Source organism: Neorhizobium sp. PAMB6630, assembly GCF_058242775.1.
The window spans coordinates 3,657,417-3,712,464 of the sequence record NZ_CM177836.1 but is presented as its reverse complement, the minus strand read 5'-3'; the positions used below and the strand labels follow the sequence as shown (position 1 = coordinate 3,712,464).

The 55,048-nt window shown below is 61.6% G+C and carries 57 protein-coding genes and 2 tRNA genes (1 of these 59 running past the window's edge); 37 read left to right on the top strand and 22 right to left on the bottom strand.

All coding sequences use genetic code 11. From position 1 onward, the window contains the following. Positions 1–37: 37 nt before the first annotated feature. On the bottom strand, positions 38–433 hold the full coding sequence (locus AC4CWF_RS17740) for a DUF1236 domain-containing protein (RefSeq protein ID WP_491282946.1): 396 nt from the start codon (positions 431–433) through the stop codon (positions 38–40). Positions 434–643: 210 nt separating this feature from the next. Here AC4CWF_RS17740 and AC4CWF_RS17735 point away from each other — a divergent pair, with 210 nt between their 5' ends. The 4 genes from AC4CWF_RS17735 (at position 644) to AC4CWF_RS17720 (ending at position 3,436) form a co-directional block, all read left to right on the top strand. Then, a complete protein-coding gene (locus AC4CWF_RS17735) occupies positions 644–1,762 on the top strand; it encodes a carbohydrate kinase (protein ID WP_491282945.1) in 1,119 nt (372 codons plus the stop codon). A gap of 4 nt (positions 1,763–1,766) precedes the next feature. Then, complete coding sequence (locus tag AC4CWF_RS17730) at positions 1,767–2,693, top strand: pseudouridine-5'-phosphate glycosidase (RefSeq protein WP_491282944.1); 927 nt, start codon at positions 1,767–1,769, stop codon at positions 2,691–2,693. Positions 2,694–2,762: 69 nt separating this feature from the next. After that, positions 2,763–3,062 (top strand): type II toxin-antitoxin system HigB family toxin, encoded by a 300-nt coding sequence (locus tag AC4CWF_RS17725; protein WP_491282943.1) that lies wholly within the window; start codon positions 2,763–2,765, stop codon positions 3,060–3,062. Next, entirely contained in the window at positions 3,059–3,436 is a 378-nt protein-coding gene (locus AC4CWF_RS17720) for a helix-turn-helix domain-containing protein (RefSeq protein ID WP_491282942.1), read from the top strand. Before AC4CWF_RS17725 ends, AC4CWF_RS17720 begins: the two co-directional genes overlap by 4 nt. A gap of 3 nt (positions 3,437–3,439) precedes the next feature. On the opposite strand, the gene AC4CWF_RS17715 is transcribed toward AC4CWF_RS17720, so the two are convergent. Continuing rightward, positions 3,440–4,387 carry a nucleoside hydrolase gene (locus AC4CWF_RS17715; protein WP_491282941.1) on the bottom strand — a complete coding sequence of 316 codons (948 nt, stop codon included), beginning with the start codon at positions 4,385–4,387 and terminating at the stop codon, positions 3,440–3,442. 165 nt (positions 4,388–4,552) lie between these two features. Here AC4CWF_RS17715 and AC4CWF_RS17710 point away from each other — a divergent pair, with 165 nt between their 5' ends. Beyond that, positions 4,553–5,332: an SDR family NAD(P)-dependent oxidoreductase gene (locus AC4CWF_RS17710; protein WP_491282940.1), complete on the top strand. Its 780-nt coding sequence runs from the start codon at positions 4,553–4,555 to the stop codon at positions 5,330–5,332. Between the two features lie 57 nt (positions 5,333–5,389). Here the strand turns inward: AC4CWF_RS17710 and AC4CWF_RS17705 are convergent, their stop codons facing one another. Genes AC4CWF_RS17705 through AC4CWF_RS17695 form a run of 3 tightly spaced genes read right to left on the bottom strand, consistent with a single transcriptional unit; the run spans position 5,390 to position 8,744 of the window. After that, on the bottom strand, positions 5,390–6,613 hold the full coding sequence (locus tag AC4CWF_RS17705) for a class I SAM-dependent methyltransferase (protein ID WP_491282939.1): 1,224 nt from the start codon (positions 6,611–6,613) through the stop codon (positions 5,390–5,392). Next, positions 6,610–7,410 carry a DUF1365 domain-containing protein gene (locus AC4CWF_RS17700; RefSeq protein ID WP_491282938.1) on the bottom strand — a complete coding sequence of 267 codons (801 nt, stop codon included), beginning with the start codon at positions 7,408–7,410 and terminating at the stop codon, positions 6,610–6,612. Before AC4CWF_RS17700 ends, AC4CWF_RS17705 begins: the two co-directional genes overlap by 4 nt. Next, complete coding sequence (locus tag AC4CWF_RS17695) at positions 7,407–8,744, bottom strand: NAD(P)/FAD-dependent oxidoreductase (protein WP_491282937.1); 1,338 nt, start codon at positions 8,742–8,744, stop codon at positions 7,407–7,409. The genes AC4CWF_RS17700 and AC4CWF_RS17695 overlap by 4 nt, the downstream gene beginning before the upstream one ends. A 219-nt stretch (positions 8,745–8,963) precedes the next feature. Between AC4CWF_RS17695 and AC4CWF_RS17690 the strand changes: the two genes are divergently transcribed. The 8 genes from AC4CWF_RS17690 to AC4CWF_RS17655 all read left to right on the top strand — a co-directional run bounded on the left by AC4CWF_RS17690 (position 8,964) and on the right by AC4CWF_RS17655 (position 14,741). Further along, on the top strand, positions 8,964–9,545 hold the full coding sequence (locus AC4CWF_RS17690; protein ID WP_491282936.1) for a sigma-70 family RNA polymerase sigma factor: 582 nt from the start codon (positions 8,964–8,966) through the stop codon (positions 9,543–9,545). After that, a complete protein-coding gene (locus tag AC4CWF_RS17685) occupies positions 9,542–10,228 on the top strand; it encodes a ChrR family anti-sigma-E factor (protein ID WP_491282935.1) in 687 nt (228 codons plus the stop codon). The genes AC4CWF_RS17690 and AC4CWF_RS17685 overlap by 4 nt, the downstream gene beginning before the upstream one ends. 21 nt (positions 10,229–10,249) lie before the next feature. Then, the gene (locus tag AC4CWF_RS17680) at positions 10,250–10,654 is read left to right on the top strand and encodes a DUF2177 family protein (RefSeq protein ID WP_491282934.1); all 405 of its coding nucleotides are present in this window, start codon (positions 10,250–10,252) and stop codon (positions 10,652–10,654) included. Between the two features lie 154 nt (positions 10,655–10,808). After that, the gene (locus tag AC4CWF_RS17675) at positions 10,809–11,525 is read left to right on the top strand and encodes a nutrient deprivation-induced protein (RefSeq protein WP_491282933.1); all 717 of its coding nucleotides are present in this window, start codon (positions 10,809–10,811) and stop codon (positions 11,523–11,525) included. Beyond that, positions 11,518–11,934 (top strand): phage holin family protein, encoded by a 417-nt coding sequence (locus AC4CWF_RS17670; RefSeq protein WP_491282932.1) that lies wholly within the window; start codon positions 11,518–11,520, stop codon positions 11,932–11,934. The genes AC4CWF_RS17675 and AC4CWF_RS17670 overlap by 8 nt, the downstream gene beginning before the upstream one ends. Beyond that, positions 11,934–12,944, top strand: coding sequence for a DUF3618 domain-containing protein (locus AC4CWF_RS17665; protein ID WP_491282931.1), 1,011 nt, complete (start codon positions 11,934–11,936; stop codon positions 12,942–12,944). Before AC4CWF_RS17670 ends, AC4CWF_RS17665 begins: the two co-directional genes overlap by 1 nt. 181 nt (positions 12,945–13,125) lie before the next feature. Continuing rightward, a complete protein-coding gene (locus tag AC4CWF_RS17660; RefSeq protein ID WP_491282930.1) occupies positions 13,126–13,941 on the top strand; it encodes a DUF1206 domain-containing protein in 816 nt (271 codons plus the stop codon). 89 nt (positions 13,942–14,030) lie between these two features. Next, positions 14,031–14,741: a phosphatase PAP2 family protein gene (locus AC4CWF_RS17655; protein ID WP_491282929.1), complete on the top strand. Its 711-nt coding sequence runs from the start codon at positions 14,031–14,033 to the stop codon at positions 14,739–14,741. A gap of 57 nt (positions 14,742–14,798) precedes the next feature. Here AC4CWF_RS17655 and AC4CWF_RS17650 read toward each other — a convergent pair whose 3' ends face one another. From AC4CWF_RS17650 to AC4CWF_RS17625, 6 genes are all read right to left on the bottom strand, one after another. Next, entirely contained in the window at positions 14,799–15,263 is a 465-nt protein-coding gene (locus AC4CWF_RS17650) for a Crp/Fnr family transcriptional regulator (RefSeq protein ID WP_491282928.1), read from the bottom strand. Positions 15,264–15,298: 35 nt separating this feature from the next. Continuing rightward, entirely contained in the window at positions 15,299–18,010 is a 2,712-nt protein-coding gene (locus AC4CWF_RS17645; protein ID WP_491285479.1) for an ABC transporter transmembrane domain-containing protein, read from the bottom strand. A 162-nt stretch (positions 18,011–18,172) separates the two neighbouring features. Beyond that, positions 18,173–19,525 carry an adenylate/guanylate cyclase domain-containing protein gene (locus AC4CWF_RS17640; protein ID WP_491282927.1) on the bottom strand — a complete coding sequence of 451 codons (1,353 nt, stop codon included), beginning with the start codon at positions 19,523–19,525 and terminating at the stop codon, positions 18,173–18,175. A 298-nt stretch (positions 19,526–19,823) separates the two neighbouring features. Continuing rightward, positions 19,824–21,005: a DUF3095 domain-containing protein gene (locus AC4CWF_RS17635; protein WP_491282926.1), complete on the bottom strand. Its 1,182-nt coding sequence runs from the start codon at positions 21,003–21,005 to the stop codon at positions 19,824–19,826. Positions 21,006–21,054: 49 nt separating this feature from the next. Beyond that, a complete protein-coding gene (locus tag AC4CWF_RS17630; RefSeq protein WP_491282925.1) occupies positions 21,055–22,797 on the bottom strand; it encodes an adenylate/guanylate cyclase domain-containing protein in 1,743 nt (580 codons plus the stop codon). Positions 22,798–22,950: 153 nt separating this feature from the next. Continuing rightward, positions 22,951–23,781 (bottom strand): MBL fold metallo-hydrolase, encoded by an 831-nt coding sequence (locus tag AC4CWF_RS17625; RefSeq protein WP_491282924.1) that lies wholly within the window; start codon positions 23,779–23,781, stop codon positions 22,951–22,953. 321 nt (positions 23,782–24,102) lie between these two features. Here AC4CWF_RS17625 and AC4CWF_RS17620 point away from each other — a divergent pair, with 321 nt between their 5' ends. Further along, the gene (locus AC4CWF_RS17620) at positions 24,103–25,143 is read left to right on the top strand and encodes a dipeptidase (protein ID WP_491282923.1); all 1,041 of its coding nucleotides are present in this window, start codon (positions 24,103–24,105) and stop codon (positions 25,141–25,143) included. A gap of 116 nt (positions 25,144–25,259) precedes the next feature. On the opposite strand, the gene AC4CWF_RS17615 is transcribed toward AC4CWF_RS17620, so the two are convergent. Further along, positions 25,260–25,349 (bottom strand) — tRNA-Ser (locus AC4CWF_RS17615). A 291-nt stretch (positions 25,350–25,640) separates the two neighbouring features. On the opposite strand from AC4CWF_RS17615, the gene AC4CWF_RS17610 reads away from it, so the two are divergent. The 10 genes from AC4CWF_RS17610 (at position 25,641) to deoA (ending at position 34,978) form a co-directional block, all read left to right on the top strand. After that, complete coding sequence (locus AC4CWF_RS17610) at positions 25,641–25,955, top strand: hypothetical protein (protein WP_491282922.1); 315 nt, start codon at positions 25,641–25,643, stop codon at positions 25,953–25,955. A 45-nt stretch (positions 25,956–26,000) separates the two neighbouring features. After that, positions 26,001–26,654 carry a peptide-methionine (S)-S-oxide reductase MsrA gene (msrA, locus tag AC4CWF_RS17605; RefSeq protein WP_491282921.1) on the top strand — a complete coding sequence of 218 codons (654 nt, stop codon included), beginning with the start codon at positions 26,001–26,003 and terminating at the stop codon, positions 26,652–26,654. 237 nt (positions 26,655–26,891) lie between these two features. Beyond that, positions 26,892–27,884 (top strand): BMP family lipoprotein, encoded by a 993-nt coding sequence (locus tag AC4CWF_RS17600; protein ID WP_491282920.1) that lies wholly within the window; start codon positions 26,892–26,894, stop codon positions 27,882–27,884. An 82-nt stretch (positions 27,885–27,966) separates the two neighbouring features. Next, positions 27,967–29,478, top strand: a complete 1,512-nt coding sequence (locus AC4CWF_RS17595) for an ABC transporter ATP-binding protein (RefSeq protein ID WP_491282919.1) — start codon at positions 27,967–27,969, stop codon at positions 29,476–29,478. A 13-nt stretch (positions 29,479–29,491) separates the two neighbouring features. Beyond that, a complete protein-coding gene (locus tag AC4CWF_RS17590; RefSeq protein WP_491282918.1) occupies positions 29,492–30,595 on the top strand; it encodes an ABC transporter permease in 1,104 nt (367 codons plus the stop codon). A 10-nt stretch (positions 30,596–30,605) separates the two neighbouring features. After that, a complete protein-coding gene (locus AC4CWF_RS17585) occupies positions 30,606–31,577 on the top strand; it encodes an ABC transporter permease (protein ID WP_491282917.1) in 972 nt (323 codons plus the stop codon). Between the two features lie 4 nt (positions 31,578–31,581). Continuing rightward, entirely contained in the window at positions 31,582–31,974 is a 393-nt protein-coding gene (locus AC4CWF_RS17580) for a cytidine deaminase (RefSeq protein ID WP_491282916.1), read from the top strand. Next, entirely contained in the window at positions 31,971–32,774 is an 804-nt protein-coding gene (locus AC4CWF_RS17575; RefSeq protein ID WP_491282915.1) for a purine-nucleoside phosphorylase, read from the top strand. Before AC4CWF_RS17580 ends, AC4CWF_RS17575 begins: the two co-directional genes overlap by 4 nt. A gap of 117 nt (positions 32,775–32,891) precedes the next feature. Beyond that, positions 32,892–33,662 carry a deoxyribose-phosphate aldolase gene (gene deoC, locus AC4CWF_RS17570; RefSeq protein WP_491282914.1) on the top strand — a complete coding sequence of 257 codons (771 nt, stop codon included), beginning with the start codon at positions 32,892–32,894 and terminating at the stop codon, positions 33,660–33,662. Further along, entirely contained in the window at positions 33,662–34,978 is a 1,317-nt protein-coding gene (deoA, locus tag AC4CWF_RS17565) for a thymidine phosphorylase (RefSeq protein WP_491285477.1), read from the top strand. The genes deoC and deoA overlap by 1 nt, the downstream gene beginning before the upstream one ends. Positions 34,979–35,047: 69 nt before the next feature. Here the strand turns inward: deoA and upp are convergent, their stop codons facing one another. The 6 genes from upp to AC4CWF_RS17535 all read right to left on the bottom strand — a co-directional run bounded on the left by upp (position 35,048) and on the right by AC4CWF_RS17535 (position 39,921). After that, positions 35,048–35,677, bottom strand: a complete 630-nt coding sequence (upp, locus tag AC4CWF_RS17560; RefSeq protein WP_210103875.1) for a uracil phosphoribosyltransferase — start codon at positions 35,675–35,677, stop codon at positions 35,048–35,050. Between the two features lie 73 nt (positions 35,678–35,750). Continuing rightward, complete coding sequence (locus tag AC4CWF_RS17555) at positions 35,751–36,752, bottom strand: adenosine deaminase (RefSeq protein ID WP_491282913.1); 1,002 nt, start codon at positions 36,750–36,752, stop codon at positions 35,751–35,753. Further along, a complete protein-coding gene (locus tag AC4CWF_RS17550; RefSeq protein WP_491282912.1) occupies positions 36,749–37,969 on the bottom strand; it encodes a phosphopentomutase in 1,221 nt (406 codons plus the stop codon). The genes AC4CWF_RS17555 and AC4CWF_RS17550 overlap by 4 nt, the downstream gene beginning before the upstream one ends. 100 nt (positions 37,970–38,069) lie before the next feature. Next, positions 38,070–38,648, bottom strand: a complete 579-nt coding sequence (locus AC4CWF_RS17545; RefSeq protein ID WP_491282911.1) for a TadE/TadG family type IV pilus assembly protein — start codon at positions 38,646–38,648, stop codon at positions 38,070–38,072. Beyond that, entirely contained in the window at positions 38,648–39,295 is a 648-nt protein-coding gene (locus AC4CWF_RS17540; protein ID WP_491282910.1) for a TadE/TadG family type IV pilus assembly protein, read from the bottom strand. The genes AC4CWF_RS17545 and AC4CWF_RS17540 overlap by 1 nt, the downstream gene beginning before the upstream one ends. 224 nt (positions 39,296–39,519) lie before the next feature. Beyond that, on the bottom strand, positions 39,520–39,921 hold the full coding sequence (locus AC4CWF_RS17535) for a pilus assembly protein N-terminal domain-containing protein (RefSeq protein WP_491282909.1): 402 nt from the start codon (positions 39,919–39,921) through the stop codon (positions 39,520–39,522). Between the two features lie 402 nt (positions 39,922–40,323). Between AC4CWF_RS17535 and AC4CWF_RS17530 the strand changes: the two genes are divergently transcribed. The 9 genes from AC4CWF_RS17530 to AC4CWF_RS17490 all read left to right on the top strand — a co-directional run bounded on the left by AC4CWF_RS17530 (position 40,324) and on the right by AC4CWF_RS17490 (position 49,197). Beyond that, entirely contained in the window at positions 40,324–40,506 is a 183-nt protein-coding gene (locus AC4CWF_RS17530; RefSeq protein ID WP_210103870.1) for a Flp family type IVb pilin, read from the top strand. A 107-nt stretch (positions 40,507–40,613) separates the two neighbouring features. Further along, complete coding sequence (locus tag AC4CWF_RS17525; protein WP_491282908.1) at positions 40,614–41,123, top strand: A24 family peptidase; 510 nt, start codon at positions 40,614–40,616, stop codon at positions 41,121–41,123. Positions 41,124–41,273: 150 nt separating this feature from the next. Next, positions 41,274–42,086 (top strand): Flp pilus assembly protein CpaB, encoded by an 813-nt coding sequence (gene cpaB, locus AC4CWF_RS17520; protein ID WP_491282907.1) that lies wholly within the window; start codon positions 41,274–41,276, stop codon positions 42,084–42,086. A gap of 20 nt (positions 42,087–42,106) precedes the next feature. Beyond that, entirely contained in the window at positions 42,107–43,666 is a 1,560-nt protein-coding gene (locus AC4CWF_RS17515; protein WP_491282906.1) for a type II and III secretion system protein family protein, read from the top strand. Positions 43,667–43,679: 13 nt separating this feature from the next. After that, a complete protein-coding gene (locus tag AC4CWF_RS17510) occupies positions 43,680–44,342 on the top strand; it encodes a CpaD family pilus assembly protein (protein ID WP_491282905.1) in 663 nt (220 codons plus the stop codon). A 25-nt stretch (positions 44,343–44,367) separates the two neighbouring features. Beyond that, positions 44,368–45,654 carry a CpaE/TadZ family protein gene (locus tag AC4CWF_RS17505; protein ID WP_491282904.1) on the top strand — a complete coding sequence of 429 codons (1,287 nt, stop codon included), beginning with the start codon at positions 44,368–44,370 and terminating at the stop codon, positions 45,652–45,654. A 34-nt stretch (positions 45,655–45,688) separates the two neighbouring features. Next, a complete protein-coding gene (locus AC4CWF_RS17500; protein WP_491282903.1) occupies positions 45,689–47,179 on the top strand; it encodes a TadA family conjugal transfer-associated ATPase in 1,491 nt (496 codons plus the stop codon). A gap of 10 nt (positions 47,180–47,189) precedes the next feature. Continuing rightward, positions 47,190–48,203 carry a type II secretion system F family protein gene (locus AC4CWF_RS17495; protein ID WP_491282902.1) on the top strand — a complete coding sequence of 338 codons (1,014 nt, stop codon included), beginning with the start codon at positions 47,190–47,192 and terminating at the stop codon, positions 48,201–48,203. A 13-nt stretch (positions 48,204–48,216) separates the two neighbouring features. Further along, on the top strand, positions 48,217–49,197 hold the full coding sequence (locus AC4CWF_RS17490) for a type II secretion system F family protein (RefSeq protein ID WP_491282901.1): 981 nt from the start codon (positions 48,217–48,219) through the stop codon (positions 49,195–49,197). A gap of 119 nt (positions 49,198–49,316) precedes the next feature. Here the strand turns inward: AC4CWF_RS17490 and AC4CWF_RS17485 are convergent, their stop codons facing one another. Then, positions 49,317–50,165, bottom strand: a complete 849-nt coding sequence (locus AC4CWF_RS17485; protein WP_491282900.1) for a tetratricopeptide repeat protein — start codon at positions 50,163–50,165, stop codon at positions 49,317–49,319. Between the two features lie 140 nt (positions 50,166–50,305). Between AC4CWF_RS17485 and AC4CWF_RS17480 the strand changes: the two genes are divergently transcribed. The 4 genes from AC4CWF_RS17480 to AC4CWF_RS17465 all read left to right on the top strand — a co-directional run bounded on the left by AC4CWF_RS17480 (position 50,306) and on the right by AC4CWF_RS17465 (position 53,539). Beyond that, positions 50,306–51,709, top strand: coding sequence for a leucyl aminopeptidase family protein (locus tag AC4CWF_RS17480; RefSeq protein ID WP_491282899.1), 1,404 nt, complete (start codon positions 50,306–50,308; stop codon positions 51,707–51,709). 80 nt (positions 51,710–51,789) lie between these two features. Next, positions 51,790–52,140, top strand: a complete 351-nt coding sequence (locus tag AC4CWF_RS17475; RefSeq protein WP_491282898.1) for a MarR family transcriptional regulator — start codon at positions 51,790–51,792, stop codon at positions 52,138–52,140. Positions 52,141–52,152: 12 nt separating this feature from the next. After that, the gene (locus AC4CWF_RS17470; RefSeq protein ID WP_491282897.1) at positions 52,153–53,019 is read left to right on the top strand and encodes a C40 family peptidase; all 867 of its coding nucleotides are present in this window, start codon (positions 52,153–52,155) and stop codon (positions 53,017–53,019) included. A 109-nt stretch (positions 53,020–53,128) separates the two neighbouring features. Further along, positions 53,129–53,539 (top strand): hypothetical protein, encoded by a 411-nt coding sequence (locus AC4CWF_RS17465; protein WP_491282896.1) that lies wholly within the window; start codon positions 53,129–53,131, stop codon positions 53,537–53,539. Positions 53,540–53,961: 422 nt separating this feature from the next. Here the strand turns inward: AC4CWF_RS17465 and AC4CWF_RS17460 are convergent. The 3 genes from AC4CWF_RS17460 to AC4CWF_RS17450 form a co-directional block, all read right to left on the bottom strand. Next, positions 53,962–54,048, bottom strand: a tRNA-Leu gene (locus AC4CWF_RS17460). A gap of 118 nt (positions 54,049–54,166) precedes the next feature. Beyond that, positions 54,167–54,484, bottom strand: a complete 318-nt coding sequence (locus tag AC4CWF_RS17455) for an Rdx family protein (RefSeq protein WP_491282895.1) — start codon at positions 54,482–54,484, stop codon at positions 54,167–54,169. A 4-nt stretch (positions 54,485–54,488) separates the two neighbouring features. Next, positions 54,489–55,048, bottom strand: partial view of an NAD(P)-dependent oxidoreductase gene (locus AC4CWF_RS17450; protein WP_491282894.1) — the 3' portion only. 316 nt of this gene lie beyond the right edge of the window; 560 of the gene's 876 nt are visible here — the last part of the coding sequence; the start codon falls outside the window, past its right edge; the stop codon is at positions 54,489–54,491.

Here is a 55,048-nt window from a genome sequence, read left to right as displayed (position 1 = left end):
CAGCGAGCCTGCTTTTGCCGATAACATCTTGCTCGGATCAGTCGATGATCTGGACGACGGTGTGCGTCTTCGGATCGACGATGACGCGCTGCTCGTTGACGACAGCGTAGGAATACTGGCGATGCTCGGGAACCGGCGTCAGCACGACCGTTTCCGGAATGGGTTCCCCCACAACGATCTGGCGCTCGACCACAACAGGCGCCGGGGCCGGCTGCTGGCGCACATAGGTCACGACTTCGGCCGGCGGCGGATCGATGGCGGTGCCAAGGGCAGCGCCCGCAATGCCACCCACGGCAGCGCCTATCGGGCCACCGACAATGGCGCCGGTGATGGCACCGCCGGCGGCACCCGTCGTCGTGCCGTCCTGAGCGGAGGCGGCGGTGGCAAGGCCTGCCGCCAGAAGCGTGGCGGAGGCGAGAATGAACTTGCGCATGGTTGTTTCCTCTTCCTGTGATGTTGCTGGGGCGTCAATTCACGAGCCTTGAAAACGTTCCGCTTTTAGCGTTCACCTCCGGAAAAGGTTTGTCACATGCCGTGAGATTCCATGGCGCTGGACCGCACCCAACCTATTCAAACTAAGACAACTGTTGACAGTGTAGTCAAATGTTTTAAATGAGGAGGAAAGCCAGCAGGGGAAAGCGACATGGACGAACTGGGAGTGCAGGAAGCCGCCGTGCTTGCCCTCATCAAGGACAATCCCTTTGTCGGCCAGCAGGAAATTGCAGACGCCCTTGGGCTTGCCCGTTCCACGGTGGCCGCGCATATCGCGCAACTGGTTCAGAAGGGTTATCTGCTCGGGCGCGGCTATATGCTTCCGGAGCCGCGCCGGGCGGTGCTGGTCGGGGGCTCCGTGTTTGATCGCAAATATCGGGCGCGCCAGGCCATTGTTCTGGAAACCTCTAATCCCGTTGATGGCATGCGCAGCTTTGGCGGTGTCGCGCGCAATGTGGCGGAAAACCTGTCGCTCCTCGAAACGCCCACCAGCTTCATGTCCATCATCGGCAATGACGAGACGGGAGCCGCGCTTCTCGCGCATCTGCGCGACCGCGGCATTGATGTCAGCCAGGTGGTGGTCACGGACGAAAAACCGACGGCCGAATATGCTGCCATTCTCGATCCGGCCGGCGATCTGGTCGTGGGTTTGGCTGATATGGGGATTTTCGATCTCTTCCAGCCCGGCCATATCGATCGCGCCTGGTCGCATCTGGCCTCCGCAAGCCTTGTCTTTGCCGATTGCAACCTGCCGGCAGAGACGCTGCACCACCTCATTCAGCGCCGCCGCAGCGCCCGGTTTCGGCTGGCAATCGATGCGGTCTCCACCCACAAGGTCATGCGCCTGCCGCAGGACCTGTCGGGCATCGACCTGTTGTTCATGAATATCGATGAGGCGAATGCATGCCTGTCTCGCCATGGCGCAGAAGATCTGCAGGATGCGGCCGAGGCAGCCCGTCTGCTGCGGCAGGCCGGTGCCGGCGAGGCGGTCGTTACCATGGGCGCGCGCGGCATTGCGGTTGCAGGCCCCGATGGGGTTCGCACTGCAACCGCCGTGCCGGCAAATCCGCGCGACATGACCGGGGCCGGCGATGCAATGATTGCCGGCACCCTGCATGGCCTGATGGCCGGTGAGGACAGTTTTGCCGCCGCCCGCATCGGCGCTCTCTTGGGCGCGCTCACCACCGAAAGCGCCGCAAGCGTTCACCCAGACCTTTCACCGCGCTTCCTTGAGGCGAACATGCACCGGCTTGCCGAGCACAAAGGATAATCTCATGACCCTTCTTCAGCCGAAACTCAGCCGCGAGGTTGCCGAAGCCATCCGCGCCGGTGGCCCGGTCGTGGCGCTCGAATCCACCATCATCACCCACGGCATGCCGTATCCGGCAAACCTCGAGACCGCGCTTGCCGTGGAAGCCGTGGTGCGTGAAAACGGCGCCGTGCCCGCCACCATCGCCGTCATCGATGGGCAATTGCGCGCCGGCCTCGAGCACGCCGAACTGGAAGCGCTGGCAAAGGCGCAAGGCGTTGTCAAAGCCTCCGGCCGGGATCTTGCCGTTGCCATGGTGCGCAAAGCCTCTGCCGGCACCACGGTGTCCGCGACCATGCTGCTTGCCGATCTCGCCGGCATCGACATCTTTGCGACCGGCGGCGTCGGTGGCGTCCATCGCGGCGCCGAGCAGACGTTTGATATTTCCGCTGACCTCACCGAACTTGGCCGCACGAAGACCGCCGTCGTTTGCGCCGGCGTTAAGTCCATCCTCGATATCGCAAAAACGCTCGAATATCTGGAAACCCAGCGCGTGCCGGTTATTGCCTATGGCACGGATGCGTTTCCGGCCTTCTTCACCCGCGAAAGCGGCTACAAGGCCGACCACCGCCTCGATACGGCAGAAGAGATTGCTGAGGCGATGCATCTCCACCACCGTCTCGGCACCGGCACGGGCCTCTTGATCGCCAACCCGATCCCTGAAACGGCTGCCCTCTCGCCCGATTTCATCGACGGCACGATTGCCGACGCCGTGCGCGAGGCCGAAGAACGCGGCATCGGCCGCAAGGACCTGACGCCCTTCCTGCTCGGTCGCATCAACGAATTGTCCAAGGGCGAAAGCCTGAAGGCCAATATCGCGCTGGTCAAAAACAACGCAGCACTCGCCGCCCGCATGGCGGTTGCCTATGCGGCGCTGAAGAAGAGCCATTGATCAGAAATGGGAGGAAGCGGCGTTGCCGCTTCCTCTTGAATTGTTCCCATTTTGGGAATATGCTCTCTCATGCAGATCATCGCGAAATCCCGGCTGAGAGATTTTTGGGATAAGCATCCCCAGGCGCGAAAGCCTCTGTCTGAATGGTATCGGCTGGTCAATGCGGCCGGCTGGGAAACGCCGTCGGATGTGAAAGCCCTGTTTGGCGCGGCGGTGGATTTCGTGGGCGACAATCGCATCATCTTCGACATCGCCGGCACCACATACCGGCTTGTCGTGCATGTGGCCTATCCCTACCAGCGCGTGCTGATCAAGTTCGTCGGCAGCCATGCGGATTATGACCGGATCAACGTGGAGACCATCTCATGAAGGACGTGAGGCCGATCAGAACCGCGGCAGATCTTGAATGGGCTCTTGCCGAGGTGGAACCCTATTTTGACCATCCGCCGCAGCCGAACTCGCCGGAGGCTGACCGGTTCGACATTCTTTCAGACCTCATCGAGGCTTACGAGAACCGGACGGTGGACATGCCATCGGCCGATCCCATTGATGTCCTCAGCTTCTACATGCAGACGACAGGGCGCACGCAGTCCGATCTCGCCGAACTTCTGGGGTCGCGGTCGCGCGCGTCCGAGGTGCTCCGCCGCAAGAGGGCGCTGACGCTCGACATGATCAACCGCATCCGGCAGGAATGGCATATCCCTGCCGATAGCCTCATTGCGCCTTACGCCCTCGTCGCCTGAAGTTTACGCCTTGGCCGGCAGCCGGGCCAGGCGCTCCGTCAGCAACGCGTAAAAACCGTCAGCATCCACGTCGCGCACAAAAAATGCGTTTTTCGGGCGCTGCGTGACACCCCACCAGTCGGCCACCGTCATGCCCTTGGTGAGTTCCGATGTGGTCTCGATCTCCACATTGCAGAGGCGGCCGGAATAAAGTTCCGGCTTCAGCAGGTAGGCGATCACGTTCGGGTCGTGCAGCGGGCCACCATCGGTGCCGTATTTCGCCTCGTCGAAGCGCTCGAAGAATTCCAGCCAGCCGGTGACGGCATCGGCAAGCGGCGTGCCGAGTGCCTTGATGGCGGCGACACGCTTGGCCGTGGTCAGCACCTGATGGGTTACGTCGAGCGGCATCATCACGATGGGCGCGCCTGACGACAGCACGATGCGGGCCGCTTCCGGATCGACAAAGATGTTGAACTCGGCAGCCGGTGTCACATTGCCGCCCTCGAACAGGCCGCCGCCCATCAGCACCACGCTTTTAATGCGGGTTGCGAGTGCAGGCTCCCGCGAAAGAGCGGTGGCAAGGTTGGTCATCGGACCAAGCGTGCAGACAGTGATGGTGCCCGGTTCGTGCGCCATCAGCGTTTCGATGATGAAGTCGACGCCGTGTTGCGCTTCGAGCGGCATGGTGGGTTCGGGCAGATCGGCGCCGTCCATGCCGGTTGCGCCATGCACATATTCGGCGGTGAACAGGCTGCCCTGCATGGGGCCTTCGCAGCCGGCAAAGACGCGGATATCGCGACGGCCGGCAAGTTCGCAGACCTTGCGGATATTCTTGGACGTGAGCGCTACCGGCACATTACCGGCCGCAGCCGTGATCCCCAGCACCTCCAGTTCCGGGCTTGCGAGCGCCAGAAGAATGGCCAGCGCATCGTCCTGGCCGGGGTCCGTATCGATAATGATCTTCTGGGGCATGGTATCTCTTTTCCGACTGCTGGGAAATTTTTAGGGCGTTCGTGATGGCTCAAGGATTTGCCACGTCGCGCCGGTCCGGGCAAGCCGGCTACAATCTCGTAGACGATCAGGCGCCACAGAACCAAATGGTCGGCGGCACGTAGTGAGAGATAAACGGAGGTTGTGATGAGCGATTTCGACAGGACCGAGACGATCGACCAGGGCAGGCTCGCCTGGATCACCGGCGCCAGTTCCGGCATCGGGCGGGCGGTGGCGCAACGTCTGGCCCGTGATGGCTGGCGGGTTGCCGCAAGCGCCAGAAGTGCCGACAAGCTGGACGAACTCGCCGCCCTCCATCCGGGGCGGATCTTTGCGTTTCCGCTCGATATCACCGACCGCGTGGCCGCAAACGCTGTGGCGGATGCGGTGCGCGCAGCGCTTGGGCCAATCGATCTCGCGATCTTTTCCGCGGGCACCTACAAGCGCGACAGCGTGCGCCATTTCGATAGCGGCAATCTTGCTGAGACCTTCAACCTCAATGTCATCGGCACCGGCCATACGCTGGAAGCGGTGATCCCTGACATGATCGCACGCAGACAAGGCGAGATTGCCGTTGTGGCGTCCGTTGCCGGGCTGGTCGGGCTTCCGGGCGGTGGTTTTTACGGGGCAAGCAAGGCGGCGCTCAACAATCTCTGCCAGGCGCTTCGCCCGGAGCTGGAGCGGGAAGGGGTGCGGCTTCGCATCATCAATCCCGGCTTCGTCGATACGCCGCTGACGGAAAAGAACGATTTTCCGATGCCGTTCCTGATTTCCGCCGAAGAGGCCGCCGATGCGATTGTCGACGGGCTGAAGACGAACCGCTACGAAATCATCTTTCCGTGGAAGATGGCACTGTCGATCAAGCTGCTTGCGGCCCTGCCAAAGGCGCTTCTGTTCAAGATCACCCGCAGGATGCTGCGCAAGTAACAGGGCCAAAAGGCTCGGGGCCCCGCGCCCCGAACCGTCCGTTATCGGGCAAAACCCTCAGCGCGCCGGGTTTTCCAGCCGGAACTGCGCCACATCGATGCGGCCGCTGCGAAACCCTGCAGCGCAATAATTGAGGTAATAGTGCCAGGTGCGGAAGAACCGCTCGTCGAAACCAAGCGGCGCGATCTTCGGCCACATGGCATTGAAGGTGCGGTCCCAGGCGAGCAGCGTGCGCTCGTAATCACGGCCGAAGCGGAAGCAATCCTTCACCGTCAGGCGGGCCTTTGATGCGATGGCGCCAAAACCGCTGATCGTCGGCAGCATGCCGCCAGGAAACACATAGGTCTGGATGAAATCGGCGTGGCGGCGGTATTGCTCGAAGCGGCTTTCATCGATGGTGATCACCTGGATCATCGCCTCGCCGCCGGGCACCAGCAGGTCGCGCACCTGCTCGAAATAGATCGGCCAGTGTTCCTCGCCAACCGCTTCGAACATCTCGATGGAAACGATCTTCGAAAACTGGCCGGTGCAATCTCGGTAATCCTGCAGGCGGATTTCGCCGTTTGCGGAAAGGCCGGCTTCCGCCAGCCGTTCCGTCGCAAACGCCGCCTGCTCGCGTGAAAGCGTCAGGCCCGTCACACGGCAGCCCGTCTCGCGAATGGCCTGCTCCATGAAGCCGCCCCAGCCGCAGCCGATTTCCAGCACGTGATCGTTATGGGTAATGCCGAGTTCGCGGATGATGCGGGCGTATTTTTCGTGCTGTGCAGCCTCCAGGCTCATCTCCGGCGTTGCATAGATGGCCGAGGAATAGGTCATCGAGCGGTCCAGCCAGACCTCGTAGAATGTGTTGCCGAGATCGTAATGGAAGGCGATGTTGCGCCGGCTGCCGGCCTTGGAATTGCGCCGCAGGCGGTGGCGCAGATGCGCGATCCGCGCCATCAGCGCCATCGGCCGGTCAAGCTTCTCCCAGCCATGTTCGTTGGCCAGCGCCAGATCCAGCACCTGGCCGAGATCAGGCGTCTCCCAGTCGCCATCCATATAGGCGCGGGCAAAGCCCAGCCCGCCGCCCGTCATCACCCGGCGCAGAATGCGCGACCGGTGGATGCGGATGGTGGCGCAGGGGCCGTTCGCCCCGTCACCGAAATGGTGCTCGCGCCCTCCGGGGAACACGACGGTCAGGCGCCCGTGTCGCGTGCCCGAGAGCATGCGTACGAGGATGCGCTGCCAAAACGGCGCGCGGTCAGCAGTGAGGCTGGTTTCCCGCTCTCCGGCATGGCTCATGTTTCAGTTCCTCCACTCACAACGACCGGTTCCACCGAGCTTGCGATGCGGCTTGCTGCAGGACGATGCCGATGGAGCGGCACACCCTTCAGGAAGAGGCGCACCGCCTCGTAATGGATGCCCGCCATGATCTTCATGGTCATCAGCGGGTATGAAAACAGTGCTCGCCCCAGCGTGCGGTCGCTGAGCGCGCTCCTGCGGCCGGCAAAGCTTGCGAAAAGAAGGTCACCTTCGGCGTCCCGCTCGCTGATCGCGATTTTCACGCGCTCTCCCGGCGGGGTGATGTCGAAGTCGTAGAGGCAATCCATGGGAACGAAAGGAGAGACATACATGGCCTTGGCGCAGGTGTGGCGCACACGGTCCGGATGGGCTGCTTTCGCGGGTATGATATACGTATGCCGTTCATGGAATGTATTGCAGACCTCATAAAGCAAGGCCAGCAGATTTCCGTTTGCATCCGTGCAGAAATAAACGGTGAGCGGATTGAAGACATAACCCAGGATGCGCGGATAACAGAGAACGCGGATGGTGACGTCGCGGTTATCGATGCCGGCCTCAGCCAGATGACCTTCCACCCATTTTCGCAATCCGCCACGCTCGCCGTTGCCGTGGTCCTTGTCGTGAAAACTGTAGATGGCGGCGCGGTTATAACCGAACAGCTTCAGCCGGCGGTCCAGCGCCTCCAGTTCGTCAAGATCGATGAGGATGGAAAACACACTGTAGGTGAGATTATGCTTCTTTGGACGGTGGCGGGCATGCACCACCGTGCCGAAATAGAGGGCGGATTCCTCCGTCATTCTGCCGCCGCCAGCAGGGGATCGGCAAAGATGCGACCGGACTGGTCCTTCACCTGCCACGGCCGCTTGAGGCCCGTTGCCGCTTCTGCCGCTGCAAGGCCGGCCTGCAGGCCATCCTCATGAAAGCCGCTGCCGAAATGGGCGCCGCAGAAAAACGTGTCACGCCGCCCCTGCAGGGCCCAGACTTCGCGCTGCGCTGCCATGGAGGCGAGGTCGAACAGCGGATGGGTGTAGTGATAGGTGCCGATCACGCTCTCCTCGCGGATGTCGCGGCACGCATTCAGCGTCACGAACAGCGGATGACGCTCCGGCAGGTTCTGCAGCCGGTTCATCCAGTAGGTGACGCAAAGCGGGGCGCTGTCGTTTTCGCGCTTGCCACCGATGTAGTTCCAGCTCGACCAGACGGCCTTTCGCTTCGGCATCAGCCGCACGTCGGAATGCAGCACGGCGACATTGTCGGTATAGCGGAATCCACCGAGGATCCGCGTCTCCATCTCGTCGGCATCACCAAGCATGCCCAGCGCATCATTGGCGTGGGTTGCAACGATCACGGTATCGAAACGGTCCACGTCACCTTTGCTGTCGGTGATCGTCACGCCACCGGCGGCAAGTCTTTCGATGCGGGCAACGCCGCAGTTGAGGCGGATCTCGCCTTTGAAATCCTCGGCAATGCGGCGCACATACTGGCGGCTTCCGCCTGACACGGTGCGCCAGAGCGGCCGACCCGACAGGAGGATCAGGCCGTGATGCACGAAAAAGCGGATGAAGGCCTGCAGCGGATAGGCGCGCATATCCGTCGTCGTCATCGACCAGATGGCAGCGCCCATCGGCAGAAGGTGGTCGTCGATGAAGGTTTTTGAATAGTTCTCGCGGTCGAGATAGTCGCCCAGCGTCATCGCCTGCAGGTCGGGGCGTCCCATCAGGCTTTCGGCTTCGCGATAGAAACGCAGCACATCTGACAACATGCGCCAGAAGCGCGGGCGCGCGGCATTGCGGCGCTGGCCGAGAATGCCCTTCAAGCCGGTGCCGGAATATTCAAACGCACCATCCTCGATGGAGGCGGCAAAGGACATGTCGGAGGCATCCGTTGCCACGCCGAGATGATCAAAGAGCGCCACGAGATTGGGATAATTCTTGTCATTAAAAACGATGAAGCCGGTATCGACGGGAAGTTCCCCATCGGGCGTCTGAACCAGAACGGTGTTGGAATGGCCGCCGAGCCGGTCTGCTGCTTCATAGAGCACCACGTCATTTTCCCGGGAGGCCAGCCAGGCTGCGGAAAGACCGCTGATACCGGAGCCGACGACGGCAATGCGACGATGTTCTGTTTTCACTGAAACAATTCCCCATGTTTCTTGTTAGCCTACGATTGGCCTCTACGAAGGCTGGGGGCAAATGGTTTCGTCTGAAATTTCTTTTTGTCGGTGATCCGGCCGCAAGAGGGTGGCGTAATTGGCCGCATGAGCTTCAGTATTTCCATATCGGCAAGGACGTGCCACAACGAGAAAAAAGCGGGTGTCTTCCCGCTTTCCCGCGTGAAGCATGGCCTTAAGATGAAACGGACTGACAGGAACCTACCGGAACCGGATCTTTCTCAGGAAGAGCTTTGCAACCTGCTTGCAGCCGTCGGCGCAGAGCGCAGCGTTACCGCGTTCGAGACGATCTTTCGCTATTATGGGCCGCGCGTGCGGTCCTTCATGGCCATGAAGACGCGTGACATGCAGCTGGCCGAAGAGTTGATGCAGGAAACCATGACGGCCGTGTGGAACAAGGCTGTTCAATTCGATCCGAGCCGGGGCAATGTGTCCTCCTGGATCTTCACGATCGCGCGCAACCAGCGCATCGATGCCTTTCGCCGCAAGCGGCCGGTGTTTGATGAAAACGATCCGGTTTTCGTGGCCGACAACGCACCGCTCGCCGATGTGGAACTGGAAGGGCGCCAGGATGCCGAACTCCTGCGTCAGGCAATGGAGACATTGCCGCCCGAACAGCTCGATGTTCTCAGGCGCGCCTTCTTCGATGAAGCCTCTCATTCAACCATAGCAGAAGACATGGGAATTCCCTTGGGTACCGTGAAATCACGCATCCGGCTGGCTTTCGACAAGTTACGCACCACGCTGGAGGGCCGGCGATGAACGTCAAGCATCATATCAGCGATGAACTGCTGCTCGATTATGCCTCCGGCAATCTGTCTGAGGGGTGGAGCATTGCCGTTGCCACACATCTGGCGCTTTGCCCCTCCTGTCGTCGCACGCTGGAGGCCATGGAAGGTGCCGCCGGCGCGCTGTTAGATAAGGTGGTGAGCGATCACCCTGTCACGACATCCGATTGGGATACGCTTCGTGCCCGTATCACCGGCGAGGCACCGGCCACCATGACCGCGCCTTCGTCCGCGAAAGCCAAACCGGCAGCCTCTATCGGCAAAGGTGTGGCAAGCGTCATCCCGGAACCGCTGCGGTCCTATCTCGGCGGCGATGTCGAGACGCTGAAGTGGCAGGCTCTCGGGCGTGGCGCCTATCAGATCCGCATTCCGACGGCGGATCGGGCAACGCAGGTGCGCCTCCTTAAAATTCCCGCCGGAAAACCGGTGCCGGAACATACCCATGAGGGGCGCGAGCTGACGCTGGTTCTTGCCGGCAGCTTCCGCGATGGCGACGAGGTGTTTGCCCGCGGCGATCTGGAAGAAGCCGATGGCAGCCTGTTGCATACACCGACGGCGACCGAAGGTGAGGACTGCATCTGCCTTGCCGTTACCGAAGCGCCGCTGAAATTCAGCAGCTGGATTGTGCGGATGATCCAGCCCATCCTCAAGATTTGAGGATAGAAACGGAGAAGATCGATGGTCGTCTATGTGGTGGCTTACCTGTCGACGGCCGTGGTGTTCTTCGGTCTTGATTTCCTCTGGCTTGGCAAGGTTGCAACCGGCTTCTACCGCAGCCAACTGGGCGACATGATGCGCGAGCGGCCGGATTTTGCCGCGGCCGGCGCCTTCTATCTCGTCTATATCGCCGGCATCGTTTATTTCGCTGTGCATCCACATCTGCAGGGTGGCACCTGGGCGCAGGCGCTTCTGTCCGGTGCCATCCTTGGCCTCATCGCCTACGGCACCTATGACATGACCAACCTTGCGACCCTGAAGAACTGGCCCGTGACCATGACGCTGGTGGATCTTGCCTGGGGCACGCTGCTGACCGGCACCTCTGCTGCCGTGGGCTTGTGGGTCACCCGGAAATTCATCGGCTAGCACCCTTTTTCCGGCCGCTTTTCAGCTTTTTACGCCGTAAGTTCCGTCTGGTTGTGTGATCAGGCGGGAACAATCCCGCGTGCCTCCGGTTGTCTCCCTGATCGCAGCGAACTCTTCGCAAAAGCCGATCACCCGTCATTGAAGGGAGAGTTCCATGGCAGAAAACGATATCGGGAGCGGCAAGACCGGCTCCACCTATTCATCCATTCGAGAACAATCGGCCCGACCGGCAGCCGCATCTTCGACAGAGCCTGGCGCAAGCCTCTATGAGGCCGACAGCCGCCCCAGCAGCGAGGCCGGCTCAGACAATCGCCCAGGCGATGGCCCGCAGGACGACACGGCAGGCACGCGAGCCGCCTCGGGCAGCGACCTACGCCAGATGGCCAAGGACGATCTTGCCTCCGTTCGCCATGTCGCTGAAGACGGCATGTCCAAGGCGTCAGCTGCAGCAAACAAAGCAGCCGACGAGCAGAAAACCTATGCGGCAGACCGCGTGGCTGGCGTTGCAACCGCCATCGAAAAGGTCGGCTCCGAGCTTGAAGGCGAACAGCCCGAGCTTGGCCGCATGACACGCCAGATGGGCGAAAGCGTCCAGCGCTTTGCCGAAGACATCAAGGGCCGTGACCTTGGCGAACTTGCCGGCATGGCGGAAGATTTCGGCCGCCGCCAGCCGCTCGCCTTCCTCGGCATTGCCGCCATTGCGGGCCTTGCTGCCAGCCGTTTCATTGGCGCCTCGGCCAGCCGCCAGTCCGCGATGACGTCACGCGCGGGGCGTGGAGAGGGTGGGCGCCCGGCGCCTGCTGCCGTCCAGCCGGCCGCGTCTCCCACCAGGGCCAGCACATCACCAGTCACGGGAGGCTCCAATGTCTAATACACCTGAAAACCGCCCGCTTTCCGAACTGGTCACCGGCCTGGTCGGTGATATCTCCGGCCTGTTTCGCAAGGAAATCAATCTTGCCAAGGCCGAAGCCTCGGAAAAGGTTTCGCATGCACTGACCGGCGTCGAAACGCTTGCCGCCGGCCTGGTGTTTGCCATCGCAGCCGTCGGCGTTCTGCTGGCAGCTGTCGTCAACGGCCTCACCGCCTTCCTCGTTGCGCGCGGCTTTGCCGAACACAATGCCGATGCCATTTCCTCGGTCGTGGTGGGCGTCATCGTTGCCCTTATTGCCTGGGGCATGATTTCCAAGGGCCTTTCGGCGCTTCGCGGCAATAACCTCAATCTCGATCGCACCACCAACTCGCTTCGCCGTGATGCGCAGGTCCTCAAGGAGAGAACGTGATGGCTTATGCTACCGATAATGCGCGCCCGGAAGATATCGAGCGCGAAATCGAAAAGGATCGCGTGCGGATCGGCGCGAAGCTGGATGAAATCCAGAACCGCATGTCGCCGGGTCAGCTGGTGGATGAGGCGCTCGCCTATGCAAAGTCAAGCGGCGGCGGGGAATTTTTCTCCAATCTCGCCGGCTCCGTCAAAACCAATCCGGTGCCGATGGCGCTGATGGGCGTCAGTCTTGCCTGGTTGATGGCAAGCCAGAACAAGCCGGCCACGGATGCAAATGCCCGGCTTGAGGATGACGAGCAGGATTACCCGCTTGCAACCGTGTCTGGACAGCTTCGCCGTGTCGGGCCGGTGGAAGACCATGCATCCGGCCGCTACAGCCATTTCGCTGATGACACCGGAAGTCGCTTCAAGGCGCTGACCGATGCATCGGGACGGCGCGCCGGCCATTTTGTCGACCAGACCGGCAAGACCTATCGTGGCTTTGCCGACAGCACAGGTCGCCGCGTACAGGATGTGCGCGATGAAACCGGCAAGATGTTCGATGAAGCGTCCGGCTGGCTGTCCGATACCTGGGCAAGTCTCGGCCATGGCGCCAGCAAGATGGCACGCACCGTGTCTGAAGCCGGCCGCTCGGCCGGTCGCAGTTCCATGGATATGGGAGCGTCGCTGAAGGAACAGTCGGCCCAGATCAACGAGACGATCCTGCGCCAGTTCAAGGATCAGCCGCTGATCGGCGGCGCGCTTGCCTTTGCCGTGGGCGCCGCCATCGGTGCTGCCTTGCCGCGCACCGACCGGGAAGACGAAATGGTCGGCGACCTCTCGGACAATCTGAAGGAGCAGGTCGCAACCCGCGCTTCGGAAACGATGGACCGGGCCGAACATGTGGCCGCCGACGTGTCACGCAAGGCTGCGGAGGTCGCGGCAGATCTTCATGACACTGCCCGCGAGCGCATCGTCGAGGAGACCCGCACCTATCGTGACGGTGATCCGGCGACCCGCCCGCACTGATCCCGTGCGCATTTGAACACAAGGCCCGTCGGATCTCCGGCGGGCTTTTTTGTAAGCTTTGCCGGTTCCTTGCACTTTTTGAGCAGAACGGTCGCAAAGAGATTGAACCTTTTGCCTGCTCCTGCGGTTTCCTCGTCGCTGACCGTCTCTTTTGTCTGACAGATCACCACGAGGACTTTTCATGGATACGATACGTAAACTCGAATGGCTTGCGCGGGCAGGTTACGTGGCGCGCGGCCTTGTTTACGTGCTGGTTGCGGGCCTTGTCCTGCTCGGCAGCCTCGGCGGTGGCCGTCCGGATTCCAAGTCGGCACTGCAACTGGTGCTTGGCCAGCCGCTCGGCCGCGTCTGGCTCGGCATAGTCTCAGTGGCGCTGATGGGGTTTGTTGCCTGGCGCATCTGCCAGGCGGTCGCCAATGCCGATGGTCATCCTCAAACGTTGAAGGGTTATGTGGTGCGTGCCGGCATGCTGGTCAGCGCTGCAACCTACACCGGTCTTGCCTTTTATGCTGCAAGCCATGCGCTGCAGATGGCAGAGGGGTCTGGCGGCGGCGGATCGAAAAGCTGGACTGCCTGGCTGATGCAACAGCCTTTCGGCCCTTATCTGGTCGGTTGCGTGGCGCTGTGTATCCTGGGGGCGGGAACTGCCCTGATCATCAAGGGCGTCGGTCGGCGCTATCACCGTTACCTGTCCTTCGATGCGAGGCACCACGGCTCACTCGATCTGTTCTGCGTGGCGGGTCTCGTCGCCAAGGGCATCGTCTTCCTCATCATCGGCTGCTTCTTTCTTTATGCTGCCTATGCGGTAAATCCGGATGAAGCCGGCAGCATGGCCGATGCGCTGGCCTGGATCAGACAGTTGCCATTCGGGGCGACGCTCTATCTTGCCATGGGGCTTGGCTTGCTGTGCTTCGGCATTTATGGCTTCATCGAAGCGCGTTACCGCAGGGTCAATCCGCCAAGCCTTGCTGAGGCGCGCCGCGCCATCCCGGTCTGAATGCCGCCGGGCAAGCCCCTGACATCAAGCTAGGCTTGACCCGGGTTTCCTGTCGCACCTGAATATTTCCTCGTCTTGAAAGGGCCGCCATGCAGCCGCGCCGGATTGCAAGCCACGTCATCGACCGGGTGAAGGCAATGGAAATGGTGACGCTTCTGTTTTTTGCCATCTTCGCCGGCGGTCTGTTTCTCTTCGCGCAATTGACAGGCGAAGTGCTGGAGGGAGACACGCATGCGCTGGATGAGGCGGTCCTGCTTTCGCTGCGCCAGACAGGGGACCTGTCCACCCCCATCGGCCCTTACTGGCTGTCACATGCCATGGACGATATCACCAGCCTTGGCGGCATAACCGTACTTTCCATCATGACGGCCCTGGCAACGCTCTATCTCGTCCTCGCACGCCGCAGGAAGATTGCCGCCTTCATGCTGTTTTCGGTCGTGGGCGGCTGGGCGACGAGCACAGTCCTGAAGATCCTCATCGCAAGGCCGCGGCCGGAAATCGTGCCGCATCTGGTGGATGTGCAGGACCTCAGCTTTCCCAGCGGCCACGCCATGCTGTCGGCGGTGACCTATCTCACGCTTGGCGCACTGCTTTCGCGCACCCAGCCGACGCGGACAACGCGCCTGTTCATGATGGGTGCAGCGCTGTTCCTGACGCTGATCATCGGCCTCAGCCGCATTTATCTCGGCGTGCATTATCCGACCGATGTGCTCGGCGGCTGGTGCGCCGGCGCAAGCTGGGCGGTGGGCTGCTGGCTTGTGGCGCGCCGTTATATTTCCGCCGAACCGTCACGGGATTAAACGGCATCCGCCAGGCCATTCCTCAGGCCATTCCGGGTGCCGCCCGCTGTCTCGAAATCAGGTCGGCACGCGCTGCTGATGGCTGCGGGCTTCGGTCAGTTCGTTCGTCGTGTGGTTGAGACGGTTTGCCAGAACGCGCATGATTTCCACCGCCATGTCGGGAAAATCGCTCATCAGCTCCAGAAAGTTTTCCTTGCTGATCTTCAGCACTTCAAGCCGCGAGGAGGCACGCACCGTTGCCGTTCGCGCCGTATCGCAGAGGATGGCGATCTCGCCGACAATCGAATTCTTGTCGACTTCGGCAACACGGATCTCTCCCGCCTCGGATTGCACCAGCACGTCGGCGGTACCGGACAGGATCACATAGGCCGCATCGCCGATGTCACCCTGGCGAAACAGGTTCTGCCCTTCGCGACAGGTCATGCGCTCGGAGGCGAACGCCAGAAGCTTCAGCTTTGCCGGCGCGATCTGGGAGAACAGCGGCACGCGCCGCAACATGTCAACCTCGTCCTTGAGTAGCATCGGTGTTTCACCTTCCGTCTCACACCCATACGATATTATGAGAGCAGTTGATTGAACATCCCATTTTTGCCTGAAAGTTCTTCAAAAGATCCGCTTTCAGCCAGATTTCCATTCTCAAAAACCAGAATGCGGTCAAAAAGTTCACTGATTTGCGCATTCGGCAGCACCCAGACGATGGAAGGGCGGTGGCCTTCTTCATGCAGGTCCTTGAGGATGTTGGTGACGATCCTGTCCTGCGCCCTCTGGTCCAGCGCCGAAAGCGGCCGGTTGAAGATGAAATAGTCCGAGCGCTTGAGCAGCGCGCGTGCAAGGTTGAGCTTTTGCCGCTGTACCGTGTTCAGCCGCCGGCCTTGCGAGCCGACATCGAAATCGAGCCCGATGGACAGGACGTGATCGGCAAGGCCCAGTTCCTCGAACAGGTCCCGGATCGTCTGGCGGATGCGCTCGGTCGTATCGACTTCCTGGAACGACAGCCGGCCGAACAGCACATTGTCCATCAGCGAGACCGAGGCGGTGAACTGTTCGGCGTCGTGACGCTCGATACGCTCGGCAAGGTCGGCCGGAATATCGGCATAAAATGCCTCGCGCGCCTTGACGATCTGCGCCATCAGTTCCTGCGTCAGCAGGCCGAAACGATGGCGCGGCTCGACATAGGAGAAGCTCAGGCGAATGATGCTCGTGCGGTCTGTCGCGGAGGCCTCTTCGAAGGGCGTGTTCTGCAGTTTCTGCAGCAGAGCTTCATAGGCCGGGATGTCATCGGCGCTCATGAAGGTCAGCTGCCGGAAGAACGGGTGGTCCGGCGGCAGGTCGCGGAAAAGCTCGACCGCGTTTTCAGCAATCGCCAGACCCATGGCGTAAAGTTGCGCCGAGACGCCGCTCTCTCCCATGACCTTGCGGAAATAGCGGTGGGCGGCCAGCGCCTGGCCCGTCATGCCCTGCCGCATGGTGCCGAACAGCAGGTTTTCGCCGACGGTTGCCTGCAGATTGTAGGCATGCGCCTCGAACGGTGCGACGATCTCCTCGAGATCGGCGTCCTGCAGCCGGCGGCGCATGGCCTGACGGATCTCGACGATGCGGTCGGTCAGCGCGTGATGGGCGGTGACATCCACCTGCGAGCGCAGGGCAAGGTCGAAAATGTCCTGTGAGATCATCACCGCATCGAGAACGGGGCGGATGACCTTCAGCAGATCGTCGGGACCGCTTGCGCCGGCAGACCTGTAGTCGATCCAGTCGCTGTTGAGGTCGAGCGCCGGATTGCCGGATCGCTGCGCTTCCATGAGATTGCGCTTGTATTTGCGCTGGCTCTGGCCGCCGTATTCGATCGTTTTCAACGGGGCATGCTTCAGCCCGTAGAGCAGGTTGTCGCGCAACGTGGCGTGGAAAAAATAGGTTTCCGAGGAGACGAAGGAAATGCGCCGCCCGGTGACGCTTTCGGGCAGTTCGAGAATGTCGGTGCCACCGATGGTGATGTGCCCAGAGGTGGGCCAGAGAATGCGCCCGAAGGCTTCGGCAAGTGCTTCGGCCCCGCTATTGCTGCGCCCGACGATTGCCACCGTCGCGTCCGGTGCGATCTCCAGCGAAAGACGGTTGAGCAAGGGTGCGCCGCTGTCATCGGTCAGCACGAGATTGCTCACCACCAGCGCATCGGACAGCTTTTCGACAGGCGTCGTCACCAGCGTCTGGATATGCGGGCCAACCAGCGTGTCCACGTCGAACTGCTCGACCACCTGGGCATATTTCACCTGCACGTCCTGGCGCGCCTGATCCCAGTCGATCAGTTCCTTCAGCGGTCCCGGCAGATCCTTGTAGGCGCTGATGACGGCAATCAGCTGGCCGATGTCGAGGCGGCCCTGAAGCGCCAGATATCCGCCGATCGCGTAAAACAGGAAGGGCGTCACCTGGGCGAGGAAGTTGTTGATGAACTTTACCAGAAACTTCCACTGGTAAAGGTCGTAACGGATGAAGAAGATCGTCGCGAGGCGGTCTGCGATGTCGGCGCGCTCGAGATTGGAGGCATCGTGGCCGCGGATGGTGTGAATGCCATCGACGATCTCGCTGACGCGGCCCGACAGCTGTCGTGCGGTCAGCTGTCGCTGGCGGCCAAGCTCCAGTAGCCGCTTGCGCATGCGCGGGATGATCAGCGCCTGCAGGGCAACGATGGACGCGGCAATCATGCCCAGCCAGAAATTCTGCAGGATGATAAAGCCGAGCGCTGTCAGCGCCTGGCCGCCCAGAAGTGCTGGCTGCACAAAGGCGTCGCCGGTGAAACCGCCGAGCGGCTCCACCTCGTCCTTGATCATCGTGGCGATTTCGGCCGATTTCACCCGCTTGAAATGGATGGGCGGAAAGCGCAGCACCCGGTCGACGAGGCTGAAACGGATACGCCGCAGCATGCGCTCGCCAAGCCGGCCCTTGTAGGTGTTGATGTAGAATTTAAACAGGCCGTTCAGCACCACCAGCCCGAGGAAAACGGTGCTGAGCGCCATCAGCGTTCCGACGCGGCCGAGCGGAAAACCTTCGAAAAGTTCGACATGGCCGAGCCATGGCAGGTCGAAGGCAATCGCCATGAACCGTTGCGTGGTATCCGGTTCTTCAAAACCCTGGCCCTGGATCGGGCCGTTGACGATGCGCTTGGGCAGGTCGAAAGCGAGAAAGTAAGGGACCATCGAGGCCGCAACCACCAGGAGGATCCACACCTGCTGCTTATAGGTGTTGGACCAGATGTACCGCGCCAGACTTTTTTCCATCATCCCCCGCGAAACCTGCCGCTGCTCGGCCTCTTTTGGCAGCCGGTGCGCGTCAAACCGCCCGCTCCTTTACCAACGGCTCATGAACCGCCGCTTCGGACGGTAGCTGCAATGACCGGTGCCACCAATACTCTTCCTAGCGAATGTTAGAGTTTTTTGTTTCTACTGCAACAACTTGTCGAGAAACGGCGCCGTGCGCCGCTTGACGGCAATTTCGGTTGCGTCGCGGTGGAGGAGGATCAGACGTTCGGCCTCCGAAAGGGCCTTGCGTTCGATATCGGCAAGCGTTTCTTCCACCAGGGTCTCGTCGGGGCGCGTTTTCGGCTGCAGAAGCGTGACCCGCTGGCGCACGCCGCGCAGCTTTTCCTCGCCAAGCCTGTCCCATTCGCCACCGTCGTAGCCGGCAAAGGCCTGGCTTGCCACGACATTACAGCCGTATTTTTTGGTCAGCGATTGCAGGCGCACCACTTCGTTGACGGCCGAGCCGAAGGCGGAAAACGTCAACCGCTCCTGCAGGCCGACATTGCCGAACATCACGTTGCCGACATGCAGCCCGATGCCGTAACCGATGGTCGGCAGGCTTTTTGCCGCGCGGCGCGCATTGAGGCCGGACAGCCGCGCCTGCGCATGGCGAACGGCAGCCATCGCGGACTGGCAGGCCTCGCGCGAGGGATCACGGTGACGGTCGCAGGGGTAGACAGCCAGAAAGCCATCGCCGAGAAAACTCAGGATCTGCCCGCCATTGCGGTTGAACGGGGCAGCGATTGCGTCGAAGAATTCATTCAGCGTGTCGATATAGGCCTGTCGACCTTCCTTTTCGGCAAGGATGGTGGACTGGCGCATGTCGCCGACCACAAGCGCGGCGCGGATCGTTTCGCCGTCGCCGCGACGGACCTGTCCGTTCAGCACACGTTTTCCCGCATCGCCGCCGAGATAGGTTGTCAGCATGTTGTTGGCAAGCTTGTCGAGCACGGCCATCTTGGCCGCCACCGCCAGATAATTCTGGATGCGCAGCAGGGCGGCGATCATGTCGTCGGTAAAGCCGTGGGTCGCATCGGTCGACCAGGAGCCCATCATGCCCTGCACGGTGTGATCGCCGAACGGCTGCATGAAAGCGATGTAATCGGTGATCTTCTCCTTCTGCAGGTCCTCGAAGACCGGAAACTCCACCGGGCCTTCGCGGGGAATGCGTCGGCGCATGTGGTCGAGGTTCCGGGCGAGAAGCTGGTAATAGGGACTGCGCATAAACACATCGGGATTGCCGACATCGTGGCGATAACCTTCCACGGTCAGCCCGCTTGCCGGGCGCCAGGTAAAACCCAGCGCGTCATAAAGCGGGTGCAGCATGGCAAAGGACAGGTGGACGCGGGCAATCGGCAGGCCTGCCGCCGCCATCCGGTCGCAGAGCCCCCGCACGATATCTTCGAGCGTGCTGCCGGAAAGGGCTGCCTGCGTCAGCCAGTCCGCGACCTTCTCCATGAGAATGGAGGACACCTGTCCCGTTGCGGTTGTCATGAAAGGCCTCTCGTGTGGATGGCGGCCGAAAGGCGCCGGTTCGTGCTCGTATGGGGCATTGCCGCTCTCCCGTGACAGGCCCGCTGTCGGGCGATGCACGAGCGCAAGGGCCCCGGGGGGCGGGGATGCCGTCTGTGAAAGCCGATCGCGCAGGCCGTGATCGGGATTTTCCCGTCATGCTTCTAGGCGCGCGCGCTTTTGATGCCATCCTCGGGTGAAAAGATACAGCTTTAGAAATCGGTGCGGAAAGGCGTTCTTGCAAGGGTGCCTGCGGATTTTGTTTTGCGCTGCAAAAGCGTCAGAGCAAAGGCGGGCTTGCATATGCCGGTGCCGTATCGGTCGCCTTTGCGGAAAGCCGGCTTGCGGCAAGCGCATAACCGCCACCGGCACCATCGACGAAATGCATGTGATTGCGCGTCATCGGGCTCAGCACGAAGCAGGTCATCAGAGCGCTGTCCTGCCGGTGAATGCCGTAGCGGCAGACGCCCTTTTCCTCGGCTTCGGCCAGGAGTTTTTCGATGCGCAGGCGATGCGGTTCGTCCACGTCCACCGTCATTTTCAACCCGTCATCGAACTTGCGAAAATCGGAATTGGCGGCAACGTCGCGCGTATACTGGCGCGCATTGAACCGGCCGAACGGAATGTTCAGCCGGTGGAGGAGGGTTGTGAGCCCCACCAGGCCGGCAATACGCAAGGTCCTCGACAGGCGCTGCCCGGGTGCAACGGTGGAGGCCTCGGCCCTGATCCCGCCCGAGGAAAAGGCAAGCTGCGGTCCCTCTTCGGGAACAGGGTGGCCATTGCGGTTCTGCTCGGCCGTCACCGAGACGATGGCCGATACCAAAGCCTCGAATTCCACCATGGTCGCCGGTGATGTCGGCTGCGCGATGATCGAGACGATTTCGCCGTTATGGGCCTGGATCGGGCTCCAGCGGCAGGAAAGGCCGTCGAGATCCGGTGGCGCCTCGGTGTGCTCCTCAATGGCGTAGCGGCCTGCCTTCATCTGCCGTTCGGCCCAGCTTGCGCCGCCGCCGGTGAACATCGCATAGGAAACGAGCGGGCTTGCGGCAAAACGGGAGACGCCCACATCAAGGCCCTGTGCGCGAATATCGCCGACCGGAACCAGCGCCACCCGCATGTTAAGGCCAAGCTCACGTGCGACCCAGGTCCGAACGGAGGCAAGGGCTGCCCGGGCCACATCGGCATGGCGTCCGGGAAGTGCGATCATCGCGCCATCGCCGCCAAAGCTGAACGGATGATCCTCATGGCCCAGCGCATTGAGGACGGCGGAGATCACGCTGGCACCGGCCATGTTGACCTGCTTGTAGCGCCCGTCGGCAATGGCCTTGGTGGAGCCGACGATATCAGCCACCGCCAGCACCCAGTCTTGCGGCAGGGGTCGATAGTTGCGCGCATCCGCCACCCCTTCGAACCGGGTGAAGATCGGCAGAGACTGATAAAAAGCGTCCGTCATGGCGTTCATGCCATCAAGGTAGCATGGGCCGAAGGCCGGCGCATCAAGGCTTTTTGCGTCAGTCGCGCATGTCGGTCGGGGTCGGGGCCAGGGCAGGGACCGGGGCTTTTTTCAGATCGTCGCCCACACGCTCGTCGAGCACAAACACGCGCAAGGGAAGCGTGCGGCCGCGGATCGGCACTTCGCGGGCGGTGTGCCGCGACAGGTCAAGGCCTGCGAGCCGTGCCAGCGGCTCGGAGATGACCAGCGGTGCGTCGAATTCCTTGGCAACGCTTTCGAGCCGGCTTGCGACATTCACGGTATCGCCGATGGCTGTCAGGTTGCGCACGGTGCCGTAGCCGAGCGTGCCGACCACGGCCGGTCCTGTGTGGATGCCGATGGCGATCCTGAGCGGTGTGCTCAGTTCGTCGGCAAGCTTGCGGTTCAGCTCCTCGATGCCCACCATGATCTTCGTTGCCGCCTCGAGCGCCTGGCGTCCGGCAAGTTCCGGATCCCCGCTCACGCCAAAGAGGGCCATCGCGCCATCGCCGATAAATTTGTCCATGCGCCCGCCCGCCTCTTCGACGGCACGGCCGACCACGGCAAAATAGCGGTTCAGCAGGAAGACGATGTCGAACGGCAGCCGTGTTTCGGTGCGGGCTGTAAAATTGCGGATGTCGCAGAAAAGGACGCAGATTTCCTGCTCCCGTCCGGGCATGGCCTCGTAATTGTTGCCCACCTCGTCCGTCTCCGGAAGCGCCATCAGGATCGGCGCCAGCGTGACATCGGTTTTCGGGCGCAACTGGCAGGCAAGCCTGACGCCGGGGCCGGCCTTGATGCGGATCAGCGTGCGCTGCTCCAGCGCTTCTGCCGGCGGAAGCGTCTCCTCCCCCTCGATCACCTGCACGCGACAGGTGGAACAGCGGCCCTTGCCGCCACAGGCCGAATAATGCGGTTTTCCGGCCATACGGCTTGCTTCCAGCACGGTAAAGCCGCGCGGCACGCTGATGGTCTGGCCGTTCGGATACCGGATGGTGACGAGATGGGCGCGCTCGCGCAGCCAGCGCACGCCGCGAAGCCCAAGCGCTGCGGCAAGCGAAAGCCCGAAGCCGGCATAAAGCGCGATCTTGATGGCGTTCAGCGTCTCCTGCGCCGACGTGGACAAGACTGTCGGATCATAATAACCGCCGGGATAACCGCTCAGCATAAAGGCCGGGCTGGCGATATTGCGCCCCATCTGGGCAAAGCCGAGCAAGGAGAGTGTCGGCAGCAGGATGGCGAGTGTCATGAGAAACGGTGTGGCGTTCTGATACCAGGGGCGATAACGCAGCCAAAAATGGATGCCGATGCAGCCATGCACCCAGACTACGACGATGGCGATCGACTGGCGCAATCCGTCGAAGGGCGATTTCGTCCACATGATATGGACCAGCGTTTCATAGCTGTCGCGCAGGTGAAACAGGCTGGACGCGATGCGCGTGCCGATGATGTGGTCGATGATCAGAAGCGGGATCATCAGGCCGAAGATGATCTGTGCTGCTTCCGATTTCGGCATGACAAAACTGCGCCGCCGATAGATGGCGTGCAGCACCAGCGCGATATGAACGAGAAATGAGCCGTAGAGCAGCAGCGTTCCCAGGGGATTGCGCCAGACAAAGAGAAAGATGCGCCGGGCATCGTCGGCGGCGTTGACCGAGATCAGGCCAACCGTGTGATTGCTCAGATGCATGATCATGAACAGGAAGATCACCAGCCCCGAGGCAAGGCGCGCCATGCGGATCCGGCGCTGCGAAAACAGGCGTTCTTTCACGTCCGAAGCCATGGGGTCCAATGCTTTGATCAGCTCTTCAATGAGGATGAATCGCAGCTTTAGGCCAATCTGTAAATCGCCGTGATCACTGCAGATCTTTTTGCGCGCAGGGGTTTTTCGCTCGACCCGGCATTTGCCGTTCCGCCTTACTGAAGCAGGTCTGGATCAGATGTCGAGCACCATGCCGTCGCGGGCGGCAAAGCAGGCGGGGAATTCTTCCTGTGCCAGTCGCTCGATCAGCGCCATTTCGCCATCCGTGCGCGAGGGCGCGTGATGAAACAGTATGAGCTTTCCGATGCCGGCAGCCTTTGCAAGCTTCACGCCCTGTTCCCAGGTGGAGTGGCCAAAGCCGCGGTAACGGTCCATTTCGGATTCGGTAAAGGCGCTGTCGTAGACGGCAATATCGGCGCCCGCCATCAGTTCCAGCGCCGTCTCGTCAAGAACGCCTGGCTGGTGTTCGATGTCAAAAACCAGCGCCAGCGACCGGCCAGCCCATTCGATACGGTAACCGATGCAGCCGCCCGGATGGTTGAGCGAGAAGGTGCGGATCGAAATACCCGGACGCGGGGTCAGGATATCGCCGGCGTGGAAATCGAAGAAATTCAGCCGTGCCTTGCAGATGTCGAGATCGACCGGAAAATAGGGCGGACTGACGAATTGCCGGATCATTTCGGCTGTCGTCATCCGGCCCGCCATGTGGCCGGACCAGATATTGACGACGATGGCGGGATTGTAGATCGGCTTGAAGAAGGGCAGCCCGATGATGTGATCGTAATGGCAATGCGAAAAGAACAGATCGACATGGTCGGTGCCGTCACCGAGCATTTCCAGGCCGGCCTCGCGAATGCCGGATCCGGCATCGAAGATCAGTCTGTGCATCCCACAGCGTAGTTCGATGCACGGAGTATTGCCGCCGTACTTGTCAAACTCCTTGCCTGAGACGGGGATGCTGCCCCGCGTCCCCCAGAACTTTATCTGAAACACATCATTGTTCATTTTGCATATGACACTTCTCCGGTGTCCAGGCCCATAGCGCACAATTGTTACCGTTCACCTAGCCAATTGCCTTTCGTCTCCGAATGCAAGGCCCTGCGCTGAAATAATGGGCAAATCCGATCCGGCACGCGAAGATTGCCCGGCTTTGCAGGGTGGAAAGTGCCAGGACCGCCAAGGCTTGGCGCAATGTCAGCCTTCGCCGCTTTTGCGTCAGGCAATTTACGGATAACCGGCCTGCCGCCGGCGCATCGTGCAGTTAAGGATTGCTCCACGCGCCGGCCGTGCCTACCTCTGTCTTTAGTTCAACTTCGAAAGATCATCATGATGCCAGTTTCTTCCATCCCCGTGTTTGACGGCCACAACGACGTGCTGGCGCGAATGTATCGTCCCGGCCAGGCGGATGCGGTCGGTGGGTTCCTGGCAGGCGAGGACGGTGGCCATATCGACCTGCCGCGGGCCCGGGCGGGCGGGCTTGCCGGCGGCCTCTGCGCCATCTACGTCTCCTCGCCCACCATGCGCCCGGATGAAAACGGCGATTTCGTCGCGCCCGCCCAGAAGGATGCGCTGAACGATACGATGGCGATGGCGCGGCTGCTGTTTGATCTCGAGGCGCGCTCGAAGGGCGCCGTGAACGTCTGCCGTTCCGCCGGCGATATCCGCCGGTCGATGGACGCGGGTGCCTTTGCCGCCGTCCTGCACATCGAAGGCATAGAGGCTGTCAGGGCGGATCTGGATGCGCTCTACGTGCTCCATCAGGCGGGCCTGCGCAGCCTTGGACCTGTCTGGAGCCGCCCGAACATTTTTGCGCATGGCGTGCCGTTCCGTTTTCCGGCTTCCCCCGATATCGGGCCGGGCCTCACGGAGGCCGGCAAGGACCTGATCCGCGCCTGCAATGGCTTGAAAATCCTGATCGACCTGTCGCACATGAACGAGAAGGGTTTTTGGGATATTGCAGCACTGTCCGATGCGCCGCTTGTTGCCTCGCATTCCAACGCGCACACGCTTTGCCCGCACAGCCGCAACCTCACCGACCGCCAGCTCGACGCCATCCGCGACACCGGTGGCCTCGTCGGCATCAATTTCGGCGTGCTGTTTCTGCGCGAGGACGGCGTGAAGAACCCGCAGACCCCGATCGAGCGTATCGTCGATCATGTCGTCTACATCGCCGATCGCATCGGCATCGAGCATATCGGCCTTGGCTCGGATTTCGACGGAACGACCGTGCCTGAGGAGTTGAAGGACGCGAGCGGCCTGCCGCGCCTGATTGCCGCCCTTGAAGCGCGCGGCTTTGATGCCGACGCGATTGCGTCTGTGGCTCACCGCAACTGGCTATCGGTTCTGGAGCGCACGCTGGGCAGCTGAGGCCCGCCTATGTCACAAGGCATCAGGATACGGCGCAAAAATTTGCGCTGTATCGCCCGCCCGCAAGCGGATGGCCTACGGGCCGAGACTGAAAATGACAATCGGGAAAAGGCGGATGGCGGACAGAGCGGGATTCGAACCCGCGATACGCTCTCACGTATACACACTTTCCAGGCGTGCGCCTTCAACCACTCGGCCACCTGTCCTTTATCCAAGGGCTGCGTCGCACAATCTGGCGAAGCAGCGGTCGGGGCGGATATATACCGATGAATTTCAGGGAGGCAACCGGAATCTGAAAGATTTGTGACCTGTCGCCGAAAGGCGTGCGCAGAGGCTGAGAAAAAAGATTGCGTCGCGCAGCATGCCGGAGCGCATTTTTCACTGCCTACTGCCTACTGCCTACTGCCTACTGCCGCTCTCCGCCTGATTGCAAAGCCGCAGCGCAAGCCTTAAGTTGTGACACCAGGAGCCGGCTTCTGCCAAACAACGGGTCGCACATGGCTTTCTTCTTCCGCTTTCTGAGTTTCCTAGCACTTGTCGCCGCCATTGCGGCCGGGACAATCGATGCCGTTCTGTCGGTCTCCTCCTCGTCGGTGGTGCTCACCAGCCTGGAGGCGGATTGGGTTGCGGTCGATCCGGGGTCGCTTGCTCTGGTGGAAGCCTGGGTCACGCACTATATTCATGCCGAAGCTTGGCAGAGCGGCCTTGCCGTCATCATCCAGCAGCCGGCCTTTGCGGTTTTTCTCGTGCTGTCGCTGCTGTTGTGGATGATCGGTTATCGGCGGGCGACGCTTGGAGCCTTGTCCGCATGAGGCGGACCTGATGCTCTTCAACCGGCCGGGCTCGAGGAGGCACGCATGTTTCTGATTGATATGTTCAACAAGAAGACGGTCATGCCAGCGCCCGATGCGGCGCTGCCGGGGCGTGACCAGCCACTCGCCACCGCAGACCATCATTTCGTTAACGGGCGGCCGCTGAAGGGTCCATATCCCGATCACCTGCATGTCGCCTATCTCGGCATGGGTTGCTTCTGGGGTGCCGAACGGCTGTTCTGGAAGATGCCTGGCGTCTGGGTCACGGCCGTCGGTTATCAGGGTGGGCTGACCCCGAACCCGACCTATCATGAAACGACGACGGGCCTGACCGGCCATGCCGAAATGGTCAAGGTGGTGTATGATCCGGCCGTCGTCAGCTTCGAGGCGCTGCTGAAGACCTTCTTCGAGGAACATGATCCGACGCAGGGCATGCGCCAGGGCAATGATATCGGCACGACCTACCGCTCGGCGATCTATACGACGACGCCCGAACAGCTGGCCACGGCAAAATCGGCGCGGGATGCCTTCCAGGCGGCACTGACGGCGGCAGGGCACAAGGCGGCGATCACCACCGAAATTGCCCCGGCGGAGGAGTTTTTCTACGCCGAGGATTATCATCAGCAGTATCTGGCCAAGAATCCCGGCGGCTATTGCGGCCTGCGCGGCACGGGCGTCAGTTGCCCCATCGAACGCTGAAGTGACCATTTAGACGGCGAAACGCCGCGGATCTGAGCAGATCCGCGGCGTTGTTGTATAAGTCTTCGGCAGTTTTTTCGTTTTTGACCAAATGAAAAATTTCTGGTGAATTTCGCTGCAAGCCATGCAAGGATAAGGGCCAGCCAGGCATAATGAAACGACACTGGCAACCGCAGACATGCCCTTCAAGGGGCGTGCGGGGGGACCCATCATGAATATCAAAAACAGGGCTGCACGATGAAGAAAACCCTTTTGACTCTGATCGCCATGGCGGCGCTTTCCACCACGGCGCTCGCCGCGGATATCAAGCCGGCCCTGGTTTACGGCACCGGCGGCAAGTTCGACAAATCCTTCAACGAAGCGGCTTTCCACGGCGCCGAACAGTACAAGAAGGAAACCGGCACGGACTTCCGCGATTTCGAGCCGACCAGCGATACGCAGGGCGAGCAGGCGATCCGCAACTTCGCCTCCAAGGGTTTCAATCCGGTGGTTGCCGTGTCCTTCGCCTGGACCTCGGCCATGGAAAAGGTTGCAGCAGAATTCCCTGACACCAAGTTTGTCATCGTCGATTCCGTCGTCAAGCTGCCAAACGTCCGCTCGGTCGTCTTCAAGGAAGAAGAGGGCTCCTATCTCGTCGGCGTCATGGCCGGCATGGCATCCAAGTCCGGCAAGGTCGGCTTTATCGGCGGCATGGATATTCCGCTGATCCGCAAGTTTGCCTGTGGTTACGCCCAGGGCGCCAAGGCTGCCAATGCCAAGATCAGCGTTCTCCAGAACATGACCGGCACCACCGGCGCTGCCTGGAATGACCCGGTTCGCGGCGGCGAGCTGACGAAGAACCAGATCGATCAGGGTGCTGACGTTGTGTATGCGGCAGCCGGTGCCACGGGCCTCGGCGTGCTGCAGACGGCAGCCGACAACAAGAAACTGTCGATCGGCGTTGACAGCAACCAGAACCACCTGCATCCGGGCTCGGTGCTGACCTCGATGGTCAAGCGCGTCGATCTGGCCGTCTACAACGCCTACAAGGACACGGCCGCTGACAAGTTCACCGCCGGCATCCAGTCGAATGGCGTCAAGGAAGACGGCGTGGCCTATGCGCTCGACGACAACAATGCCAAGCTGGTGACCCCTGAAATGAAGGCTGCCGTCGAAAAGGCCAAGGCCGACATCATTTCCGGCACCGTCAAGGTTCACGATTACATGTCGGACAACACCTGCCCGATGTAATTGAGCGACAGAAGGGCGTATGGCGCATCCGTCATACGCCCTCTTCATGTCCGGCTTCCGGAATAAGGAAAGGCGAAGGCGTGTGAGCCAGCATCCTGCCATCGAACTGGTGGGTATCGACAAGAGTTTCGGTACCGTTCATGCCAACAAAAATATCAATCTGAAGGTGGAAAAGGGAACGATCCACGGCATCATCGGGGAAAACGGTGCCGGAAAATCAACCCTCATGTCCATTCTCTACGGCTTTTACCAGGCCGATCGCGGCGAGATCCGCATCGATGGCAAGCCGCTCACCATCCGCGACAGCCAGGCGGCGATTTCCGCCGGCATCGGCATGGTGCATCAGCATTTCATGCTGGTGGAGAACTTCACCGTGCTTGAAAACATCATGCTCGGCGCCGAAGGCGGGCAGTTGCTCGCCAAGGGCGTTTCCGGTGCGCGCAAGGAATTGAAGCGCCTGGAAACCGATTACGGCCTGGATGTCGATCCCGATGCCATTATCGAAGACCTGCCGGTGGGCAAGCAGCAGCGGGTGGAAATCCTGAAAGCGCTTTATCGCAGCGCCGATATTCTCATTCTCGACGAGCCCACGGGCGTGTTGACGCCGGCCGAAGCCGACCACCTGTTCAAGGTGCTGAAGGTCCTGCGTGACCAGGGCAAAACGGTGATCCTCATCACCCACAAGCTGCGCGAGATCATGGCGATCACCGATGAGGTCTCCGTCATGCGGCGCGGCGAGATGGTGGCGACCCGCAAGACGGCGGAGACGACCGTGGAGGAACTGGCCGAGCTGATGGTTGGCCGCCGCGTTCTCCTGCGCGTCGAAAAAGGCGAGGCAAAACCCGGCAAGGTGCTGATGTCGGTGAAGAACCTGACGGTCAAGGACAGTCGTGGCGTCACCATGGTCGATGACGTCTCGTTTGAGGTGCGTGAGGGCGAGATCGTCGGCATTGCAGGCGTTGCCGGCAATGGCCAGTCGGAGCTTCTGGAGGCGCTGGCCGGCATTCGCAAGCCCGCGTCCGGCGAAATCCTGCTTGATGGCAAGCCGATTGCCGGGGCCGATCCGGCCCGGCTTCGCGCGCTGGGCCTTGCCCATATCCCCGAAGACCGCCACCACATGGGCCTCGTGCTGAAGTTTGAGGAATATGAAAACGCTGTCCTTGGTTATCACCGCGACCCGCGTTATGGCCGCGGTGCACTGCTGGACCTGAAGGCGATCCGCGCGGAAGCTGCCGAAAAGATCGAGAAATACGATATCCGCCCGCCGAACCCACGGCTGAAAACCGCGAATTTCTCCGGCGGCAACCAGCAGAAGATCGTGGTGGCCCGCGAGATCGAACGCGATCCGAAAGCGCTCATCATCGGCCAGCCGACACGCGGCGTTGATATCGGCGCCATTGAATTCATTCACCGCCGGATCGTGGAAATGCGCGATGCCGGCAAGGCGATCCTGCTCGTCTCCGTCGAACTCGACGAGATCCGCTCGCTGTCCGACCGTATCCTCGTGATGTTTGCCGGCAAGGTTGTCGGCGAAAAGACCGCAGAGGCTGGCGAACAGACGCTCGGCCTGATGATGGCAGGCATCGCCGCATGAGGACGCACCATTCATGAGTACCGCTTCCGTACCCCTGCCCAACTGGATCACCTACGGGTTGATGCCGCTTCTGAACCTTCTGATGGCTTTCCTGATTTCGGGCCTCGTGGTCTGGTCGATCGGGGAAGATCCCGTCGCGGCGCTGAAACTTCTGATCGAAGGCGCGCTTGGTCGCGGCGATGCGATCGGCTTTACGCTGTTTTATACGACAAGCTTCATCTTCACCGGCTTGTCGGTCGCGGTTGCCTTCCATGCCGGCCTGTTCAACATCGGCGCGGAAGGTCAGGCCTATATCGGGGGCCTGGGTGCAGCCCTCGTTGCCCTGTCGCTCGACCATTACGTGCCGTGGTATGTCACGATGCCGTTTGCGGTGATCGGCGCTGCCATTTTTGGCGCGGCCTGGGCTTTCATTCCGGCCTGGTTGCAGGCAAAACGCGGCAGCCATGTCGTCATCACCACGATCATGTTCAATTTCATCGGCGCAGCGCTGATGGTCTACCTGCTGGTGAACGTGTTCATCGTGCCCGGCAAGATGGCGCCGGAAACGCGCACCTTCCTGCCCGGCGGGCAGCTGCCGAAGCTCGATTGGCTGATGGCCTGGTTCGGGCTGAAGCTTGGCCCGGCGCCGTTCAACGTGTCCTTCCTCATCGCGCTCGTGATGTGTTTCCTCGTCTGGCTGCTGATCTGGCGCTCCAAGCTGGGTTATGAAATGCGCACGCTCGGCATCAGCCCGTCCGCTGCCGTTTATGCCGGCATTCCCTATTCGCGCACGGTCATCATCGCCATGCTGATATCAGGCGGCCTTGCCGGCATGATGGCGCTGAACCCGGTCATGGGCTCCTCTGCGCGCCTGCAGGTGGAATTTGTCGGCGGGGCCGGCTTTGTCGGTATCGCGGTGTCGCTGATGGGGCGCAGCCATCCGGTTGGCATCATTCTCGCGGCTCTTTTGTTCGGTATTCTCTATCAGGGCGGCGCCGATCTTTCCTTCGAGATGCCCAACATCACGCGCGAGATGATCGTGGTGATCCAGGGGCTGGTGATCCTGTTTGCCGGCGCGCTGGAATATATGTTCCGGCCTGCCATGGTTCACCTGTACCAGCGCCTGAAGCGGGCTTGAGGAGACGATCATGGATTATTTCGATATCCTCGTCAGCATTCTGGGCTCGACCATCCGCCTGTCGATCCCGCTGCTGTTTACCGCCCTTGCCGGTCTGTTCTCCGAGCGCGCCGGGATTTTCGACATCGGGCTGGAAGGCAAGATGCTGGCGGCCGCCTTTGCCTCGGCCTGCGTTGCCTATCTCACCGGCAATCCGTGGCTTGGCCTTTTAGGCGGCATCGCGGTCTCCATCGTCTTTTCGCTGATCCACGGTTTTGCCTCGATCACCAATCGCGGCAACCAGATCGTCTCGGGCGTGGCGCTGAATTTCGTCGCCGCCGGCCTTACCATCGTGCTCGGCCAGGCCTGGTTCAGCCAGGGCGGCCGCACGCCGCAGCTTGCCGGCGAAGCCCGCTTTTCGCCGATCACGCTGCCGGGTGTTGATCTCATGCGCGACGTGCCGGTGCTTGGTCCGCTTTATGTCAATGTGATCTCCGGCAACAATATCCTCACCTATCTCGCCTTTGCCGCCGTGCCGCTGTCCTGGTGGGTGCTGTTTCGCACGCGCTTCGGGCTTCGCCTGCGCGCCGTTGGCGAAAACCCGGGTGCTGTCGATACGGCCGGCATTTCCGTGACATGGCTGCGCTACCGCGCGGTGATCGTTGCCGGTTTCCTCTGCGGTTTTGCCGGTGCCTATCTGTCGATTGCCCAGTCGGCCGCCTTCATCAAGGACATGTCGGCCGGCAAGGGCTATATCGCGCTCGCCGCCCTCATCTTTGCCAAATGGAAGCCGGTGCCTGTCATGTTCGCCTGCCTTCTGTTCGGTTTCCTCGATGCCTTCGCCAATTTCATGCAGGGCAAGGCCGTGCCCGGCATCGGTGAAGTGCCGGTGCAGATCTTCCAGGCCATGCCCTATGTGCTGACCTGCATTCTGCTGGCCGGCTTTATCGGCATCGCCCACCCGCCGAAGGCCGGTGGCGTGCCCTATACCAAGGAGCGTTAAACCCATGTCGCACGACCTGTTCGAAGCAGCCCGCGATGCCATGGCACGCGCCTATGCGCCTTATTCGAAGTTCCCCGTCGGTGCGGCCATCCGCGCCGATGACGGAAAAATCTATCTTGGCGCCAACATCGAAAACCTGTCCTTTCCGCAGGGCTGGTGCGCGGAACCCACGGCCATCGGCGCTATGGTGATGGGCGGAGCCAAAAAGATCGTCGAGATGGCCGTCATCGCCGAAAAGCTCGCCTGCTGCCCGCCCTGCGGCGGCTGCCGGCAGAAGATCGCCGAATTTGCCGGGCCTGAAACCCGCATCTACCTCTGCGACGACATGGGCGTTCAGAAGACCATGACGATGGAGGAGCTTCTGCCCTTCTCGTTCAAGACTGATATACTCGGATGAAGTCCGTCATCGATCATCTGGTGGATCGCCTCGACGGGCTGATGCCGCGTCATGCCATCGTTCTCGGCTCTGGTCTCGGCTCGCTGGTGGGCGAAGTGGCCAATCCGGTGCGCGTTTCCTATGCGGACCTGCCGGGTTTTCCGGCAAGCGGTGTCACCGGCCATGCGGGCGAACTGGTTGCCGGCAAGCTTGGCCGTCACCCGGTTATCATGCTGTCTGGCCGCGCCCATTATTACGAACACGGCGATGCCGCCGCCATGCGTTTTCCCATCGAGGTGCTGCAGGGCATCGGCGTGCAATCGCTGATCCTCACCAATTCGGCCGGCTCGCTGCGGGACGACATGCCGCCGGGCTCGGTGATGCAGTTGACCGACCACATCAACTATTCCGGCATGAACCCGCTGATCGGCGAAAGCGGCGATCGCCGTTTTGTCGGCATGACCACCGCCTATGACGCCGAGTTGTCGCTTGCCATCCGCAATGCCGCCATCCGCACCACGACGCCGCTTTACGAAGGCGTCTACATGTGGTTTTCGGGCCCAAGCTTCGAGACGCCGGCGGAAGTGCGCATGGCGCGCATTCTGGGTGCTGATGCCGTCGGCATGTCCACCGTGCCCGAGGTGATCCTTGCGCGCTATGCCGGCTTGAAGGTTGCCGCCTGCTCCGTCATCACCAATTACGGGGCGGGCATGACAGGCTCGGAGCTTAGCCATGGGGAAACCAAGGAAATGGCGCCGAAGGGCGGGCTGAGGCTCGCAGCCATCCTGCGCGACCTGTTTGCCCAGGAAAGCCTCGGCTGAACATCCAATGAAATGAGAGGCTTGGTCGGCGGCGTGGTGTCATGCTGCTGTCTCGGCTTGCGTCTAATCGATTGAAGGTTAACTATGCACATTCCGACACAGCCGGGAGGGAAAGCCATGGAACTGTTGAGCCCGCGCGAAATCGCGACCTTCGCCCTGTCTCTGCTCGACTTGACCAACCTGCGCGACGACTGCGATTCCGCCGCCATCGAGCATCTGTGCCAGCGCGCGCAGACGCCGAACGGCCATGCCGCCGCCATCTGCATCTGGCCGCGTTTCGTGGCTGAAGCGCGTGGCATTCTGGGTGCCGGCCATTCCGTGCGCATCGCAACGGTGGTCAACTTCCCCTCCGGTGATCTGCCGGTCGCAGAGGTCGTTGCCGAAACCGAACAGGCGATTGCCGACGGCGCCGACGAAATCGATCTCGTCATTCCCTACAGGGCGTTTCTCAGCGGAAACCAAGCCTGCGTGACAGAAATGGTTACGGCCGTGCGTGCAGCCTGCCCGCATGCCTGCCTGAAGGTGATCCTTGAAACCGGCGAGATCCGCGACAGCGGCAAGATCCGCCTTGCCTCCGAGCTTGCCATTTCAGCCGGCGCCGATTTCATCAAGACCTCCACCGGCAAGGTTGCCGTCAACGCGACGCTGGAGGCCGCCGACATCATGCTGCAGGCCATCCGCGACAGCCGCAAGAAGGTGGGCTTCAAGCCCGCCGGCGGCATTTCCACCGTTTCGGATGCCGACCTTTATCTGCGGCTGGCCGAAACCATCATGGGCGCCAACTGGCTGATGCCCTCCACCTTTCGCTTCGGTGCATCGAGCCTGCTGGACGATATTTTAGGCGTCATCGCCGGCGCTCCCTCGGCACGCGCAGCGACCGGATACTGATCGCCGTGATCCCGCAGGAAGTCATCCGGCGCAAGCGCGACGGCGAGGTGCTGAGCGGAGGCGAGATCCGCGCCTTCATCGAGGCTTTGACGGCCGAGACGATTTCCGAGGGGCAGGTCGCCGCCTTTGCCATGGCCACCTTCTTTCGCGGCATGACGCGGGATGAAACCGTAGCGCTGACGCTTGCCATGCGCGACAGCGGCGATGTGCTCTCCTGGGGCGGCATCGAAAAGCCTGTTGCCGACAAGCATTCGACCGGCGGCGTTGGCGACAATGTCTCGCTGATGCTTGCCCCCATCGTTGCTGCCTGCGGCCTTGCCGTGCCGATGATTTCCGGCCGTGGCCTTGGCCATACCGGCGGCACGCTCGACAAGCTGGAAGCCATTCCCGGCTATCGCGTCATGGCGGATGAAGGCCTGCTTCGCCGTGTCATCGAAACTGTCGGCTGCGCCATCGTTGGCCAGACTGGCGATCTCGCACCGGCCGACAAGCGGCTTTACGGCGTGCGCGACGTGACGGCGACGGTGGATTCCATTCCGCTGATCACCGCCTCCATTCTCTCCAAAAAACTCGCCGCCGGCCTTCAGACGCTGGTGCTGGACGTGAAATTCGGCAACGGCGCCTTCATGCAGAAGGTGGAGGATGCAGAAATTCTGGCGCGCGCCATGGTCGAGGTGGCAAACGGCGCCGGTGTCAAGACCTCGGCGCTGCTGACCGACATGAATGAGCCGCTGGCCGATGCCGCTGGCAATGCTGTCGAGATCGTCAACTGCCTCGAATTCCTGAAAGGGCAAAAGGCCGGCACGCGGCTGGAAGCGGTCACGCTTGCCTTTGCCGCCGAGATGCTGCTGCAGGCCGGTGTCGTCTCCACCGCTGACGAAGGTTCTCTGGCCGCGCGAGAGGCGCTGTCCTCCGGCCGCGCGCTGGAGGTGTTTGGCCGCATGGTGCATGGGCTGGGCGGCCCCGCCGATTTCGTTGAACGCTCGGAAAACTATCTGGTCAAGGCACCCGTCATCGTTCCGGTTCCAGCGGGCCGCTCCGGCTATCTGGAAACCTGCGATACGCGCGGTCTCGGCCTTGCCGTGGTGGAACTTGGCGGCGGACGAAAGACGCCATCGGATGTGCTTGATCACCGCGTCGGTTTTTCCGGTCTCCTGTCGCTCGGCACTGCGGTGGAGGCGGGCGATCCGATTGGCTTCGTTCATGCCGCAGATGAACCCTCTGCCGCCCGCGCCGTTGCTGCCGTCAGCTCACTTTACACCATCGGCGATGAACGCCCGACCGCGCGTCCGGTGGTGCTGAAGAAGATCGGCTGAGGCTTCAGAACGAAAAAGCCCGGGACGCTGGCCCCGGGCTTCCAAAACTTCGCAAAAATCGAAAAAAGCTTACTTGGTGCCGTACATGCGGTCGCCGGCATCGCCGAGGCCGGGCATGATATAACCCTTCTCGTTGAGATGGCTGTCGATGGAGGCGGTGAAGATCGGCACGTCGGGATGCGCGGCCTGAAAGTTCTTGATGCCCTCGGGGGCTGCCAGCAGGCAGAGGAAGCGCAGGTTTTTTGCGCCGCGTTCCTTCAGCTTTTCAATGGCGGCAATCGAGGAATTGCCGGTTGCCAGCATCGGGTCGACGACGATGACGAGGCGTTCCGACAGGGCGTCCGGCGCCTTGAAATAATATTCGACCGCCTGCAGCGTCTCGTGGTCGCGGTAGACGCCGACATGGGCGACGCGGGCGGCCGGCACCAGTTCCAGCATGCCTTCCAGAAGGCCGTTGCCGGCGCGCAGGATGGAGGCGAAGACCAGCTTCTTGCCTTCGAGGATCGGCGACTGCATTTCCGTCAGCGGCGTCTCGATGGTTTCCATCGTCAGCTCGAGATCGCGCGTCACCTCATAACAAAGCAGCGTCGAGATTTCGCGCAGCAGGCGGCGAAAACTCGAGGTCGAGGTTTCCTTGCGACGCATGATGGTGAGCTTGTGCTGCACCAGCGGATGATTGATGACTGTAACGCCGTCCATGAGAACCTGCCTTCGCTCTTCTTCTTGATCGTTTCATTCTTTCTTCCACGGAAACCGGAAAGACCGCAAGCGCTCAAGGCTTGTTTGGCGCATCATCCCCAGCGGCATCGAAACGCATGAGAAGTTTCGCCCTTGTTTCCTCATCCACGAAGGCACATTCAAGCGCCGTGCGCGTCATTTTGTTGATCTCGGCCTCGCTGAAGCCCATTACGCCGTGGGCCATCTCGTATTCGCGTTTCAGCGAGGTGCGGAAGAATGGCGGGTCGTCGGAATTGATGCACACGCGAACGCCGGCATCAAACAGCCTGCGCAGCGGATGGTTTTCGAAGTCGGGATAAACCGACAGGGCGACATTCGAGCCGGGGCAGACTTCCAGCACCACTCCCGTCTCTACCAGTCGCGCAATCAGCGCGTCGTCCTCGATGGCGCGCACGCCATGGCCGATGCGTGAGGGTTTGACGAGATCGAGCGCGTCGGTCACGGAAAAGGCGCCGCAGACTTCGCCGGCGTGGATGGTGAGGCCAAGGCCTGCATCGCGGGCAATATCGAAGGCGCGGGCATAATCGGCGACCCGCCCCATGCGTTCTTCGCCGGCCATGTTAAAGCCTGTCACCAGCGGGTTTTTGCTGCGTGCGGCATAGTCGGCGGCGGCAATCACCCGATCAGGGCCAAAATGCCGCTCGCCGGTCACGATGATGCGGGCTTCGATGCCGGTCTTTTGCTTGGCCGCCAGAATACCGTCGGTAATGCCGGCGAGATAGGCGTCGGCACCGAGGCCGATGCGGTCGCCATGATCTGGCGAAACGATGATCTCGCTGTAGATCGTGTTGATGGCGGCAAGCTCGGTCAGATAACTTTCGGTGAGGAGTGCATAGTCCTCTTCCGTGCGAAACAGCGCCGCCACCTTGTCATAGGCCAGGATGAATTCGGCAAAATCCGTCCAGGCATAGGTGTCGCCGTTCATGAAGCCATGTGGGTCGACGCCGTATTTTTCCGCCTGAAGCAAGGCCAGACGGGGCGGGGCCGCCCCTTCGATGTGGCAGTGGATTTCAGCTTTCAGCAGATGATCCGTCACAGGAAACTCCGTCCATGGGGGCCGGGCGCGATGCCGAGATGGGCCGCCACCGTCTCGCCGATGTCGGCGAACGTGTCGCGGATGCCGATGGCGCCGGCGCCGATGCCGGGGCCGTAGGTCAGGATCGGCACGCGTTCGCGGGTGTGGTCGGTGCCGCGCCAGGTCGGGTCGCAGCCGTGGTCGGCCGTCAGGATCATCAGGTCGCCCGGCTGCATGCGGCGGTGAACATCCACCAGCCGCTTGTCAAACGCTTCCAGTGCCGCCGCATAACCGGGAACATCGCGGCGGTGGCCATAGAGCATGTCGAAATCGACGAAATTGGTGAAGACGAGATCGCCATCCTGCGCGTCCTCGATGGCGGCAAGCGTGGCATCCATCAGCGCCTTGTTGCCGTTCGCCTTGATCACCCGCGACACACCCTGATGGGCAAAGATATCGCCGATCTTGCCCACCGCATGCACCGTGCGGCCGGCCTCCACCAACCGGTCGAGCAATGTCGGCTCCGGTGGCAACACGGAAAAATCGCGCCGGTTGCCGGTGCGCTCGAAGGTTTCTGCTGTTTCGCCAAGGAAGGGTCGGGCAATGACGCGGCCGATGTTCAAAGGGTCGATCAGCCGGCGCACGATCTCACAGAGCGCGATCAGCCGCTCCAGGCCGAAATGGGTCTCGTGCGCGGCGATCTGGAACACGGAATCGGTCGAGGTGTAGAAGATCGGCTTGCCGGTGCGGATATGCTCCTCGCCGTGGGCCGCGATGATGTCGGTTCCCGAGGCGTGGCAATTGCCCAGAATGCCGGGAAGGTCGGCCTCACGACAGATGGCTTCCACCAACTCCGGCGAAAAGGCATCACCTTCTGCGGGAAAATACCCCCAGTCGAACATTACCGGCGTACCAGCGATTTCCCAGTGGCCCGATGGCGTGTCCTTGCCACGCGAAACTTCGCTGGCAGCGCCATGCAGGCCAAACACCCGCTCCGGCACGGCCATTCCCGCCGGCAGCTCGCCGCTGGCAAGTTTTGCCACATGCACAAGGCCAAGCGCCGACATGTTGGGCAGCCTGAGCGGCCCCTTGCGCAGCCCGGCGCGATCGGCAGCGCCGGCTGCGCAGAATTCGGCGATATGCCCCAGCGTGTTGGCGCCAAGGTCGTTGTAATGTTCTGCGTCGGGCGCGCCACCGATGCCGAAGGAATCGAGGACAAAAAGAAAGGCACGGGCCATCGTTCACCTGGTCTCAAAGGGCGTCCGGCACGCGGTGTCAGCCGGGCCAGTGTCAAAACCTTCTCATACAGAGGACCGGTGCGGTTGGCAAAGCCTGCCGTCAGCAATCAGAGCATGTAATGTTGTCGCCGACACGCTGCCGGTAGAAATAGGTCCGGCTGATGGTGATGCTGCGTGTCTCTGCTGAAAGCAGCCCGGGCAAAAACATCAGCAGCGTGTGCGGCACGGAAAGCTCGGCACGAACCAGAAAGCTGTTGGCGCTCTTCAGGTCATCAGGCACATCGTTCACCACGGTACCGGCCGCATAGGGCCGGCTACCATCCTGTTGCCACGACCATAAAACCTTCGGGGCCGCTGACTGGTCCATGGTGATGCCGGTAATCTTCAGGCTGATGCCGCGTGCATCATAGGGCACGAAAATCGCCTGCGTCACATCCAGCATGGTGGCAAGGAAGGTCTTGTTGACAGAGGTTTGCTGGGTCACGAGATCTGCGACGGTCGCGGCCGAGCGGGTCACGCGCTTGGCGGTGGAAAGCCCCATCGTCAGTTCGAAACAGCAGATGTAGAGCGAGATCAGGATCGGCGCCAGAATGGCAAATTCCACGCTGCCGACGCCGCGCCGGCATTTGATCAGCCGGTTGAGCGCAAGGAGGATGCCGCGACGCTGCCTGCCTTCCATCACGGGTAATCCTCGTTCTGGAAAGCGGACGTTGCGATGATAAGGAAGTCGCGCGGCAGCGAGCCGTCGCTCGGGCGGATCGTGGTGATATAGGGCCGCACCAGGTCGGTGATCACCTGCCAGCGATAGTAGGCGCGCACCATGTTGATCGATTTCGCCCCGCCGGGCCGATAGGCAAAGGACGTGGTATCGAGATCGGCATAGGTATCGGCCGAGACGCGCGGGATCGTTTTCGGAATTGCGGCAAAGGAGGAAAAGCTGCGCACATCGAGATAAAGCTGGCTCGGCGTTGCAATCTCGGCCGGCGAGCAATGGATGAGAATGGAAACCTCGTCGCAGAAGCGCGTGCGAAAGGCGGTTTCATCCTTGTCTGTCGTGCGGTTGAGGCCATAGGTGATACGCCCGGTGCGCAAGTCCCGCGAGACGTTCTCCACCGCATTGGACACCAGCTGTTCGGCGGTGAAGGCCACAAACGTCTCGATGATGGCAAAGACGATCAGGAAATAGGGAATGGCGAGAATGGCAAACTCGATGGCCGCCGCCCCATCCTCAGCGCGCCAGAAGCCTGGCCTGCGATCGTTCAAACGCCGCAACACCCGCCGGGACGGGCCTGGTCGGGCTGGGAGATGATCGTCAGTCTGGCCCATCCGTCCTCTCCCGGTCCCGTGTCATCCTGAAGGCGGAGCGTCACGTGTGACGTACCATGCTGCGTGCTGCCTCTGTTGTGCGGCATGGCAAAGCGAACGCTGCCTTGCACCGATGCCGCCTCACAAAGGCTAGGGACATTGTCTTGAGATTCCGTTTCCCGGAGACCGCGATTTGCAGCAATCCGACACAGGATCAGATGTTATGTCCCGAGTTCATTCGGGGATCAGTTGCTGGCCGTCTTGGCGTTCTGTTCGCAGGCCGGCGTGCAGGAGAGCACGGTGCGCTCCGTCTGGCGATAGACCCGCACTGTATTGCCTTCGTCGATCGAGACCAGAATGCGTTCGTCGGCAATGGCATCGCCGGCCGCATCCAGCAAAACGAGATTGGTTGTGCCGAAGGAGCGACCGGTCAACACGATCGTCGTCGGGTCCGCAACCGTCGCATCCGCCACCTCGGCATTGCCGATGATCACCTTGGCAACCGGCCGGTCGAGCTTCAGCACCCGCGCCTGGTTCATGTAGACGCGCAAGAGCCCATCTGCGCCCTGCGCATGCGCGGCAGGGACAAAGCCGGTCGTGGAGAGCAACGACAGGCAAGCCAGGAGGAAGCGGGGCATGCGCGACATGAAAAAGCAGCCTTCAGTGGGGGATAACGTCCATCAAAAGCATGGGCGTTAATGGTGAATGAAGCGTGAAGGCGTGGTTATCGCTCGGCTTTTTCATTCTGGGACAGGGGCTTGGCGCAAGTTTTCGTTTACCGGTCGCGCTTTGCCGACAAGCAGATGGCGGGATGCGTTGCTCGGCAAGGTGTATCAGGAATGCCTCATTGGCGCCGATGCAGTCGGGTTGCCGTCAAAAAATGCTTCAGTCGTCCTTCACCATGCACGCCCCACTTTCACCGTTAGAGTTTTGCTAACCAGAAATCTTAAGCTCATGGAAATGCACTCCTCGTAATTTGTCGGTCACCGAACAGCGGACAACAGTTGTCGGCCTTGCTTGCTGCATAAGACCCTGACTAGGAGAGAATGATGTCCAAGATTTTCGCACGTTTCCTGAAGGATGAATCGGGTGCGACAGCGATTGAATACGGCCTGATCGCAGCGCTGATTTCCGTGGCCCTGATTGCTGGCGCCAGCACGCTCGGCAACAACCTCAGCAACACGTTCAACGGTATCTCAACCAAGATGTCCACCGCAAACGCCGCCCACTGACGGTCCACGCGTTTCCGCAGGATGGGGAGCCGCCGCGTGGCGGCTTTTTTGTGTTTTTCCGCCCGCCATGACAGCCCATGCGCAAGCCTGAACAATGGGATAGGTCTATGATCGCAAGCCTTGTCCTTGGCATCCTGCCTTTCGGCCTCGCTCTTGCGGCGGTCAGCGATCTCCTGACCATGAAGATCCCGAACGCAATCCCGCTGATGCTGGTGCTGCTGTTCTTCCCCGTTGCCGGCCTTGCCGGGCTCGGGCTTTCTGCCATCGGCTGGTCGTGCCTTGCCGCCATGGCTGTCTTTTGCGCCTGTTTTGCGCTTTTTGCGCTCAATGCCATGGGCGGCGGCGATGCCAAGCTGTTGACGGCAGTCGCGCTCTGGTACGGTTTTACCATATCGCTTTTCGAATACCTTGTGACCGTCGCCTTTGTCGGCGGCGCGCTGACGCTGGTCATCCTACTCATCCGTTCGCAGGCGCATCGTCTCCAGTCCCTCGGCCTTCGGCTGCCCGCCTCGCTGGTGACGGCGCGCAAGATCCCCTATGGCATCGCCATTGCCATCGGCGGTTTTCTCACCTTCGGCAGCACACCGATGGCAACCCTCGTGCGGGCCGTGCTGTGAGGGCGAAATGCCGGACATCCTAACGAAAGGTTAAGAGTGCCGGCCAATGGTTAGCGGTTATTAACCATTCCCCTAAGGGCTGCATTAACTATATTTCCACCAATGACGACCATCCTGCGGGGGTTAATTCTGCCCGTACAAGGTCATGTCATGAAACCCGCCCGTCTCGTCATCCTCATTGTCGCTATCGTTGCGGCCGGCCTTGCCGGTGTGCTCGCCATGCGGCTGGCGGGCGACAAGGGCGTTTCGCAGCAGGTGGCGGATGTCATCCGCCGGGAGCCGACGATCAATGTTCTGGTCTCGGCCGAAAACCTTGCGGTCGGCAGCAGGCTCACGGAAAATTCGATTCGCTGGATGGCCTGGCCCCAGGGCGGCATTGCGGAAGGCTTCATCACGGATGCGGCGCGCCCGCAGGCCATTCAGGAGCTGGTGGGGCTTGTGGTGCGCCTGCCGATGTTTGCCAGTGAACCCGTGCGCGCCGAAAAGGTTGCCGATTCCTCCAACCGCATCATGTCGTCGCTGCTGCCCTCGGGCAAACGGGCCGTTGCCACCGAAATATCCGTTGCCACCGGTGCCGGTGGCTTCGTGCTGCCGAACGACCGCGTCGACGTCATCATGGTCAGGCGCAATGACGAGGGCCGTTATCTGACGGAGACCGTGCTCAACAATATCCGCATCCTCGCCATCGACCAGAATGTCGAGGAAAAGGATGATGGCACCCGCTCGGTGATCGGAACGACCGCAACGCTGGAACTGACGCCGGACCAGGCCCGCGTCATCACCGTTGCCCAGCAGATGGCCGAGCGGTTGACGCTGGCTCTGCGCTCTGTCGCCGATGCGCAGGAGACCGATACGAAAGTCGCCGATTACCTTCTCGCCGGAAGCGATGGCAAAGCCGAGGTGCAGGTGATCAAGTCCGGCACCATCGTCAGGGCCGGTGCAACGGCTTCGGTGCAGCGATGACGGGGGCAGGAAACATCGCCATGAAGCCTGAAACCAGACGCGTCCGTTGCCTTGCCGTTTCCGTGCTTGCAGCAAGCCTTGCTGTCACCGATCTTCCGGTCGCAGTCCTCTCCGGCGCTCCCGTATCGGCCGTTGCTGCCGAACAGAGCGTCATCCGCATCACCGAAGCGGGAAGAGGGGTGCGCAAGCGCCTCAATCTTGGGCTCAACAAGGCGCTGGTGGTGGACCTGCCGAGCGACGCGCATGATATTCTCGTCGCCGACCCCACCATGGCGGACGCCGTCACCCGCACGTCGCGGCGCATCTACCTGTTTGGCAAGTCTGTGGGACAGACGAATATTTTTATCTTCGGGCCGGGCGGTGAGGAGATCGTCAGTCTCGATCTGGAGATCGAGCGTGATATCACCGGTCTCCAGCAGAACCTGCGTCGTTTCCTGCCGGAATCCGATATCAAGGTCGAAATCATCTCCGATAACATCGTGCTGACAGGCACGGTGCGCACACCGCAGGATGCGGCGCAGGCAGAAAAGCTCGCCCGCGCCTTCTTGCAGGGCGGCGAGGCGACGACACGCAACCAGACGGCCAGCAGTTCGGCCGAAAACGGTGATGTGGCGATCTTTGCCGAGGACCGCCAGGTGTCGCAGATCGTCAACCTTCTCACCATCGAGGGCGAGGACCAGGTGACGCTGAAGGTCACGGTCGCCGAAGTCAGCCGTCAGGTGCTGAAACAGCTCGGCTTTAATGGCTCGGTCTCCACCAGCGGGCGCGCCAGCGGCGGCATTTCCTTTGCCAATCCGGCCAATCTTGGCAATGCTATCGATGCCGGCGGCATCGGCGGCGTGGTGGGATCGATCGGCACCACCAGCATCGCAAGTTATGTCAATGCCATGGAACAGGCCGGCGTCATGCGCACGCTGGCCGAACCCAGCCTTACGGCGATTTCCGGCGAACAGGCCAAATTTTATGTCGGCGGCCAGTATCGCCTCGCGGGCCAGCAGGAGGTCGATGTAGACGATGACAGCAAGGCGACCGTCAGCCGCACGGTGGAAACCGTCGATTACGGCGTCGAGCTGAATTTCCGCCCGGTCGTGCTGTCTGCCGGCCGCATCAGCCTTAAGATCGAGACCAATGTCTCGGAGCCGACCTACGAGGGCTCCATCGCCACGGGCAACGGCACGTCGAACGCCATTCCCGGCTCGACATATCTTTCGTTGCGCAAGCGTGAGGCGTCCACCAGCGTCGAACTTCCGTCCGGCGGCTCGATCGTCATTGCCGGCCTCGTGCAGGACAATGTGCGGCAAGCCATGTCCGGGCTTCCCGGCATTTCCAAGGTGCCGGTGTTCGGTACGCTGTTTCGCAGCAAGGATTTCATCCGCAACGAAACCGAACTGGTCATCATCGCCACGCCCTATCTGGTGCGGCCGGTGGCGCGCAACCAGCTGGCTCGGCCCGACGACAATTTTAACCCGGAGGCGGACGGCGCGATGTTTTTCCTCAACCGGGTCAACAAGCTCTACGGGCGCAAGGATCAGGCCGTCGCCGGTCGTTATCACGGCGCCGTCGGCTTCATCTACAAATGAGAGGCGCAAGCACATGAACCGCATCGCATTTCGCGCCGCCTGCCTTGCAACGCTTGCCCTGCCAGTTGCCCTCACAGCGGGCTGCGCCAACAAGGAGATGACCACCGGCTCCATCCCGATGGATTACCGCGAGCGTCACCCGATCGTATTGACCGAGGCGCAGAACGCGCTCGACATTCCCGTCGGGCCAAACGATACGCGACTCACCATCGGCATGAAGGATACGATCAAGGGTTTTGCCCAGACCTTTGCCGCCTCCTCGGCCGGCCAGATGCAGATCCAGATGCCGCATGGTTCGCCTAACGCGGCCGCAGCAGCCCGTCTCGGACAGGATATCCGCGCCACGCTTGCCGCCTCCGGCATTCGCAGCCAGCGGATCGTGCTGACCGGTTATGCCGCGCAGGCGGAGGGCGATGCAGCCCCGATCCGGCTTTCCTTCGTCGCCACCCGTGCGGTGACCGCCCCTTGCGGTGAATGGCCGGAGGATTTGTCCAACGATACGGCCGGCAATCGCAACTGGTATAATTTCGGCTGTGCCAGCCAGAACAATCTCGCCGCCCAGATCGCCAACCCGTCGGATCTTATTGCACCGCGCGGGGTAACCCCGATCGATGCGGCACGCCGCTCCACCGTCATCGGGCTTTACCGGTCCGGCGGCGATCCGTCTTCAGACTAATGCGGCATTGCAGGACACCAGAAAGATGAGCGCCATCGATTACGATATCCGCACAGCCGATCGCCCGCCGGGCGACGAGGAACCGCTGCGGCCGGGTGACATGGATGCGCTGAGACCGCTGCCGCGCATTTCCGTGCATGCATTCTGCGACAGCGAGGCCCTTCACACGGTTATAGAGCGGCTGGGGCAGGACCGGCGCATGGCCAAGGTCAACCTGCGCGTCACGAGCGGCAGCACGTCGGCGGCCGCCAACATGTTTGCCGCAGCCCCGACGCCCAATCTGATCATTCTCGAAACCGATGCGGCGCCGGATACTCTGCTTGGCGAACTGGCACCGCTTGCCGCCGTCTGCGATCCGACGACGCGCGTTATCCTCATCGGCCGCCACAACGATATCACCCTCTACCGCGAACTGATCCGCAACGGCATTTCCGAATATCTGGTCGGTCCGGTCCGGATGGCCGACCTCATGTCGGCCATCGCCACCATCTTCATCGATCCCGATGCCGAACCGCTCGGCCGCTCCATCGCCTTTATCGGGGCAAAGGGCGGCGTCGGCTCCTCCACCATCGCGCACAATTGTGCCTTCGGCATTTCCTCGTTGTTTTCGACCGAAACGATCCTTGCCGATCTTGATCTCGCCTATGGCACCGCCAATATCGATTTCGATCAGGACCCCGCCCAGGGCATTGCCGAGGCGGTCTATGCGCCCGAGCGGCTGGACGAGGTGTTTCTCGACCGGTTGCTGACCAAATGTTCGCAGCATCTGTCGCTTCTGGCCGCCCCCTCGCTGCTTGACCGCGCCTATGATTTCGAGGCCCGCGCCTTCCAGCCGGTCATCGACGTGCTTCAGCGCAGCGCGCCGGTTGCCGTCCTCGATGTGCCGCACGCCTGGTCCGACTGGACGCGCACGGTGCTGTCGGATGTGGATGAGGTGGTGATCACAGCGGTGCCGGATCTTCCCAACCTGCGCAATGCCAAGAACCTCATCGATGCCCTGAAGAAGCTGCGCCCCAACGACCGGGCGCCGCATCTGGTTCTGAACCAGGTGGGCATGCCGCGGCGCCCGGAAATTCCCGTTGCGGATTTCTTCGAGCCGCTGGAAATCGAGCCGACCGCGATCATTCCCTTCGAGGCGCAGCTGTTCGGCAATGCCTCCAACAGCGGCCGGATGATCTGCGAGATCGATGCGCGATGCCCGACGGCGGAAACCTTTTCGCAGCTGGCGCATATCCTGACCGGCCGCGTCTCGATCAAGAAACAGAAGAAGGGCGGGCTCAGCCGGATGCTCGGCCTCCTGTCGCGCGCATGATCATGTCTGCCTGAAGAGACTGGAAACACAAACGATGTTTGGAAAACGCGGCAACGATCAGTCTGCAAGGCTCGAAACGGCGGTATTGCCGTCGTCCGTGTCCACGCCGGCCCTGTCTGCGGAACCGCGTTCGGCACCGGATGTGCTGATGGATACCGGCCCGCGGGCCGGCCAGCCGCGCCAGCAGGCGCCGGTGCCAACGCCACCGGCCGTCGGTGGTGCCCGCCGCCGCCCGGCCCGCACGCAAAGCTATTACGACACCAAGGGCCAGATATTTTCCGCCCTGATCGACACGATCGACCTTTCCCAGCTTTCCCGTCTCGACAACGAAAGCGCGCGCGAGGAAATCCGCGATATCGTCAACGATATCATCACGATCAAGAACGTTGTCATGTCGATCTCCGAGCAGGAGGAACTGCTCGAGGATATCTGCAACGACGTGCTTGGTTACGGCCCGCTGGAGCCGCTTCTGGCGCGTGACGACATTGCCGACATCATGGTGAACGGCGCCGGCCAGACGTTTATTGAAGTCGCCGGCAAGACGATCGAATCGGAAGTCCGATTCCGCGACAATGCCCAGCTTCTCTCCATCTGCCAGCGCATCGTCAGCCAGGTCGGGCGGCGCGTCGACGAATCGAGCCCGATCTGCGATGCGCGCCTGCCGGACGGGTCGCGCGTCAACGTCATTGCCCCGCCGCTGGCGCTTGATGGCCCGGCGCTCACCATCCGCAAGTTCAAGAAGGACAAGCTGACGCTCGAGCAGCTGGTGAAGTTCGGTGCGATCAGCCCGGAAGGGGCAATCCTCCTGCAGATCATTGGCCGCGTACGCTGCAATGTCGTCATTTCCGGCGGCACGGGCTCGGGCAAGACGACGCTTCTGAACTGCCTCACCCGTTATATCGATCTCGATGAGCGCGTCATCACCTGCGAGGATACGGCCGAGCTGCAATTGCAGCAGCCGCATGTCGTGCGCCTTGAAACCCGTCCGCCCAATATCGAGGGCGAGGGCGAGATCACCATGCGCGATCTCGTCAAGAACTGCCTGCGCATGCGCCCGGAACGCATCATCGTCGGCGAAGTGCGTGGGCCGGAAGTCTTTGACCTCCTGCAGGCGATGAACACCGGCCATGACGGCTCCATGGGCACAATCCACGCCAACACGCCGCGCGAGTGCCTGAGCCGCATGGAATCGATGATTGCCATGGGCGGTTTTTCGCTGCCGGCAAAAACGGTGCGGGAAATCATGTCCGGTTCCGTCGATGTGATCATTCAGGCAGCGCGCCTGCGCGATGGATCGCGCCGCATCACCCATGTGACCGAGGTGGTCGGCATGGAAGGCGACGTGATCATTACCCAGGACCTGATGCGCTACGAGATCGAGGGCGAGGATGCGGCCGGCCGTCTGATCGGCCGCCATGTCTCCACGGGCATCGTCAAGCCGCATTTCTGGGACCGGGCGCGTTATTACAACGAGGAACGGCGCCTGGCGGCTGCCCTCGACCAGGTGGAAAAACTGAGCAACTAGGATTGAAGCGATGTTCGGAGTGGATGTGACGGTCCTGGCACTTGCGGCTCTGGTTGCCATTGCCGTCGTGGCCTTCGGCTACGTGCTTCTATTTCCGGGTTTCGAGGCCGACCGGACGATTGCGAGCCGGGTGACACGGCTGGCCGCCACCGAGGCGGATCGGGGCCAAGTGAAAGCGGCCAGGGATCGCGTGCAGGAAATGTCCAAGCGGCGCAAATCCGTGCAGGACCAGCTGAAGGAACTGGAAAAGAAACAGCTGGAACAATCAAGGAAGGTTGGAGACCGCACCATCAAGGCAAAGCTGTCGCGCGCCGGCCTGTCGCTGTCGCCGCGTCGTTTCCATATGCTCAGTCTCGGGCTTGGCGTGCTGGTCGGGCTGCTTTTTCTCCTGTCCGGCCTGCCGCTGCTGGCGGCCATCGGCGCGGGTTTTGCAGCAGGCGCCGGCCTGCCGCGCTGGGTCCTCGCATCGCTGATCAGTCGGCGTCAGAACCGGTTTCTGGAAGAGTTTCCCAATGCGCTTGATGTGATCACGCGCTCCATCCGCTCCGGCCTGCCGCTGCATGACGCCATGCGGCTGATTGCAAGCGACGGGCAGGAGCCGGTCAAGGGCGAATTTCGCCGGGTGGTGGAAAGCCAGCAGGTGGGCCTCAGCGTGTCCGAAGCCTGCGCGCGCATGGTCCTCACCATGCCGCTGCCGGAGGTCAACTTCTTTTCCATCGTCATCGCCATCCAGGGGCAGGCGGGCGGCAACCTGTCGGAGGCGCTCGGCAACCTTGCCAAGGTGCTGCGCGAGCGGCGCAAGATGAAAGCCAAGGTGCAGGCGCTGTCGATGGAGGCAAAGGCCTCGGGCGCCATCATCGGGTCGCTTCCCTTCATTGTGGCCGTGCTCGTCTACCTGACCTCGCCGCGGTATCTGGATGTGCTGTTTTCCGATCCGCGCGGCCACATGATCCTGATCTTCTCCGCCGTCTGGATGTCGCTCGGCATTTTTGTCATGCGCACCATGATCAAATTCGACATTTGAGGGGGCAAGGGCCATGCCGACGCAGTTGATCAACGCGCTTGCCGATCCGGCCACGCTGGTGGCCATTCTGGTTGCCATTGCCGTGTTTGCCACGCTCTACACGGTCGTTTTGCCGTTTTTCGAAGGCGATGACCTGAAGAAGCGCATGAAGGCGGTGTCCACCGAACGCGAGCAGATGCGGGCGCGCGAACGGGCGCGCATGACGGCTGAACATTCCAAGGCAACGCTTCGTGCCCAGAACAACAAGTCGGTGCGCCAGATCGTCGAGCGTTTCAATCTGCGCAAGGCCCTGGTGGATGACAATACCGTCAACCGGCTGAAGGCGGCGGGGCTTCGCTCGCAAAACGCCCTCAATATCTTTCTTGTCTGCCGTTTCGTGTTGCCCTTTGTGTGTCTGGCGCTGGCACTGATCTGGATTTTCGGGCTTAACAATCTGGCCGGGCATCCAATCGGCATTCGGTTGCTGGCAGCTGTGGTGGCCGCCTATATCGGTTTTTACGCGCCCAATATCTACATCAGCAACCGCGTCGGCAAACGGCAGGCCTCCATCCGGCGGGCCTGGCCGGATGCGCTCGATCTGATGCTGATCTGCGTCGAGGCGGGGATTTCGCTGGAGGCGGCCATGCGCCGGGTGGCCGATGAGATCGCGTCGCAATCGCCGGCGCTTGCCGAGGAAATGGTGCTGACGACGGCGGAACTGTCCTTCCTGCCGGAGCGGCGGATGGCGCTGGACAATCTTGCCGCCCGCACGCAGCTCGATACGGTGAAAGCCGTGACCTCAGCACTTGTCCAGGCCGATCGTTATGGCACGCCGATCGCCCAGGCTCTGCGGGTTCTGGCGCAGGAAAGCCGCGACGAGCGCATGAATGAGGCGGAAAAGAAGGCTGCCGCCCTGCCGCCGAAACTGACCGTGCCAATGATCCTGTTTTTTCTGCCGGTGCTGATCGCCGTCATTCTGGGCCCGGCCGGCATCCAGATCGCCGACCGCTTCTAGAGCATTGCCGGCGAAAGCAGAGTCGCCTTCGATGCTGTATCTCTTTGTTTTACGGCATTTAAAACGCGAAAAACCGCATCGCAGTTTTGCTGAACTTCCCGAAGCCGCCGCCGGGATTTTTAGCGGATCGCCTGTTTCGGCTTGCCGTCCTTGTCAGCAAGTTTTGCCCAGGCGTTCTGCTGGGCCAGCATGTCGCGCAGATAGGTCACGTTGGCCTGTGCCTGCGCCAGTGAAAGCTCGCGGTTTGCAATCTGCTCGGCTTCGGCAAACCGCCCCTGCAGGCCGATGACGAGCGCGAGGTTCTGGCGCACGCGGCTGTCGGCCATCGGTTGCTGGCTTGCCGTGCGCAGATAGGTTTCGGCGGTGCGAAGGTCGCCCGACAGCACATAGGACATGCCAAGGTTTGACAGCACGCTCGGTTCGTTTGGCTGGTTCTCCAGCGCCATGCGATATTTGCGCCGTGCTTCCTCGGAACGGCCAAGCTGGTCGAGAACGGCACCTTCGGCCGAATAGAGCCGCCAGTCGGGCCGGTCCGGTGTCTGGGCACGGGTAATGGTGGCAAGCGCCTGTTCCAGCTGGCCTGCGCCGGCCTGCGCCTTGCCATAGGCGGCAAGCACCGCGCGGTCGGATGGGTATGCGATCACCACCTGCTGCATCACCGCCAGCGCCTGCGTGTTCTTGCCGTTCATGCGCAGGATATTGGCATAGGCGAGCCCGGTGGCGCGTTCCCTTGGGTTGCGCTCATAGGCCGCTCCCATGCTGCGTTCCGCCATGGCAAGTTCAGGCCCGGTCATCGTGTCGAGCGGCTTGGACAGGGAAGGGGCAGAGCCGGCAGAGGGGATCGAGCCCGTCGTCATCCGGTCGTGTCGTTCGGTGGCGCAGGAGGCAAGGGCAAACGACAGGAGCGCGCAGCAGGCGGCCAGACGCAGGCGCCGGTGCGGTTGGAGCAAAAAAGGGTGTGCCGTCATCGTGGTCTCTCGCAAGCTATCCTTGCCGGCCATTTTTCTGACGCGGGACATGCAGATCATGGGTGGCGCTCTCTTGTCTCAAGCAATAGTCTGTTAACCCTAACAACCCGTTAAGTGCCCGATTCTGAAAGCATTAAGCCATGGCCCCCGCACAGCGTGTTCCCTACCAGTTCATCGAAAGACCGTCCCCGTTTCGCCCGCATGATGCGGATGCGCTGACCGTTCACGCGCTGACGCCGGACGAGTTTCAGGCAGCTAACCTTCCGGCAGAGGTGAAGGCCTTTGCCACGGCGGCAGGTTTTGTGGCCGATGCCGGCAGCCTGCTTCTGCTGCCGGGACCGGCGGGAACACTTGCCGGCGCGCTGTTCGGCCTCGGCAAGGCGCCTGCCGACCAGCCCTTCCTCACTGGCAAGCTTGCCCGCCTGCTGCCCGCCGGCACCTGGACGATCAAAACCTCAAGTCTTGCCCCTGAACGCCTGGCACTTGGCTTCGGCCTTGGCGGTTACAGCTTTGACACCTATCGCACGGCAAAGCCCGTGGAAGCGTTTCTCGCCCTGCCGGAGGGGCTCAATGCAGACCGGATGGAGCGCGAGCTTGCCGCCGTCTTCCTGGCCCGCGATCTCGTCAACACGCCGACCAACGACTTCGGCCCGGAAACGCTGGAGCGGGTGTTTTTCGCACTCGCCAATCATTACGGCGCGGACGCCTCGTCCATCGCCGGCGAGGATCTGCTCACCCGGAATTTTCCGCTCATCCACACCGTCGGGCGCGCCAGTGCTGAGGCGCCGCGGCTTCTCGAGATGCGCTGGGGCCGCAAGGGCGCCCGCAAGGTGACGCTCGTCGGCAAGGGCGTCTGCTTCGATACGGGCGGTCTCGACATCAAGCCGTCGGCTTCGATGCTGCTGATGAAAAAGGATATGGGCGGCGCGGCCAATGTTCTCGGCCTCGCGCTGATGATCATGGATGCCGGCCTCGATATCGATCTGCGCGTGCTGGTGCCGGCGGTCGAAAACTCGATTTCCGCCAATGCTTTCCGTCCAGGCGATATCTATCGCAGCCGCAAGGGCCTGACCGTCCAGATCGACAATACCGATGCCGAGGGTCGCCTCATCCTTGCCGATGCGCTGGCCTATGCCGATGAGGAAGCACCGGACCTGATGGTGGACATGGCAACGTTGACCGGGGCTGCCCGCGTCGCGCTCGGCCCGGAACTGCCGCCCTTCTTCACCGATGACGAGGCGCTTGCGGCAAGCCTTTCCTCCGCAAGCCTTGCCGAGGATGACCCGATCTGGCGCCTGCCGCTCTACAAGGGCTATGAAAAGGATGTGCGCGCCAAGGTGGCGGATCTCACCAATGCGCCGGCCGGCGGCATGGCGGGTGCCATCACCGCGGCGCTCTTCTTAAAGCGCTTCGTGGAAAACACGCAGAGCTGGGTGCATTTCGACATCTTTGCCTGGGTGCCCGGCGAAAAGCCGCATGCGCCTGTTGGCGGCGAGGCGCAGGCGATCCGCGCGCTCTACCGCCATATTGCATCGCTGTGCTGAAGGTTTGAGCGTGTCGGAGGGCTTGCGGCTGACCAGCGTTCGGTTGAGGATAGGCCAAAAGCCCATTCCGGGGAGTTTGAATGCCAGCTGACCTCTCCGCCACCGAAGCGCTCGGCCTTTTCCACCGCGTGACGCTGGAGCAGGTGCGCCAGAAAGGGCCTGACCTCAGCCTGCGCCAGCTGGCCATCCTCCTGCACATCTATCTCGTGCCGCCGCCTCATACGGTGCGCGGGCTTGCGGCTGTGCTGGGCGTCACCAAGCCGGTGATCACCCGCGCGCTGGATACGATGGGCACCCTGCAACTGGTGGACCGGGCGCGCGACGAGCGCGACCGGCGCAATGTCATCATCAAGCGCACGGTTGCCGGCGCGCTTTATCTCGAAAGACTGGGCGACCTCGTGCGCAACGAGGCCCGCCGACCGACGCCCTGAGGAGGGGCCGCCATGACCGATACCGCAACCCCGGCGCTCGACCGCCGCCTCAATGCCTTCCGGCCCGACCTTGCCGACGAGACCCTGCGCGGCACGGTGGATGCCACCGCCTTCGTGCGCGGCGAAACGGCCTCCATCGCCGTGCCGGTTGCCGATCTTCGGCCTGCCCCGGATTTTTCGCGCGGCATTGATACGCAATTGCTGTTCGGCGAGCCGGTCAAAGTCTTCGAGGCGCGGGAGGGTTTTGCCTGGGTGCAGGCGCTGGAGGATGGTTATGTCGGTTATCTGCCAGAGGCGCAGCTGACCTCAGCAACCGTGCCGACGCACCGCATCGCCGTGCCGCGCACTTTCGTTTATCCGGAAGCGGAACTGCGTAAGGTGCCGCTTCATGCGCTGTCCATGGGAAGCCGCATCGCGGCGACGGGCGAGGCGGAAACGCGCGGTACGCGCTATTTCCTTCTCTCGACCGGCGGTGCTGTCATTGCCCGCCACTGCATTCCCGAAGATGCTGTTCTCTCGCAAGATTACGTCACGATTGCCCAGAGCTTTCTGGAGACGCCCTATCTCTGGGGCGGCCGGTCCGGCTTCGGCATCGATTGTTCGGGCCTTGTACAACTTGCCATGATGATGGCGGGCCGGAAAATCCTGCGCGATAGCGACATGCAGGCGGGGTTCGGCACGCCGATTGCCCGCGAGGAGCTTGTGCGTGGCGATCTCGTTTTCTGGAAGGGCCATGTCGGCATCATGGAAGATGAAAAGACCATGCTGCATGCCAACGGCCACACGATGACGGTTGCGCGTGAAAATCTGGATGCCGCCATCGAGCGGATCGGTTGGCTCTACCAGCAGCCGACCGGTTTTCGCCGACCGCGTGCCTGAAGCCTGCGGGTCTGAGGACTGAGCGATCACGTAAATGTATTATCCGCCGATGGCGATCACGCCTCGGGCGAACTACATGAAGGGGCATGACGAGGATCGGAGCAGGGACATGGCTGGAAAATCACACGTGAGGCTCTCGGGTGTCTTTGTCGCGCATGGGCTCATGTCGGTCGGGCTCATGTCCTTCGGGCTTGTGGCGTTTGGCCTGATGCCGGCCGTGTCCGCGCAGGCATCCGATGCAAGGCCGCAACCAAACTGGACCAATCCCGCCCCCGCCTTCAAGGACCTGCCGGGCGTCGTGCCGGAAGAGGCACGCGTGCGCAAGGAGGCTGCCGACAGCCCCGACTGCACCACCGGCGTCGAATTCCGCCGCTGGCGCAGCGACAGCATCCTTGGGTCAGACAGCCTGCCGGTTCAGGTTTACCGCTGCGAGCAGGGTGGCTTTACCTATTCCGGAACCCAGATGCCCAACCGCCCCTGGGTGCCCGGCCTCAACCCTTACGACCTGCCGCGCGATTGAACGGGCAGGCAAAACGGCCTGTCACGCCTGCGGATGCGCAAACGGTCCCCACACCGAAAGCACGCCGACAAAGCTTAACACGATGGACAGCACAAGCAGGATGACGAGGGCGATGAAGACGGGTTTCGGCACGGGTGGTCTCCTGAGCAACGATTGAACGACAATTGATCAACATGGCGGGCTGCCTGCCGCGCGCGCGTTATGGTCTTTCCGGCAAGCAGTGCCGAAAGGCGGGCGCCGCACGGCGATCTCTTTTTGAAGCCCGAATGCCGCCTCCCTTACACCAGTTCGGCCGAAAGGTCTGCCTTCAAACGCCGGGTCGGGGCGAGTTGCTGCTCGAAACGCCGGGCACAAAAAAAGCCCGGCGAACCGAGCTTTTTTATGTGTTTCCGGACTGTGCAACACAGTCTGAAACTGGAATTTGGTGCCCAGAAGAGGACTCGAACCTCCACACCCTTTCGAGTACCAGCACCTGAAGCTGGCGCGTCTACCAATTCCGCCATCTGGGCGACGAGGAGCGATGTACTGGTCCGGGGGGTGCCTGTCAACGGCCTTTTTGAAGTTTCTGTGTCAGCTGCGATTTTTCTCGAGGCCTTGTGTATTAGCAGAAGCGCGCAAGCCTTGGGATTAAACGCTTCCGCTGCTATCTCCCTTGTTTTCCTTGGAAGAACGGTCAAGGTGCCCAAGATCGCGATCGGGCGCGATGACGTCGCGCACCCGCTGCTTGAGGTCCTTTGGGCCTGGAAAACCGCCATCGCGCACCCGCTCCCAGAGGAGTGCGTCGTTGATGCGGATTTCGAAAATGCCACCGGTTCCGGGGATCAGCGCCACCTCGCCAAGGCTGTCACCAAACGTGTGCAGCAGTTCCTGCGCCATCCAGGCGGAGCGCAGCAGCCAGTTGCACTGGGTGCAGTAGTGAATGGTAATCCGGGCTTTTTCGCTCATCGTCTCACTCCTTTTTAAGATCCGTCGCCGCACGCACCATGGTGGCGAGGTCCGCCTCACCATGGCCTGCGCGTTGCGCCTCCTCGAAACTTTCCAGTGCTGCCCGAATGGCCGGCAGGGAAACATTCAGCTGCTCGGCAAGACCTGCGACAACGCGGGCATCCTTCACCACGCCAGACAGCGAAAAGCCGACCGCATCGCTGTCCCCGCGGATCACCGGCAGGCGGGATTTGAGCGCCGGGCTTGCGGTCGGACTGCTTTCCAGAAAGCGCAGCATGGTCTCGCGACTGAGGCCCGCAGCCTGGCCGAGCAGCAGCGCCTCCTTCAGCGTCTGCCAGAGGCCGAGCAGCATCATGTTGTTGACGAGTTTTGCCGCAGCACCCTGGCCGAGCGGCCCGATATGATGGATCCGGTCCGACAATGCCTCGGCCACCGGTTGAAACCGACGAAAATCCTCGTCCGTCCCCCCGATATAAAGCCCGATGTGGCCTTGAAGGACCTGCTCCGGCCCGCCGGAGATCGGTGCATCGATGGCGCGCGCGCCGGCTGCCTCAAGGGCGCCCG

Excerpts from the sequence above, each read along its gene's own strand:
- AC4CWF_RS17740 (WP_491282946.1), bottom strand. The coding sequence starts at position 433 with ATGCGCAAGTTCATTCTCGCCTCCGCCACGCTTCTGGCGGCAGGCCTT.
- AC4CWF_RS17735 (WP_491282945.1), top strand. The coding sequence starts at position 644 with ATGGACGAACTGGGAGTGCAGGAAGCCGCCGTGCTTGCCCTCATCAAG.
- AC4CWF_RS17730 (WP_491282944.1), top strand. The coding sequence starts at position 1,767 with ATGACCCTTCTTCAGCCGAAACTCAGCCGCGAGGTTGCCGAAGCCATC.
- AC4CWF_RS17725 (WP_491282943.1), top strand. The coding sequence starts at position 2,763 with ATGCAGATCATCGCGAAATCCCGGCTGAGAGATTTTTGGGATAAGCAT.
- AC4CWF_RS17720 (WP_491282942.1), top strand. The coding sequence starts at position 3,059 with ATGAAGGACGTGAGGCCGATCAGAACCGCGGCAGATCTTGAATGGGCT.
- AC4CWF_RS17715 (WP_491282941.1), bottom strand. The coding sequence starts at position 4,387 with ATGCCCCAGAAGATCATTATCGATACGGACCCCGGCCAGGACGATGCG.
- AC4CWF_RS17710 (WP_491282940.1), top strand. The coding sequence starts at position 4,553 with ATGAGCGATTTCGACAGGACCGAGACGATCGACCAGGGCAGGCTCGCC.
- AC4CWF_RS17705 (WP_491282939.1), bottom strand. The coding sequence starts at position 6,613 with ATGAGCCATGCCGGAGAGCGGGAAACCAGCCTCACTGCTGACCGCGCG.
- AC4CWF_RS17700 (WP_491282938.1), bottom strand. The coding sequence starts at position 7,410 with ATGACGGAGGAATCCGCCCTCTATTTCGGCACGGTGGTGCATGCCCGC.
- AC4CWF_RS17690 (WP_491282936.1), top strand. The coding sequence starts at position 8,964 with ATGAAACGGACTGACAGGAACCTACCGGAACCGGATCTTTCTCAGGAA.
- AC4CWF_RS17685 (WP_491282935.1), top strand. The coding sequence starts at position 9,542 with ATGAACGTCAAGCATCATATCAGCGATGAACTGCTGCTCGATTATGCC.
- AC4CWF_RS17680 (WP_491282934.1), top strand. The coding sequence starts at position 10,250 with ATGGTCGTCTATGTGGTGGCTTACCTGTCGACGGCCGTGGTGTTCTTC.
- AC4CWF_RS17675 (WP_491282933.1), top strand. The coding sequence starts at position 10,809 with ATGGCAGAAAACGATATCGGGAGCGGCAAGACCGGCTCCACCTATTCA.
- AC4CWF_RS17670 (WP_491282932.1), top strand. The coding sequence starts at position 11,518 with ATGTCTAATACACCTGAAAACCGCCCGCTTTCCGAACTGGTCACCGGC.
- AC4CWF_RS17665 (WP_491282931.1), top strand. The coding sequence starts at position 11,934 with ATGGCTTATGCTACCGATAATGCGCGCCCGGAAGATATCGAGCGCGAA.
- AC4CWF_RS17660 (WP_491282930.1), top strand. The coding sequence starts at position 13,126 with ATGGATACGATACGTAAACTCGAATGGCTTGCGCGGGCAGGTTACGTG.
- AC4CWF_RS17655 (WP_491282929.1), top strand. The coding sequence starts at position 14,031 with ATGCAGCCGCGCCGGATTGCAAGCCACGTCATCGACCGGGTGAAGGCA.
- AC4CWF_RS17650 (WP_491282928.1), bottom strand. The coding sequence starts at position 15,263 with ATGCTACTCAAGGACGAGGTTGACATGTTGCGGCGCGTGCCGCTGTTC.
- AC4CWF_RS17645 (WP_491285479.1), bottom strand. The coding sequence starts at position 18,010 with ATGGAAAAAAGTCTGGCGCGGTACATCTGGTCCAACACCTATAAGCAG.
- AC4CWF_RS17640 (WP_491282927.1), bottom strand. The coding sequence starts at position 19,525 with ATGACAACCGCAACGGGACAGGTGTCCTCCATTCTCATGGAGAAGGTC.
- AC4CWF_RS17635 (WP_491282926.1), bottom strand. The coding sequence starts at position 21,005 with ATGAACGCCATGACGGACGCTTTTTATCAGTCTCTGCCGATCTTCACC.
- AC4CWF_RS17630 (WP_491282925.1), bottom strand. The coding sequence starts at position 22,797 with ATGGCTTCGGACGTGAAAGAACGCCTGTTTTCGCAGCGCCGGATCCGC.
- AC4CWF_RS17625 (WP_491282924.1), bottom strand. The coding sequence starts at position 23,781 with ATGAACAATGATGTGTTTCAGATAAAGTTCTGGGGGACGCGGGGCAGC.
- AC4CWF_RS17620 (WP_491282923.1), top strand. The coding sequence starts at position 24,103 with ATGATGCCAGTTTCTTCCATCCCCGTGTTTGACGGCCACAACGACGTG.
- AC4CWF_RS17610 (WP_491282922.1), top strand. The coding sequence starts at position 25,641 with ATGGCTTTCTTCTTCCGCTTTCTGAGTTTCCTAGCACTTGTCGCCGCC.
- msrA (WP_491282921.1), top strand. The coding sequence starts at position 26,001 with ATGTTTCTGATTGATATGTTCAACAAGAAGACGGTCATGCCAGCGCCC.
- AC4CWF_RS17600 (WP_491282920.1), top strand. The coding sequence starts at position 26,892 with ATGAAGAAAACCCTTTTGACTCTGATCGCCATGGCGGCGCTTTCCACC.
- AC4CWF_RS17590 (WP_491282918.1), top strand. The coding sequence starts at position 29,492 with ATGAGTACCGCTTCCGTACCCCTGCCCAACTGGATCACCTACGGGTTG.
- AC4CWF_RS17585 (WP_491282917.1), top strand. The coding sequence starts at position 30,606 with ATGGATTATTTCGATATCCTCGTCAGCATTCTGGGCTCGACCATCCGC.
- AC4CWF_RS17580 (WP_491282916.1), top strand. The coding sequence starts at position 31,582 with ATGTCGCACGACCTGTTCGAAGCAGCCCGCGATGCCATGGCACGCGCC.
- AC4CWF_RS17575 (WP_491282915.1), top strand. The coding sequence starts at position 31,971 with ATGAAGTCCGTCATCGATCATCTGGTGGATCGCCTCGACGGGCTGATG.
- deoC (WP_491282914.1), top strand. The coding sequence starts at position 32,892 with ATGGAACTGTTGAGCCCGCGCGAAATCGCGACCTTCGCCCTGTCTCTG.
- upp (WP_210103875.1), bottom strand. The coding sequence starts at position 35,677 with ATGGACGGCGTTACAGTCATCAATCATCCGCTGGTGCAGCACAAGCTC.
- AC4CWF_RS17550 (WP_491282912.1), bottom strand. The coding sequence starts at position 37,969 with ATGGCCCGTGCCTTTCTTTTTGTCCTCGATTCCTTCGGCATCGGTGGC.
- AC4CWF_RS17545 (WP_491282911.1), bottom strand. The coding sequence starts at position 38,648 with ATGGAAGGCAGGCAGCGTCGCGGCATCCTCCTTGCGCTCAACCGGCTG.
- AC4CWF_RS17540 (WP_491282910.1), bottom strand. The coding sequence starts at position 39,295 with ATGGGCCAGACTGACGATCATCTCCCAGCCCGACCAGGCCCGTCCCGG.
- AC4CWF_RS17535 (WP_491282909.1), bottom strand. The coding sequence starts at position 39,921 with ATGTCGCGCATGCCCCGCTTCCTCCTGGCTTGCCTGTCGTTGCTCTCC.
- AC4CWF_RS17530 (WP_210103870.1), top strand. The coding sequence starts at position 40,324 with ATGTCCAAGATTTTCGCACGTTTCCTGAAGGATGAATCGGGTGCGACA.
- AC4CWF_RS17525 (WP_491282908.1), top strand. The coding sequence starts at position 40,614 with ATGATCGCAAGCCTTGTCCTTGGCATCCTGCCTTTCGGCCTCGCTCTT.
- cpaB (WP_491282907.1), top strand. The coding sequence starts at position 41,274 with ATGAAACCCGCCCGTCTCGTCATCCTCATTGTCGCTATCGTTGCGGCC.
- AC4CWF_RS17515 (WP_491282906.1), top strand. The coding sequence starts at position 42,107 with ATGAAGCCTGAAACCAGACGCGTCCGTTGCCTTGCCGTTTCCGTGCTT.
- AC4CWF_RS17510 (WP_491282905.1), top strand. The coding sequence starts at position 43,680 with ATGAACCGCATCGCATTTCGCGCCGCCTGCCTTGCAACGCTTGCCCTG.
- AC4CWF_RS17505 (WP_491282904.1), top strand. The coding sequence starts at position 44,368 with ATGAGCGCCATCGATTACGATATCCGCACAGCCGATCGCCCGCCGGGC.
- AC4CWF_RS17500 (WP_491282903.1), top strand. The coding sequence starts at position 45,689 with ATGTTTGGAAAACGCGGCAACGATCAGTCTGCAAGGCTCGAAACGGCG.
- AC4CWF_RS17495 (WP_491282902.1), top strand. The coding sequence starts at position 47,190 with ATGTTCGGAGTGGATGTGACGGTCCTGGCACTTGCGGCTCTGGTTGCC.
- AC4CWF_RS17490 (WP_491282901.1), top strand. The coding sequence starts at position 48,217 with ATGCCGACGCAGTTGATCAACGCGCTTGCCGATCCGGCCACGCTGGTG.
- AC4CWF_RS17485 (WP_491282900.1), bottom strand. The coding sequence starts at position 50,165 with ATGACGGCACACCCTTTTTTGCTCCAACCGCACCGGCGCCTGCGTCTG.
- AC4CWF_RS17480 (WP_491282899.1), top strand. The coding sequence starts at position 50,306 with ATGGCCCCCGCACAGCGTGTTCCCTACCAGTTCATCGAAAGACCGTCC.
- AC4CWF_RS17475 (WP_491282898.1), top strand. The coding sequence starts at position 51,790 with ATGCCAGCTGACCTCTCCGCCACCGAAGCGCTCGGCCTTTTCCACCGC.
- AC4CWF_RS17470 (WP_491282897.1), top strand. The coding sequence starts at position 52,153 with ATGACCGATACCGCAACCCCGGCGCTCGACCGCCGCCTCAATGCCTTC.
- AC4CWF_RS17465 (WP_491282896.1), top strand. The coding sequence starts at position 53,129 with ATGGCTGGAAAATCACACGTGAGGCTCTCGGGTGTCTTTGTCGCGCAT.
- AC4CWF_RS17455 (WP_491282895.1), bottom strand. The coding sequence starts at position 54,484 with ATGAGCGAAAAAGCCCGGATTACCATTCACTACTGCACCCAGTGCAAC.